General features: G+C 65.2%; 57 protein-coding genes. 28 read left to right on the top strand and 29 right to left on the bottom strand.

The window, feature by feature from the left end; translation table 11 throughout:
* Positions 1-68 precede the first annotated feature (68 nt).
* The 5 genes from mutM to HBF24_RS08655 are packed head-to-tail and all read right to left on the bottom strand — an operon-like array spanning position 69 to position 4,465.
* On the bottom strand, positions 69-881 hold the full coding sequence (gene mutM / locus HBF24_RS08675) for a bifunctional DNA-formamidopyrimidine glycosylase/DNA-(apurinic or apyrimidinic site) lyase (RefSeq protein ID WP_167171891.1): 813 nt from the start codon (positions 879-881) through the stop codon (positions 69-71).
* Between the two features lie 50 nt (positions 882-931).
* The gene (locus HBF24_RS08670; protein ID WP_167171888.1) at positions 932-1,450 is read right to left on the bottom strand and encodes a hypothetical protein; all 519 of its coding nucleotides are present in this window, start codon (positions 1,448-1,450) and stop codon (positions 932-934) included.
* A complete protein-coding gene (locus tag HBF24_RS08665) occupies positions 1,450-2,784 on the bottom strand; it encodes a DUF4350 domain-containing protein (protein ID WP_167171887.1) in 1,335 nt (444 codons plus the stop codon). The genes HBF24_RS08670 and HBF24_RS08665 overlap by 1 nt, the downstream gene beginning before the upstream one ends.
* Positions 2,784-3,536 (bottom strand): ABC transporter permease, encoded by a 753-nt coding sequence (locus HBF24_RS08660; RefSeq protein WP_167171884.1) that lies wholly within the window; start codon positions 3,534-3,536, stop codon positions 2,784-2,786. Before HBF24_RS08660 ends, HBF24_RS08665 begins: the two co-directional genes overlap by 1 nt.
* Complete coding sequence (locus HBF24_RS08655; protein WP_343162734.1) at positions 3,533-4,465, bottom strand: ATP-binding cassette domain-containing protein; 933 nt, start codon at positions 4,463-4,465, stop codon at positions 3,533-3,535. The genes HBF24_RS08660 and HBF24_RS08655 overlap by 4 nt, the downstream gene beginning before the upstream one ends.
* Before the next feature lie 319 nt (positions 4,466-4,784).
* Between HBF24_RS08655 and HBF24_RS08650 the strand changes: the two genes are divergently transcribed.
* Complete coding sequence (locus tag HBF24_RS08650) at positions 4,785-5,981, top strand: fatty acid desaturase (protein WP_167171881.1); 1,197 nt, start codon at positions 4,785-4,787, stop codon at positions 5,979-5,981.
* Between the two features lie 426 nt (positions 5,982-6,407).
* Entirely contained in the window at positions 6,408-7,133 is a 726-nt protein-coding gene (locus HBF24_RS08645) for a hypothetical protein (protein WP_167171878.1), read from the top strand.
* 249 nt (positions 7,134-7,382) lie between these two features.
* Here the strand turns inward: HBF24_RS08645 and rpmG are convergent, their stop codons facing one another.
* Both rpmG and rpmB read right to left on the bottom strand, forming a co-directional pair.
* The gene (gene rpmG / locus HBF24_RS08640; RefSeq protein WP_167171876.1) at positions 7,383-7,547 is read right to left on the bottom strand and encodes a 50S ribosomal protein L33; all 165 of its coding nucleotides are present in this window, start codon (positions 7,545-7,547) and stop codon (positions 7,383-7,385) included.
* 14 nt (positions 7,548-7,561) lie between these two features.
* On the bottom strand, positions 7,562-7,798 hold the full coding sequence (gene rpmB, locus HBF24_RS08635) for a 50S ribosomal protein L28 (RefSeq protein WP_167171873.1): 237 nt from the start codon (positions 7,796-7,798) through the stop codon (positions 7,562-7,564).
* 292 nt (positions 7,799-8,090) lie between these two features.
* Here rpmB and secB point away from each other — a divergent pair, with 292 nt between their 5' ends.
* The 3 genes from secB (at position 8,091) to HBF24_RS08620 (ending at position 12,826) form a co-directional block, all read left to right on the top strand.
* Entirely contained in the window at positions 8,091-8,597 is a 507-nt protein-coding gene (secB, locus tag HBF24_RS08630) for a protein-export chaperone SecB (RefSeq protein WP_167171870.1), read from the top strand.
* Between the two features lie 6 nt (positions 8,598-8,603).
* Complete coding sequence (locus tag HBF24_RS08625; protein WP_167171868.1) at positions 8,604-9,632, top strand: NAD(P)H-dependent glycerol-3-phosphate dehydrogenase; 1,029 nt, start codon at positions 8,604-8,606, stop codon at positions 9,630-9,632.
* A 116-nt stretch (positions 9,633-9,748) separates the two neighbouring features.
* Entirely contained in the window at positions 9,749-12,826 is a 3,078-nt protein-coding gene (locus tag HBF24_RS08620) for a DEAD/DEAH box helicase (protein WP_167171865.1), read from the top strand.
* 19 nt (positions 12,827-12,845) lie between these two features.
* Here the strand turns inward: HBF24_RS08620 and HBF24_RS08615 are convergent, their stop codons facing one another.
* The 6 genes from HBF24_RS08615 to xth all read right to left on the bottom strand — a co-directional run bounded on the left by HBF24_RS08615 (position 12,846) and on the right by xth (position 17,175).
* Positions 12,846-13,175, bottom strand: a complete 330-nt coding sequence (locus HBF24_RS08615) for a hypothetical protein (protein WP_167171863.1) — start codon at positions 13,173-13,175, stop codon at positions 12,846-12,848.
* Between the two features lie 81 nt (positions 13,176-13,256).
* Entirely contained in the window at positions 13,257-13,934 is a 678-nt protein-coding gene (locus HBF24_RS08610) for an HAD family hydrolase (RefSeq protein WP_167171860.1), read from the bottom strand.
* A 101-nt stretch (positions 13,935-14,035) separates the two neighbouring features.
* Positions 14,036-14,869, bottom strand: a complete 834-nt coding sequence (locus tag HBF24_RS08605) for a pirin family protein (protein WP_167171857.1) — start codon at positions 14,867-14,869, stop codon at positions 14,036-14,038.
* A 109-nt stretch (positions 14,870-14,978) separates the two neighbouring features.
* Positions 14,979-15,728, bottom strand: coding sequence for a DUF4336 domain-containing protein (locus HBF24_RS08600; RefSeq protein ID WP_167171855.1), 750 nt, complete (start codon positions 15,726-15,728; stop codon positions 14,979-14,981).
* A gap of 2 nt (positions 15,729-15,730) precedes the next feature.
* Positions 15,731-16,408 (bottom strand): YecA family protein, encoded by a 678-nt coding sequence (locus HBF24_RS08595; RefSeq protein ID WP_167171852.1) that lies wholly within the window; start codon positions 16,406-16,408, stop codon positions 15,731-15,733.
* The gene (gene xth, locus HBF24_RS08590; protein ID WP_167171850.1) at positions 16,408-17,175 is read right to left on the bottom strand and encodes an exodeoxyribonuclease III; all 768 of its coding nucleotides are present in this window, start codon (positions 17,173-17,175) and stop codon (positions 16,408-16,410) included. Before xth ends, HBF24_RS08595 begins: the two co-directional genes overlap by 1 nt.
* A gap of 80 nt (positions 17,176-17,255) precedes the next feature.
* On the opposite strand from xth, the gene HBF24_RS08585 reads away from it, so the two are divergent.
* Positions 17,256-17,957 carry a GPP34 family phosphoprotein gene (locus tag HBF24_RS08585; RefSeq protein WP_167171847.1) on the top strand — a complete coding sequence of 234 codons (702 nt, stop codon included), beginning with the start codon at positions 17,256-17,258 and terminating at the stop codon, positions 17,955-17,957.
* Positions 17,958-18,013: 56 nt separating this feature from the next.
* Here the strand turns inward: HBF24_RS08585 and HBF24_RS08580 are convergent, their stop codons facing one another.
* A complete protein-coding gene (locus HBF24_RS08580) occupies positions 18,014-20,056 on the bottom strand; it encodes a M3 family metallopeptidase (RefSeq protein ID WP_167171844.1) in 2,043 nt (680 codons plus the stop codon).
* A gap of 112 nt (positions 20,057-20,168) precedes the next feature.
* Here HBF24_RS08580 and HBF24_RS08575 point away from each other — a divergent pair, with 112 nt between their 5' ends.
* A complete protein-coding gene (locus tag HBF24_RS08575; RefSeq protein ID WP_167171841.1) occupies positions 20,169-20,699 on the top strand; it encodes a gamma carbonic anhydrase family protein in 531 nt (176 codons plus the stop codon).
* Positions 20,700-20,727: 28 nt separating this feature from the next.
* Here the strand turns inward: HBF24_RS08575 and HBF24_RS08570 are convergent, their stop codons facing one another.
* From HBF24_RS08570 to HBF24_RS08560, 3 genes are all read right to left on the bottom strand, one after another.
* A complete protein-coding gene (locus HBF24_RS08570) occupies positions 20,728-20,979 on the bottom strand; it encodes a YkgJ family cysteine cluster protein (RefSeq protein ID WP_167171838.1) in 252 nt (83 codons plus the stop codon).
* Positions 20,980-20,989: 10 nt separating this feature from the next.
* Positions 20,990-21,826: a shikimate dehydrogenase gene (gene aroE / locus HBF24_RS08565; protein ID WP_167171835.1), complete on the bottom strand. Its 837-nt coding sequence runs from the start codon at positions 21,824-21,826 to the stop codon at positions 20,990-20,992.
* Between the two features lie 69 nt (positions 21,827-21,895).
* Positions 21,896-22,456 carry a lipocalin family protein gene (locus tag HBF24_RS08560; RefSeq protein ID WP_167171832.1) on the bottom strand — a complete coding sequence of 187 codons (561 nt, stop codon included), beginning with the start codon at positions 22,454-22,456 and terminating at the stop codon, positions 21,896-21,898.
* A 162-nt stretch (positions 22,457-22,618) separates the two neighbouring features.
* On the opposite strand from HBF24_RS08560, the gene HBF24_RS08555 reads away from it, so the two are divergent.
* Positions 22,619-22,864: a hypothetical protein gene (locus HBF24_RS08555; RefSeq protein ID WP_167171829.1), complete on the top strand. Its 246-nt coding sequence runs from the start codon at positions 22,619-22,621 to the stop codon at positions 22,862-22,864.
* A 4-nt stretch (positions 22,865-22,868) separates the two neighbouring features.
* On the opposite strand, the gene HBF24_RS08550 is transcribed toward HBF24_RS08555, so the two are convergent.
* Complete coding sequence (locus tag HBF24_RS08550) at positions 22,869-24,341, bottom strand: RimK family protein (RefSeq protein WP_167171826.1); 1,473 nt, start codon at positions 24,339-24,341, stop codon at positions 22,869-22,871.
* 183 nt (positions 24,342-24,524) lie between these two features.
* Here HBF24_RS08550 and rimI point away from each other — a divergent pair, with 183 nt between their 5' ends.
* Entirely contained in the window at positions 24,525-24,992 is a 468-nt protein-coding gene (gene rimI, locus HBF24_RS08545; RefSeq protein ID WP_167171824.1) for a ribosomal protein S18-alanine N-acetyltransferase, read from the top strand.
* Here the strand turns inward: rimI and HBF24_RS08540 are convergent, their stop codons facing one another.
* Complete coding sequence (locus HBF24_RS08540) at positions 24,993-25,700, bottom strand: hypothetical protein (RefSeq protein WP_167171821.1); 708 nt, start codon at positions 25,698-25,700, stop codon at positions 24,993-24,995.
* A gap of 138 nt (positions 25,701-25,838) precedes the next feature.
* On the opposite strand from HBF24_RS08540, the gene HBF24_RS08535 reads away from it, so the two are divergent.
* From HBF24_RS08535 to HBF24_RS08495, 9 genes are all read left to right on the top strand, one after another.
* Positions 25,839-26,591: a sel1 repeat family protein gene (locus HBF24_RS08535; RefSeq protein WP_167171818.1), complete on the top strand. Its 753-nt coding sequence runs from the start codon at positions 25,839-25,841 to the stop codon at positions 26,589-26,591.
* Between the two features lie 56 nt (positions 26,592-26,647).
* Positions 26,648-26,818: a lipoprotein gene (locus HBF24_RS08530; RefSeq protein WP_167171816.1), complete on the top strand. Its 171-nt coding sequence runs from the start codon at positions 26,648-26,650 to the stop codon at positions 26,816-26,818.
* A gap of 10 nt (positions 26,819-26,828) precedes the next feature.
* Positions 26,829-27,665 carry a diaminopimelate epimerase gene (gene dapF, locus HBF24_RS08525; protein WP_167171814.1) on the top strand — a complete coding sequence of 279 codons (837 nt, stop codon included), beginning with the start codon at positions 26,829-26,831 and terminating at the stop codon, positions 27,663-27,665.
* Between the two features lie 53 nt (positions 27,666-27,718).
* Positions 27,719-28,405, top strand: coding sequence for a DUF484 family protein (locus tag HBF24_RS08520; protein ID WP_167171811.1), 687 nt, complete (start codon positions 27,719-27,721; stop codon positions 28,403-28,405).
* Between the two features lie 2 nt (positions 28,406-28,407).
* Positions 28,408-29,304 (top strand): tyrosine recombinase XerC, encoded by an 897-nt coding sequence (gene xerC, locus HBF24_RS08515; protein WP_167171808.1) that lies wholly within the window; start codon positions 28,408-28,410, stop codon positions 29,302-29,304.
* Between the two features lie 86 nt (positions 29,305-29,390).
* Entirely contained in the window at positions 29,391-29,927 is a 537-nt protein-coding gene (gene hslV, locus HBF24_RS08510) for an ATP-dependent protease subunit HslV (RefSeq protein WP_167171806.1), read from the top strand.
* A gap of 60 nt (positions 29,928-29,987) precedes the next feature.
* Positions 29,988-31,346 carry an ATP-dependent protease ATPase subunit HslU gene (gene hslU, locus HBF24_RS08505; protein WP_167171803.1) on the top strand — a complete coding sequence of 453 codons (1,359 nt, stop codon included), beginning with the start codon at positions 29,988-29,990 and terminating at the stop codon, positions 31,344-31,346.
* A gap of 59 nt (positions 31,347-31,405) precedes the next feature.
* Positions 31,406-32,023, top strand: a complete 618-nt coding sequence (locus tag HBF24_RS08500; RefSeq protein WP_167171800.1) for a hypothetical protein — start codon at positions 31,406-31,408, stop codon at positions 32,021-32,023.
* 249 nt (positions 32,024-32,272) lie between these two features.
* Positions 32,273-33,991, top strand: a complete 1,719-nt coding sequence (locus HBF24_RS08495; protein ID WP_167171797.1) for a thiamine pyrophosphate-dependent enzyme — start codon at positions 32,273-32,275, stop codon at positions 33,989-33,991.
* Between the two features lie 90 nt (positions 33,992-34,081).
* On the opposite strand, the gene HBF24_RS08490 is transcribed toward HBF24_RS08495, so the two are convergent.
* From HBF24_RS08490 to HBF24_RS08470, 5 genes are all read right to left on the bottom strand, one after another.
* Entirely contained in the window at positions 34,082-34,774 is a 693-nt protein-coding gene (locus HBF24_RS08490) for a glutathione binding-like protein (protein ID WP_167171795.1), read from the bottom strand.
* A 67-nt stretch (positions 34,775-34,841) separates the two neighbouring features.
* Positions 34,842-36,440: a PepSY-associated TM helix domain-containing protein gene (locus HBF24_RS08485; RefSeq protein WP_240922347.1), complete on the bottom strand. Its 1,599-nt coding sequence runs from the start codon at positions 36,438-36,440 to the stop codon at positions 34,842-34,844.
* Between the two features lie 7 nt (positions 36,441-36,447).
* Entirely contained in the window at positions 36,448-36,711 is a 264-nt protein-coding gene (locus HBF24_RS08480; protein ID WP_167171789.1) for a hypothetical protein, read from the bottom strand.
* A complete protein-coding gene (locus tag HBF24_RS08475) occupies positions 36,711-36,980 on the bottom strand; it encodes a hypothetical protein (protein WP_167171786.1) in 270 nt (89 codons plus the stop codon). Before HBF24_RS08475 ends, HBF24_RS08480 begins: the two co-directional genes overlap by 1 nt.
* Before the next feature lie 128 nt (positions 36,981-37,108).
* A complete protein-coding gene (locus tag HBF24_RS08470; protein WP_167171784.1) occupies positions 37,109-38,221 on the bottom strand; it encodes an S-(hydroxymethyl)glutathione dehydrogenase/class III alcohol dehydrogenase in 1,113 nt (370 codons plus the stop codon).
* Positions 38,222-38,354: 133 nt separating this feature from the next.
* Between HBF24_RS08470 and HBF24_RS08465 the strand changes: the two genes are divergently transcribed.
* Positions 38,355-39,236: a LysR family transcriptional regulator gene (locus HBF24_RS08465; protein ID WP_167171782.1), complete on the top strand. Its 882-nt coding sequence runs from the start codon at positions 38,355-38,357 to the stop codon at positions 39,234-39,236.
* A gap of 64 nt (positions 39,237-39,300) precedes the next feature.
* On the opposite strand, the gene HBF24_RS08460 is transcribed toward HBF24_RS08465, so the two are convergent.
* From HBF24_RS08460 to rpmH, 5 genes are all read right to left on the bottom strand, one after another.
* A complete protein-coding gene (locus tag HBF24_RS08460; RefSeq protein ID WP_167171779.1) occupies positions 39,301-40,248 on the bottom strand; it encodes an MBL fold metallo-hydrolase in 948 nt (315 codons plus the stop codon).
* 86 nt (positions 40,249-40,334) lie between these two features.
* Positions 40,335-41,693 (bottom strand): tRNA uridine-5-carboxymethylaminomethyl(34) synthesis GTPase MnmE, encoded by a 1,359-nt coding sequence (mnmE, locus tag HBF24_RS08455; RefSeq protein WP_167171777.1) that lies wholly within the window; start codon positions 41,691-41,693, stop codon positions 40,335-40,337.
* Positions 41,694-41,759: 66 nt separating this feature from the next.
* On the bottom strand, positions 41,760-43,511 hold the full coding sequence (gene yidC / locus HBF24_RS08450; RefSeq protein WP_167171774.1) for a membrane protein insertase YidC: 1,752 nt from the start codon (positions 43,509-43,511) through the stop codon (positions 41,760-41,762).
* Between the two features lie 88 nt (positions 43,512-43,599).
* Positions 43,600-43,980, bottom strand: coding sequence for a ribonuclease P protein component (gene rnpA, locus HBF24_RS08445; RefSeq protein WP_167171771.1), 381 nt, complete (start codon positions 43,978-43,980; stop codon positions 43,600-43,602).
* Between the two features lie 16 nt (positions 43,981-43,996).
* Positions 43,997-44,131, bottom strand: coding sequence for a 50S ribosomal protein L34 (gene rpmH, locus HBF24_RS08440; RefSeq protein WP_167171768.1), 135 nt, complete (start codon positions 44,129-44,131; stop codon positions 43,997-43,999).
* Positions 44,132-44,316: 185 nt separating this feature from the next.
* Here rpmH and dnaA point away from each other — a divergent pair, with 185 nt between their 5' ends.
* The 9 genes from dnaA (at position 44,317) to HBF24_RS08395 (ending at position 54,789) form a co-directional block, all read left to right on the top strand.
* On the top strand, positions 44,317-45,657 hold the full coding sequence (gene dnaA / locus HBF24_RS08435) for a chromosomal replication initiator protein DnaA (protein WP_167171765.1): 1,341 nt from the start codon (positions 44,317-44,319) through the stop codon (positions 45,655-45,657).
* A 212-nt stretch (positions 45,658-45,869) separates the two neighbouring features.
* Positions 45,870-46,970 carry a DNA polymerase III subunit beta gene (gene dnaN, locus HBF24_RS08430; RefSeq protein WP_167171762.1) on the top strand — a complete coding sequence of 367 codons (1,101 nt, stop codon included), beginning with the start codon at positions 45,870-45,872 and terminating at the stop codon, positions 46,968-46,970.
* A gap of 93 nt (positions 46,971-47,063) precedes the next feature.
* Positions 47,064-48,143 carry a DNA replication/repair protein RecF gene (recF, locus tag HBF24_RS08425; protein WP_167171759.1) on the top strand — a complete coding sequence of 360 codons (1,080 nt, stop codon included), beginning with the start codon at positions 47,064-47,066 and terminating at the stop codon, positions 48,141-48,143.
* Positions 48,144-48,210: 67 nt separating this feature from the next.
* On the top strand, positions 48,211-50,622 hold the full coding sequence (gene gyrB, locus HBF24_RS08420) for a DNA topoisomerase (ATP-hydrolyzing) subunit B (protein WP_167171756.1): 2,412 nt from the start codon (positions 48,211-48,213) through the stop codon (positions 50,620-50,622).
* A gap of 194 nt (positions 50,623-50,816) precedes the next feature.
* The gene (locus HBF24_RS08415; protein ID WP_240922346.1) at positions 50,817-52,115 is read left to right on the top strand and encodes a tetratricopeptide repeat protein; all 1,299 of its coding nucleotides are present in this window, start codon (positions 50,817-50,819) and stop codon (positions 52,113-52,115) included.
* Positions 52,116-52,364: 249 nt separating this feature from the next.
* A complete protein-coding gene (locus tag HBF24_RS08410) occupies positions 52,365-52,967 on the top strand; it encodes an energy transducer TonB (RefSeq protein WP_240922344.1) in 603 nt (200 codons plus the stop codon).
* Between the two features lie 107 nt (positions 52,968-53,074).
* Positions 53,075-53,803: a MotA/TolQ/ExbB proton channel family protein gene (locus HBF24_RS08405; RefSeq protein ID WP_167172292.1), complete on the top strand. Its 729-nt coding sequence runs from the start codon at positions 53,075-53,077 to the stop codon at positions 53,801-53,803.
* An 11-nt stretch (positions 53,804-53,814) separates the two neighbouring features.
* Positions 53,815-54,243 carry a biopolymer transporter ExbD gene (locus HBF24_RS08400; RefSeq protein WP_167171750.1) on the top strand — a complete coding sequence of 143 codons (429 nt, stop codon included), beginning with the start codon at positions 53,815-53,817 and terminating at the stop codon, positions 54,241-54,243.
* 126 nt (positions 54,244-54,369) lie between these two features.
* Positions 54,370-54,789, top strand: coding sequence for a biopolymer transporter ExbD (locus HBF24_RS08395; protein ID WP_167171747.1), 420 nt, complete (start codon positions 54,370-54,372; stop codon positions 54,787-54,789).
* Positions 54,790-55,050 lie beyond the last annotated feature (261 nt).

Here is a 55,050-nt window from a genome sequence, read left to right as displayed (position 1 = left end):
GGGATTTACCGGTGTTGGTGTGCGCTTTTGTCGCAGCGCCGCATGTCACTTATATGAACGCAAGCTGACTAGCGTTGACAGTGCTGACAGAAAAAGGTTGAGCGCTGGCCCAGCACACGCATCGCCACGGCACCGCCACAGCGCCGGCAGGGTTCACCCTCGCGCCCGTATACCGCCAGCTCCTGCTCGAAATACCCCGGCGCGCCATCGGGATTGAGAAAATCACGCAAGGTGGTGCCACCCCGCTCGATGGCGTGAGCGAGAATGCGTTTGATGGCCGCGGCCAGCGCTTGGTAACGCTGCCGCGAGACTCGGCCGGCGGCGCGGCGCGGATCGATACCGGCGGCAAATAGCGCCTCGCTGGCGTAGATGTTGCCCACGCCGACCACCACCGCCTGATCCATGATGAACACCTTCACCGCCGAGCGTCGGCCGCGTGACAATCGCCACAATCGTTCGCCATCGAACGCCGCCGACAGCGGCTCGGGCCCGAGCGTGCCGAGCAGATCATGCGTGCTGCCCGGTGCCTGCCAAAGCAGGCAGCCAAAGCGGCGCGGATCGGTAAAACGCAGTACGCGCCCCGAATCGAGCACAAAGTCATAGTGATCGTGCTTGCCCAGCGCGGTATCGGGCGGCAGCACGCGCAACATGCCGGACATGCCCAGATGCGCCAGCGCGCTGCCCACCGCGGTATGCAAAAGCAGGTATTTGGCGCGCCGCTCGACCGAGGTGATCTGCTGCCCCGGAAGCTGCTCGGTGATCTGGGCCGGAATCGGCCAGCGCAGATCGCCACGGCGCAGCACCACGCGCTCGATGCGGCGGCCTTCAAGATGCGGCGCAATCCCGCGGCGGGTGGTTTCGACTTCCGGCAATTCAGGCATGGCAGCACAAATGGGGCCGGCAGGGCGGCCGCTTCAAGGCACACATGCGCTCAAGGCGCGCCAGCGGCCGGCGCCGCGCCCAGGTTTTCGTGCACATCATCACGGCCTTTGACGCGCGGCGTATCGATCAACGGCACCAGCGCGATGCGGGGGCCAACCTTTACGTAACGCTGCGGCCCCACCGCCGAGGTGGCGCCAAAAGCCAGCACATGACCATTGAGCACCAGCGTGATCTGCGGCGGCGCCAGGCCGATGCGCGCCGGCTGGAAATCGGCCGCCGCGCGCCAGTGCAGTACCGGAATGGCCGCCGCCCGGGCCAAGGCCTCAAGCTGGCCTTGATCGATCGCGCCATCACCATGGCGCCGCTGCCAGCGACCCGCCCGGTGCACATAGTGCTGCCACGGTCCAGCACCCAGACGAACATCGATGCGGGTCACCGCCGACGGCGCCAGCCTCAGCAAATGGCCGGTTTGCGCGGCGCGCTGACGCTGCCACTGCCAGCCGGCCACAGCGGCCAGCGCCACCACCACCCCAAGCAGCGCCAGGCGTGGCGCGGTGCCGCGACGCATTAGCGCCGCCGCCTGCGCCAGGCGATCAACAACCCGCTCAGCAGCAAGACCAGGGGCAGCAGCACCAGGAAAATCGCCGTGATCGCACTCAGGCCGCCCTGCGACAGACGCACAATGCGATCGGGCGCAGCGCGCGAGGGCATGTCGACCAGCGCATCGTCGCCCAGCAGCCAGTCGAAAAGGCGCTCGCCCAGCGCGCGATTGCCGCCGTTGCCCAGATAGCTGTTGGACAGAAAATCGCCGTCGCCGATCACCACCACGCGCTGCTGGTTGTGGCTGGGCGAGGGCGAAAGCCGGCTCAAGGCAAAGCCGAAGTCGAATGGCCCACGGGTTTGCCCGGCCGCCTTGGCATAAGCGCTGTCGGCGCTGGCCGCCCCTGCCTGCAGCCAGCTTTGCGGCCCCGAGGCCAGCAGCGGCTGCGCGTTCCAATCCTGGTCGGAGGTGACCGCCAGCGCGGCCACCTCAGGGAAAAGTGTGGTCATGACAAAGCCACGCGTGATCGCGCTGGGCGGATAGCTGCCCAGCGCCAGCAGACGCGGATCGTGCAAACCCAGCGCCGCGCCGCTGCCATCGAGCAACATGCCGGGCAAGCGCTTGATGTCCAGCGTGGTCGCCAGCGGCGCCAGGCCCAGCTCATCGCTGCCCGGCTCGGTCAGCCACAAAAGGTTGCCGCCGGTATCCACATAATCGACCAGCGCGCGCACTGCGCCCGGCGCCAGTTGCGCCACCGGACTGGCCAGCACCACCAGGCTGGTGCCCTGCGGCACCGCGCTGGCCTGACTGAAATTGAGCGGCACGGCGCGAATGCCGCGCTGGGAAAGCTGGCTGATGAAGGTGCCAAGGTCGGCATTGGCCTGGCCACCAGGATTGCGCTCACCATCGCCAGTGACAAACGCCACCAGCTTGTCACCGCCACGTGCCAGCCGCGTCAGCGCATTGGTCAGGCTGCGCTCGGACAGCTGATCCAGCCGCTCCTGGTGCCCCTTGTAATGCACGATCAATTCGCCATCGACGCTGATGCCCAGACGGCGCATGGCCTGCGGGTCGGTTTCCGGATCGACGAAACTCAAGGTGATGTTCGGCTTGAAGCGCTGGAACTTGGCAATGACCGCTGCCACGGTGGGCCGCAGATCACCGCCCGGGCGCGCGTAGCTGACAATGCGCACCGGCCCATCGAGCTTGTGCAGCACCGCCCGGCTGGGCGCACTCAGGCTGGCGCGCTGGCCGGCGCTCCAGTCGCTGGAGACATTGAAACGCGTGCTCAGGTAGCCCAGGCACAGCGCACCTATCAGCAGCGCCAGTGCGATCAGCCACGCATCCAGACGTTCGCGCATCAGCCCCTCACCCTTTCCGCCGCGACGCGGCGAATGGCCAGCACCAGCGCCACCACGATGACGATCACGAACCACGCCACATCAGTGGTCGATACCAACCCGCGCCACATCGGCTGCAGATGGCTGGGCAGCGCCAGCCAGTTGATCAATCCACCCAGTTCACCGGCTGCCTGCGCGCCGCGATTGGCTTCCCACAGCATCAACGTGACCACCAACGACGCCGCGGCCGCCAGTGCCGGATGCGAGGCGAACGCCGAGCAGGCCACACCGATCGCCGCCAGCGTGGCCAGGGTCAACGCCAGGCCCAACGTGGCCGCGGCCAGCTTGCCCCAATCGGGCGTGGTGGCGCCGGACAGCGCCAGCGGCATCAACAGACACAGCCCCAGCCAGATCATCAGCCAGGCCAGAATGGCGCCATATTTGCCCAGCACCATGCGCGTGGGCGACACGCCGGCGCCAAACCACAACGGCAAGGTGCCATGACGGCGCTCGCCCGCAATCGACTGCATGCTCATCAGCGGCACCACCAGCAGGGCCAGTTGCGCCAGCTGCGCCAGCAATGGCACCGCGACCAGGTCGGTATAACCGGGGCCATCGGCCAACGCTGCCAGGCGCACCTGGTTATCCAGAAACTGGCCCAGCAACAGGGTGAATTGCCAACCCAGCCAGGCCAGCGTGGCCGCCGCCAGCGTCCAGGCAAACGGGCGCACCCACAAGCGGCGCCACTCCACCCGCCACACGGCCGCATTCATGCCGCCTCCGGCGCGCGGGTCGCGGCAATAGTCATGAAGGTACGCTCCAGATCGCTACCCATGGCGACCAGGCCACTCAGCGGCAGACCCGCCGCCACCACCGCGCGTGCCAACGCCGGCGCATCGGCGCCCGCGTTCAGCGTGATCTCGAATACCAGACCGCCCTGATGCGGCTGCGCGCTCGCCACCGGCGCCAGCGCCAGCACACGCTCCGGGCTGGCAGCCTCGGCCAGGGTGATGCGCCAGCCAGAGGCCACCGCCTGCAAGGGCGCTTCGTGACGCACGCGACCCTGGTGCACAATCAGCACGCGATCGCAGACCGCGGTCACCTCGTGCAGCAGGTGCGTGCTCAGAATCACCGCGCAACCGGCCCTGGCGCGCTCGCCGATCAGCGCGCGCAACTCGGCGGTCTGCATCGGGTCCAAGCCGTTGCCGGGCTCATCCAGTACCAGCAGGTCCGGTGAATGCACCAGCGCGCAGGCCAGACCGACCCGCTGGCGCTGACCCTGCGAAAGAATGCCGGTCAGGCGCCGCGCCAGTTCGCCCAGCGCCAGGCGCTCGATGATGGCTTCGGCGGCCTGCGATACCGCCTTGCCGCGCAGCCCGGCCAGCTGCGCGCGGGCACGGATCTGCTCGCGCACGGTCAGCTCCGGCCACAGCGGCGCATGCTCAAGCAGCCAACCGATGTGCCGACATAGAGACGCAGGGGCCTGATTCAGATCCTGGCCCAGCAAGCGGATATGACCCCGGCTGGGCGTGCGCGCACCGGCCAGCATGGACAGCGTGGTCGACTTGCCGGCGCCATTGACGCCGAGCAGGCCCATCACCTGGCCGCGTGCCAGTGAAAACGAGATATCGCGAACAATGTCGCGCCCGCCCAGACGGCGGCTGACATCATCGACTTCAAGGAGGGGCTGAGCGTGATCCACTTGTGCATTCTGTCGGCGCCCCCATGTTTTAACAACAGGGTCGACACCCATTTCACGTCGAGCCACTTCCTGCAGCGCCCGAGCTGCGCGTTGCAGGGTGATTCACCGGGCCCAAGGCCCGATCAGCTTGTGTCACCGAACGATCGGGCCGAAACGGCTCGCAGCTCACCGGCGCGAAGGAACGAGCCGGCAAATCTGGTTTGGACAAGCCGAAACAAGCTGTTACGCACATTTCTTCCCCGCCACCGTGCTGGCGGGTACGGTAGTGGGCGCGTACACTGGAATCACACCACCCTTTCTTCACGCGGTACCCGTTCCCATGTTTGATTCGATGCTCGATTTCGCCGCGCGCGGCCTTTCCGGCGCCGGTTGGGGCACCATGCTGATCTACCTGCTGGTGGTGACGCAGTTGACCATTTTCGCGGTCACCCTGTACCTGCACCGTAGCCAAGCGCATCGTGGCGTGGATTTTCATCCCGTCATCGCACATTTCTTCCGCTTCTGGGCCTGGCTGACCACCGGCATGGTGACCAAGGAGTGGGTGGCCATCCACCGCAAGCACCACGCCAAGGTGGAAACCGAGGAAGACCCGCACAGCCCGCAGATCTACGGCATCAAGCGCGTGTTCTGGGATGGCGTGACGCTGTACCGCGAGGCCAGCGAGCGCCGCGAGGACATGGAAAAGTACGGCCGTGGCGCGCCCGACGACTGGATCGAGCGTCGCGTCTATGCAGGCCATCCGATGGCCGGCATCGTGCTGATGATGCTGATCAACATCGCTCTGTTTGGCGTGGCCGGCGTGGCTATCTGGGCCATTCAGATGGCGTGGATTCCGTTCTGGGCTGCTGGCGTGGTCAACGGTCTGGGCCACTGGTGGGGCTATCGCAACTTCGAAAGCTCCGACACGGCCACCAACCTGGTGCCGTGGGGCGTGTGGATTGGCGGCGAAGAGCTGCACAACAACCACCACGCGTTCCCCAGCTCGGCCAAGTTCGCGCTGCGCAAGTTCGAGTTCGACATCGGCTGGGCGGTGATCCGTAGCCTGCAGGCCGTGAAGCTGGCCAAGGTGCTGCGCGTGGCGCCGTCGCTGGACGTGCGTCCGAACGTGGCGCTGCCCGATACCGACACGCTCAAAGCCGTGCTCACGCATCGCTTCCACGCCATGACCGACTTCTACCGCAACGTCATCGTGCCGACGCTGCGCGAGGAAGCCGCCCATGCCGGCGAAAGCATTCGTGACGTGCCCAAGCGCTTGCGTCGCGCCATGGCCGACGGCGGCCGCTGGCTGGACGGCGACAAGCGCGCCCAGCTCGACGCCGTGGTCGAACAGCGTCCCAAGCTGCAGGTGGTATGCGATTACCGTGCCCGCCTGGTGGCCCTGATGGAACAGCGCGGCGCCGATTCGGCCCTGAAGGCACTACAGCAGTGGATTCACGAAGCCGAGCAAAGCGGCATTCGCACTCTGCAGGAATTCGCCCAGCGCCTGAAAGGCTACCGCCTGCCAACCGCCGCCTGATTCCAAGGCCCGCGCATTGGTTAATGAAAGGCCCGCTTCGGCGGGCCTTTTTTATGTCTGGAATTAATCCGTACCAACGCACTGCGGAAGGATCATGCAATCGGGCAGACGTTAGCTCAATGCCAGCGAGCGACCCCACAAGGCGCAAAAAAGAGCGTCGTCAAACTGTGCTCCCTTATGCTTGTGCGCAAGACGAACCCAGCCTCCCAACTGATGAGCGGCGGCTAACGCCGCCGGCGCACCCGATCATCCGAATGGCCCTATCGATCGGCGATTTACGACCCAAAGGGGACGTTCGAGGTGGCGTCGTTAACTCGGTTACTATGCCGAGAAATACAAAGATCGTAGCCAGCTACGCAGGCAGGAGCGCGCCCAGCAGGTCACCGCCCACGCTGCCAATGTGGCTTCCGAAAAACAGGAGGGGGCATGGCCAGGGGAAAGAATAGGAGAATGCCTGGCGACAGGATGCCGAGGGGAAGACCAGCGAATCAGAAGAAGCCACGATGGCTGACCTCGGTGCACTGGCTAATTTTTGCCTCCGGCTGGATAGCAGCAGCGCTTGTCGGGGTGCTCGAATTGCCAGCCAAGATCGTTTCCTTCTCGGAGAATTTCTCGCCGGCAAAAGAAGCAACTCTCAATGCGGCGATCGACTACCAGAAGTACGTCGGGCGTTTCTCAAGTGACCCTAACGCGTGGGTGGGTCGGAATCTTATTAGCGACGGCACTCATCCTCCCGACGACGGAGATATACAACTTGAGATCGAGTACCTCGGCCAAGGCGAGTACCGCGGAGAGATTCGTTCGGCGTACATGGCGAAGCATGCCCTAGCTCCCTGGTCGAGGGTCATGATCGACGGGAAGGTCGGTCTCACTGGAACCTTCCGCGGTGTCGTGTGGGACATTGTTAATGGCCGCCGCGTCTCTTACGCGTTGTTTCGATTGTCTCCGGAAGATAAGGCTAATGGCAGCCTTCGGCTTACGCCAACGTCTGCGAACAACATTTTTCCTGGCGAAGTAGTGCTGTGGCCCACTGATTTCAAGATGTCGGGAGGCGAGCGCGGGCAATGCTTCGACGACTTGCTCCACGAGGTCGTCGCCCGGCCTCCAAATAAAGAGAATGCTAAAAAGGTTGATAGGCAGAGTGACCCTTGAATGGTCGCTTCTGGCCGATTCCAGCCCGTGGCCACTGGTCGCAAGCGGCCACAAGCGACAGGTCCAAATAATCAACATCAACCGATGTGTGCAGTTAGCCCTCTGACGCGACCGGACACCTAGCAATACGCCCCTTCTGCTCGCGCAGCCAAAAAAAACCCGCCACGAGGGCGGGTTTTTTTATTCCACGGTACGGCGAGTACCGCGAAGGCAAGTCGTGATGCCGTGCCGCCGGGGCGGCCGCTGGCATTACTTGATCTTGCCTTCCTTGTAGATCACGTGCTTACGGACGACGGGATCGTATTTCTTGATCTCCATCTTTTCCGGCGTGTTCTTCTTGTTCTTCGCCGTGGTGTAGAAGTGGCCGGTGCCGGCCGAGGAAATCAGGCGGATTTTATCGCGCTTGGAAGGCATGGTTCATATCCTCCTTAGATCTTCTCGCCGCGGGCACGCAGCTCGGCGATCACGGCCTCGATGCCGTTTTTGTCGATGGTACGCAGCGCCGCATTGGACACGCGCAGCTTCACCCAGCGGTTCTCGCTGGCAACCCAGAAGCGACGCTCGTGCAGGTTGGGTAACCAGCGACGGCGGGTCTTGTTGTTGGCGTGGGAGACGTTGTTACCCGTCCGCACACCCTTGCCGGTAACTTGGCAAACTCGGGCCATGATGACCTCCGAAATCGTGTGTGAACCGCCCATTGGCCAGGACGGCGTCGGCCCAGCGCAGAACCTTCAAGGGCCCTGGATGCGCGTTCGCTGGAGGGGTTTGCCGTTGCCGTGACGCCTTCACGCGCGCGATGCGAAGACGGGTGGCGCAAGGCCAGACACAACAGGGCAAGCTGGCTATTATGCGCCGAACACGCCAGTACTTACAAGTCCTTGCAGGTAGGCATGGCGTCACCATCTATGGAACAATCATTCGTTTCGCAATCCATCCCGCGGGGAGTTTCAAGCAATCATGGCAGAGCAGAACCCAATCAACGGCGCCGAGGCCGGCGACAACCAGCCGCAGCTGGTCTTGCAGAAGGTCTACATCAAGGACTCCTCGTTCGAGGCGCCGAACGCGCCGCAGGTGTTCCAGGAAATCGGCGAGAGCCAGGAGCAGCCGCAGGTGCAGCTGAACCTGGGCCACAAGACCACCGAAATTGCCGAGTACACGCATGAAGTGGTGCTCAGCCTGACCGTCACCTGCACGCTGGGCGACCGCACCGCGTACCTGGCCGAAGTGCACCAGGCCGGCATCTTCGGCATCGCCGGCTTTGGCGACGAAGACCTGCAGGGCATCATGGCCACCTACTGCCCGAACGTGCTGTTCCCGTTCGCGCGTCAGGTCGTCTCGACGATGATCTCCGACGGTGGTTTCCCGCCGTTCCTGCTGCAGCCGATCAACTTCGATGCGCTGTACGCCGAGCAGATGCGCCAGCAGCAGGACGGCGAAGCCGCCCCGCAGCATCTGAACAGCTGATTGCCGATGCGTAGCCAGGCAACGACGCAGGTCGCCGTTCTGGGCGCCGGCTCCTGGGGCACCGCCCTGGCCGCGCTGCTGGCACGCAATGGCACGCCGACGCGCCTGTGGGGTCGTGATCCCCAGGCGCTGTCGGAGATGGCCACCAGCGGCCGCAACAAGCGCTACCTGCCCGATCTTCAGCTGCCCGAATCGCTTGAATACGAGGCCGATCTGGCGCGCGCGCTGCGTGGTGCCGACATCGTGCTCATCGTGGTGCCCAGCCATGCCTTTGCGGCGCTGCTGGAAACCATCACGCCGATGCTCGAACCAGGCTGCGCGGTGTCCTGGGCCACCAAGGGTTTTGAGACCGGCACCGGGCGCTTTCTGCACGAGTTAGTGGCCGAACACCTGCCGGAGCGACCGGCGGCGGTGGTTACCGGGCCGTCCTTTGCACGCGAGGTGGTGGCCGGGCTGCCCACGGCGGTGACCGTGCATTCGTCCGATGACGATTTCGCGCAGCGCCTGGCCAACCTGCTGCACGCCGACAATTTCCGCGCTTACACCGGCGGCGATGTGCTTGGCGCGGAGCTGGGCGGCGCGGTCAAGAATGTGCTGGCCGTGGCCACCGGTGTGGCCGATGGCATGGAGCTGGGCTTGAATGCCCGCGCCGGCCTGATTACCCGCGGCATGTACGAAATCCTGCAGCTGGGCATTGCGCTGGGCGCACGCCCGGAAACGCTGATTGGCCTGTCCGGTCTGGGCGATCTGGTGCTGACCTGCACCGGCGATCTGTCGCGCAACCGGCGCCTGGGCCTGGCGCTGGGTCGTGGCGTGCCGATCGACGAGGCGGTGCGTGAAATCGGCCAGGTGGTCGAAAGCGTGGTCACCGCCGACGAGGTGGTGCGATTGGCCGACAAGCATGGCCTGGATCTGCCCATCGCCGCGGGTGTGCATGCCGTGCTGCACGGCGAGGTGACGCCGGATGAAGGTTTGCGCATGCTGATGTCGCGCGAGCAGAAGCCCGAGTACCCCGAGCTGCTGTTCGGGCACTGAGCCTGCCACCAGCTGAATGATGCGACGGCGCCCTTGTGGCGCCGTTCGCGTGTCTACGGGCTAGGTGCTGCTAAGCTATCCGTTTTGGTCCTGCCGACCGGAGCGAAGACGCACGCATGACGCGCGCCCAACGCCATCGTCAGAACGCCCCGGCCAGCGACGCCACCCAGCCGCGTCGCGGCTCGCTGCCGGGTGCCTGGCAGCGCCTGCTCGAACGCGATCACACGCATGAAAGCGTGCATGGCGAGCATGGCGCGCTGGGCTTTTTCCTCGACCTTATCGACGACGGCAACGGCGCTGCGCACCTGGAAGTGGCGCCGGTCACGCTGAGCGTGCTCGAACACGGCCGCCTGGGTCGCGCCGTGCCACTGGACGCGCGGCGTCTGGCGCACCTTGGCCTGCCGGCGCAGGAACAGCGCCTGGCCGCCTGCATGCTGGGTTTGCCGCAAAGCGCGCGCAAGAACCGCAGCTACGCGCACCTTGCCGGCAGCATGGGCGACGCACTGCTGGCCGAAATGCTCGATACCGCGCCGTGCTTTCTCGGCGGCGTCGCCGGCCTGCGGCTGTCGCGCGGCCACGCCATGACGCTGCGCTGGCAATGGCGCCAGCGCGAGGACGGCAGCCAGCAACTGAGCGCCCAACTGCCGCACGGCCAACGCCTGCTGCGGATCGGTGCACTGTGGTACCTGGACGCCGAGCGTGCCGAGATCGGCATGCTGGAACACTCACGCGAGCAGGCGCATCTGCTTGATGCGCCGCCACTGGCGCCCGAACACAGCGCCGCGCTGGCCAGCGCACTTGAAGCAAGCGCGCTGGGCGACACGCTGCCGCCGCCGCAGGTGTTTGGCGCGCTTGAGCGGGCCGACGTGGCACCGCGTCCGGTGCTGACCTTGCACACGCTGGGCCGGGTCACCCGCAACGGCCACAACGGTGAAGGCGAGGCACGCGATACGCCGGCCCGCGCCAGCCGCCGCGTGGCCTATGCGCGACTGTCGTTCGACTATGCCGGCGAACGCCTGCCCGGTCGCGGCGGTGAGCCCCTGATTCGGCGTCTGCACGAGGGCAAACTGGTCGAAATCGAGCGCCGCCGCGCCGAGGAACTGGCCAGCATGGAGCGCCTGGAAGGCCTTGGCCTGACCCCGGCGGTGGATACCGAAGGCCTGCCCTGGGACATGGTCGACCAACTGCCCGACGATGCCTGGATGTTCCCGGGCAAAGGCTATGCCGGCGCGCTGGAAGTGAACACGCCAGGCCGCTGGATTGGCCTGCGTGAGCGCCTGGAGACCGAGCAGTTCAGCATCGAATACGCCAGCGACTTCCCGTTCGAGGTGGTCGAGGCACCGGTCAGCTGGTACGGCGATGCCACCGCGCACGAGGACAGCTTCGACCTGGAAGTGGGCATCGAGGTCGACGGCCAGCGCGTCAACCTGCTGCCGGCGGTGGCACAGGCGCTGGGCGAGCAGCAGCTCAGCCTGACGCCCGGCGCGCACGAGGCCGAGGATGCGGTCTGGTATGCGCCGCTGGATCAGCGCCGCCGCGTGCCACTGCGTCTGAACCAGCTGCGGCGCATGCTGGCGCCACTGTCCGAATACCTGGAGCGGCCACGCCAGCGCCAGCAGTTGCGCCTGCCGCGTGTCCAGGCCGGTCGTCTGGAAGAACTGGCGCAAGCGCTGCCCGACGACAAGAAATTGCGTGCCCCCGAGCAGCTGCGCAGCTTTACGCGCCGCCTGCGCGAGGCCGCCGAGCAGGCCAGCGATACACCACCGGCCGGGCTCAATGCGCAGTTGCGCGGTTATCAACGCGAAGGCCTGCGCTGGCTCAACGCGCTGGCCGAGGCCGGCGTCGGCGGCGTGCTGGCCGATGACATGGGCCTGGGCAAGACCCTGCAGCTGCTGGCGCATCTGGCCACGCTCCAGCAGTCCGGCCAGCTGGAACAGGCCGCGCTGGTGGTCGCGCCGACCAGCCTGGTACCGAACTGGCAGGCCGAGGCGGCCCGCTTCACACCCGATCTGCGTGTGCTGGTGCTGCAAGGGCCGCAACGCAGCGAAGCCTTCGACGACATCGCCACGCACGACATTGTGCTGACCAGCTACGCGCTGCTGCCGCGTGATATCGAAGTGCTGCGCACGCATCGCTTCGGCGTGGTGGTGCTGGACGAGGCGCAGCAGGTGAAGAACCCGCGCACGCAGGCACGCCGCGCGCTGCTGGCCCTGGATGCGCCGCGCCGCCTGTGCGTGTCCGGCACGCCGCTGGAAAATCATCTGGGCGAGCTGTGGTCGCAACTGGACCTGGCCGTGCCCGGCCTGCTCGGCGACGAGGCCGCCTTCCGGCGTCACTATCGCGGCCCGATCGAAAAGCAGCAGGACGCCGACTGCCAGGCGCGCCTGAACCGGCGCATCGCGCCGTTCATCCTGCGCCGCACCAAGGCCGAGGTGGCCTCCGAGCTGCCGCCCAAGACCGAGATCACCCGCCGCGTGGTGATGGAAGGCGGCCAGCGTGAGCTGTACGAAAGCCTGCGCCTGAGCCTGACCGAGGAATTGCGCGAGGTGATTGCAGAACGTGGCTTCGAGCACAGCGGCATCATGGTGCTGGACGCCTTGCTGAAACTGCGCCAGGCCTGCTGCGATCCGCGCCTGGTCAAGCTGGAATCGGCGCAGCAGGTGGCTGAATCGGCCAAGTTCGAACTGCTGATGGACATGCTGCCAGCGCTGGTGGCCGAAGGCCGACGCATGCTGGTGTTCAGCCAGTTCACCGAGATGCTCAAGCTGATCGCCGACGCGCTCAAGGCGCAGGGCCTGCCCTACGTCATGCTGACCGGCGACACGCGCGATCGCGCCGAACCGGTGCGCCGCTTCCAGGATGGCGAGGTGCCGGTGTTCCTGCTCAGCCTGAAGGCCGGGGGCGTCGGCCTGAACCTCACCGCCGCCGATACCGTGATCCATTACGACCCGTGGTGGAACCCGGCGGCCGAGGCGCAAGCCAGCGACCGCGCGCATCGCATCGGTCAGGACAAGCCGGTGTTCGTGTACCGCCTGATCACCGCCGGCACGGTGGAAGAGCGCATCGAAGCGATGAAGGCGCGCAAGGCCGAGCTGGCCGATGCCGTGCTGGAAGGCGGCGGCAGCCGCGACACCTTGCGTTTCGATCAGTCCGATCTGGACGCGCTGCTGGCGCCGGAGCCCGACGCCGGCTGACTGTCAGGCCATCACCCAGCTACTGGCCATTACCGCTGCGCGTGCGCAACAGCGCATCGACGGCCTGCTGCCACTGCGGCGAACCGGGCTTGGCCTGTGGCGCTTCTTCGCCCAGCTGTTTTTGCACGGCCTGATCCCACGCCGGGCTGCCAGCGTCGCCCGGATCGATATCCAGCCGCTGGCTGACCCAGGCATACCAGGCTGGCGAACCCAGCGCCGCGCTATCGGGCGCCTTGGCACTGGCGGCACTGGCCGGTGCCGCCTGCGGCGCGCTTTGATCGCTGGATGGGGCCGAGCAGGCCGCCAGGGCCAGCGCCAGGGGAAGCACACACACCGCCGCTCGAAACATCGATCTCTCGCTCTGGATAAGGGCAACCTGCCAAGCCTAGCCGCGCCACGTCTTGATGTGGCTAAACGTGGCCTAAAGCGGTCAATCGCGCGCGGCGACCTCGTCGATGTGGCGCAGCAAATCGGCCGGGTCCTCATACACGCGGAAGGCACCGGCCTGCTGCAGCTCGGCCTGGCCGTATCCGCCACACAAAAGGCCCACGCCCAGCGCGCGGGCACGCGTGGCGGCCAGCATGTCCCAGATGCTGTCGCCGACCACCAGGGCGGTCTGGATATCGATGTCCAGACGGCTGGCCGCGGCCACGAACAGGTCCGGATCGGGCTTGGCATGACGCACCTGGTCGCGCGTGATCACCGGTACACGCTCGGGGTCGACACCCAGCGCGCGCAGGTTGTGCGCGGCCGTCTCCATGCGCCCACTGGTGGCCACCGCCCAGGCAATGCCGGCCTCGTCCAGCGCGTCGAGCAAGTCGCGTGCGCCCGGCAACGGACGGATGTCATCGCTGTAGCGGGCGTAGGCCTCGGCATGCCCGCGGCGCAGGCGTTCGATACGGTCCTCGGTGATCGCCATGCCGGTCTCGCGCAGCAGGATGTTGGTGAACAGCCCGCCGCTCATGCCGATCTTGCGATGGATGCGCCACACCGCCAGCTCAATGCCCTCGGCGTCAAGGGCCTGCTTCCAGGCCAGCACGTGCTGGTAGACGCTGTCGACCAGGGTGCCATCCAGGTCGAACAAAAAAGCGCTGTCGCGACGGGCCATGCCGGGCTCCTGAAAGTTGAAAGGAAATGCCGCACCATGATCGCGGGGCGGCGCTGAACCGGCGATCAAAACCACCCGGCCCAGCGCCTTGGCGCCCCGCTTCAGAAACGCCCGGCCTGAAAATCGGCCACGGCCTGCTGGATCTCTCGCGGCGTGTTCATCACGAACGGACCGTACTTGGCCACCGGCTCGTCGAGCGGGCGACCGGCCACCAGCAGCACCCGCGAGGCCTGCTCGCCACCGCGCAGCACCAGCGTGTCGCCCTGGTCGAGCACACCCAGTTCGCCGCGAGCCAGCGCCTGACCGCCCACCTGCGCCGACTCGCCATCGAACACGTAGGCAAAGGCGTGGTGCCCGGCCGGCAACGGCAGGCTGGTTTCGGCCCCGGCCGCCAGCGCCACGTCCAGATACACCGGCTGCGTGGCGACGGCGCTGACCGGTCCGGTGGCACCTTCGAGCTCACCGGCAATCACGCGCATGGTCACGCCCGGCGCCGGCTGCACTTCGGGGATCTCGGCCGCGGGGATGTCCTGATAGCGCGGCGCGCACATCTTGTCGCTGGCCGGCAAATTGACCCACAACTGGAAGCCCCACATCAGGCCATCTTCCTGCTCGGGCATTTCCGAGTGCACGATGCCGCGACCGGCGGTCATCCACTGCACCGATCCGGGCTCCAGCAGGCCGCTGTTGCCCTGGTTGTCGCCATGGCGCATGCGCCCGGCCAGCATGTAGGTCACCGTCTCGAAACCGCGGTGTGGATGGTTGGGGAAACCGGCGATGTAGTCGCCAGCCTGATCGGAACGAAACTCGTCCAGCATCAGGAACGGGTCGAGCATGTCCAGCTGCGGCTGGCCGATCACACGGTGCAGCTTGACGCCGGCGCCGTCCGAGGCAGGCATGCCGCGTACACGGCGGGTGATGGTGCGGGAGGTCATGAGCGTGACTCCGATAGAAACACGATGCCCCCTATATGCCGCCCCCGGGCGCCCGCGCCAAGCCACCGGCGCCGAACACGTTGTTCGGCCAGGGCAACAACGCGCCGTTTCAGCGCAACCAGCGAAAGGCGCGACGCAGCTCGCGTGTGCCGTTTTCCAGATAGCAGCGCCCATGCGCCAGCAATACGCGCTCGGGCTGCCAGGCCAGCATGCGTTCAAGACACGCTCGCGCCCGGCGCTTGCGACCCAGGAAGGTCAGCCGAAGATCGATCGGCAACTTGCCGTCCGGATCGGCTGAACCGGCCAGGCGCATCAACGCGCGCCACCACGGCGAGACCCGCTGCGACTCGAAGTTCTCGATCAGGTCGGCGAGCACCAGGGTGCGACTGGCGCGATGGAAGAACACCACTTCCTCCATGAAACGACTGCCGGCAAAGACCAGCTGATCGATCTGGCCGGCCCAGGCTGCCGGCGCCGAGGCGCCCAGATCAAACTGGAAGGTGACATCGATGTGCTGCGAGGCGGCGCGCTCGCGCACGCCCGGTGAGGCCCATGCGATTGCTTCCGGGAACGCGCGCTGCCAGGCGCCGATGTGCGCGTAATGCAGCTTGTTGGGCGAGATCAGATGGCGCACTGGACCCAGCGCATCGATCTGCTGGCGCAGACCGGCGTCGAGCTGCACCGGCGAGTGGCACCACAGGCCACCATCGCTCAAACGGATCACGGTCATGCGGGTGGAAAACGGAATCGAGCCGAGCAGATACGGCATGCGCACGATCGGCCCGTCGACAATCCAGACATCCTCGGCGACCGCTTTGAGCGTGCCCAGCGGCGCGTAGGTGCCAACGCCGCCGGACATGATCAATGCAGCGAATGGCTGCCGCGAAAGCGCGGCGGGCCGTCGGCCTTGAGCGCAGCCTCGGCCTGCTCACGGGCGGCTTCGGCGGCGGCGAATTCATCCTCGCTGGGCTCGTTCTCACGCCAGTATTGGGCCACCTGCGCCAGCACCTGCGGCACCTGCACCAGACAGGCGTCATATTCCTCTTCGCTGAGCTTTTCGAACTCGGTTTCCGACACCAGCACGCCTTCATCCAGCGCCAGCGCCATGATCGGACCAAGCAGGCCCATCAGCGCTTCATCGGAGGCCAGACGGTTCTCCCACAACGCCGCGCGCATGTCGATGCCACGACTGAAGCCTTCGCACCAACCGGCGGCAGACAGGATATGGCCTTCCATTTCATCCACCTCGCCCAGGATCGGCTCGTAGGCATCCACGCCCAACTCGGCCAGGATCGAGTCGTTGAGCTTGGCCAGCAGGCTGAGCACTTCGCTACCCTCTCCGGCATCGTTGAAGGGGTCATGCAGCACCAGCGCCAGCCATTCGTCGGGCAGCGCCGGCTTGGGACCCACCGCAAGGGCCGAGAGCAGGCCGTGCACGCCGTCCAGCAACAGATCGTCGTCGCGTGCGTGAGCACGCAGGAAACGATCGAGCTGGTCCAGCTCGGCATCGGTCAGCGACGTGGGCCAGTCGGTCTTCATCAAACCTCGAACTCCAGAACCGCAGGCGTGTGATCGGAAGGGCGTTCCCAGGTGCGCGGCTCGCGTTCGATGGTGGCGGCGCGGGCACCGTCCTTCAATGCCTGGCTGATCAGCACCAGATCGATACGCAGGCCCAGGTTGCGGCGGAAACCGGCGGCGCGGTAGTCCCACCAGCTGTAGTGACCGGCCTCGTCGTTGAACAGGCGGAAGCTGTCGGCCAGGCCCAGGTCGAGAATGGCCTGAAGCGCCTCGCGCTCGGGCGTGGAACACAGGATCTTCTCGTGCCAGGCTTCCGGGTCGTGCACATCGCGGTCGTCCGGCGCGATATTGAAGTCGCCCAGTACGATCAGCTTGGGATGCCGGGCGATTTCCGCTTCCAGGAAATCACGCACGCGCTTCAACCAATCGAGCTTGTACTCGTATTTCTCGTCGCCCACGGCCTTGCCGTTGACCACATACAGATTGACCACGCGCAGCTCACCGATGCTGGCGGCGATGATGCGCCGCTGTGGATCGGTCAGATTCGGCGGATCGGTGACCACGTCACTCATCGGCTGGCGCGAAAGCAGCGCCACGCCGTTGTAGGTCTTCTGGCCGGAAAAGGCCGCGTGGTAACCCATGGCCTCGATATCGGCGGCCGGAAACTTGGCGTCCTCCAGCTTGGTTTCCTGCAGGGCGACGATGTCCGGGCCGGCATCGGCCAGCCACTGCTGCAGATGCGGCAGGCGCACTTTCAGCGAATTGACGTTCCAGGAAGCAATTTTCATGCAGTCATTGTAAGCGATAGGCGAGGGTGGCCGGCGCCGCGTATGCTGGACCGGTGTGAAGATGGCCGGGGAGAGCCACCATGCTTGCCGAAGAACTTCTGCTGCTGGCGCTCGATGACGAGCGCGGCACGGTGCACTCGTCCGCCAGCATCGGGCTCGATTACGGCCTGGCCGGCGCCCTGCTGCTGGAGCTGACCCTTGAGGGGCGCCTGGGCATCGAAGACAACGCCCTGGTCGCCACCGGTGCCGACAGCGGCGATGCGCTGCTCGATGACACGCTGGCGCTGGTGCGTGCCAAGCCCGGCAAGAAGGTGGCCTACTGGGTAACGAAACTGCCGGGGCGGCTCAAGCCGCTGCGCGGGCGCCTGCTGCAGCGGCTGGTGGCGCGCGGCACGCTGAAAAAACACGAGCGGCGCATCCTTTTGATCTTTCACCAGACCGTGCATCCGGAACGCGACGGCCGCGTCGAGCACGATATCCGCCAGCGCCTGGACGCGGTGCTGCTGCATGGCGCCGAAGCCGATACCCGCACCCGCGCGCTGGCGCAACTGGCCGCGGCCAGCCGTGTCAGCGATGCGCTTTATGGCCGCGCCGAACGCAAACGCCTGAAACAGCGCCTGGATGAATTTGAGCGCTCACCACTGGGCGACGGCGTCACCCAGGCGGTGATGCAGGCCGAACAGGCCGCGGTGATGGTGGCGATCATGGCCGCCAGCGTCGCCGCCACCAGTGCCGCGACCTCGGCCGCCTGCAGCGCGGCGTCGAGCAGCTGTTCGACCTGAGCTTGAAGTTCACCATCAGCGGTGCCCGCAAAGGCGCCGCTGATGGGTGCACCGGATCAGGCCGCAGCCAAGCCGTAGCTTCGCAGCAGTGCATCAGCCTGTGGCGCACGGCCACGGAAGGCGATGAAGCTTTCCAGCGCCGGACGTGTCGCGCCGACGGCCAGAATCTCGCCGCGGAAACGCGCACCGGTCTCGCGGTCGATCACGCCGGCGGCCTCGAACGCCTCGAACGCATCGGCCGACAACACCTCGGCCCACAGATAGCTGTAGTAACCGGCCGCGTAACCGCCGGCAAAGATGTGACCGAAGGCATGCGGGAAGCGCTGCCAGGCCGGTGGCTGCACCACCGCCACCTGGTGGCGTACCTCGTTGAGCACGTGCATGGCACGCGCGCCCTGGGCCGGGTCGTATTCCAGATGCAGGCGGAAATCGAACAGGCCGAACTCCAGCTGGCGCACCAGGAACAGGCCGGCGTGGTAATGGCGGGCATCGAGCATGCACTGGAACAGTTCGTCCGGCAGCTTCTCGCCCGTGCGGTAGTGACGTGCGAACAGATCCAGCGCCTCGCGGTTCCAGGCAAAGTTCTCCATGAACTGGCTGGGCAGCTCCACCGCGTCCCATTCCACGCCGTCGATGCCGCCGATGGACGGCAACGTCACCTCGGTCAGCATGTGGTGCAGACCGTGGCCGAACTCGTGGAACAGCGTCAACACGTCGTCATGGGTCAACAGCGCCGGCGTATCGCCGGTCGGCGGCGCGAAGTTGCAGGTCAAGAAGGCCACCGGGCGCTGCAGCGCATCGCCATCGGCAAAGCGCGCGCGGCACACGTCCATCCAGGCACCGCCGCGCTTGCCCGAGCGCGCGTACAGATCCAGATACACGCCGGCAAATACCTGGCCGTCGGCATCGACCAGATCATAGAAACGCACATCGCGATGCCATGCGGTGACATCCTCGCGGCGCTTGAGGGTGATGCCGTACAGCTTCTCGGTCAGCGCGAACAGGCCGTCCATCACCGCCGGTGCCGGGAAGTACGGCTTGATCGCTTCCTCATCCAGCGCGTAGCGCGCCTGACGCAGCTTTTCCGAGGCGTAGGCAATGTCCCAGGCTTCCAGGTTGGGCAGGTCCAGCTCCTTCTGCGCAAACTCGCGAAGGTCGGCCAGCTCGCCCTTGGCGATGGGCCGGGCGCGCACCGCCAGATCGTGTAGGAATTCCATCACCGTGACCGTGGATTCGGCCATCTTGGTGGCCAGCGATTCCTCGGCGGCATTGGCAAAACCCAGCAGCTGCGCGGCCTCGTGGCGCAGCGCCATGATCTGCTCGATACGCTCGGAGTTGTCGAACTTGCCGGCATCCGGGCCCTGATCGGAGGCGCGCGTCTGATAGGCGAAATAGACCTTCTCGCGCAGTGCGCGGTCGTCGGCGTAAGTCAGCACCGCCTGCACCGCCGGCTGTTGCAGCGTGACCAGGAAGCCGTCCAGATCCTTCTCGATGGCGTACTGGCGCAGCACCGCGCGGCCGGACTCGGGAATGCCGGCCAGCTGCGACTCGTCGGTGATGTGATGCGTCCAGGCGTCGGTGGCATCGAGCACGGCGTTGGAAAACTCGGTGCTCAGGCGCGATAGCTCGTTGGCAATGGCGCGAAAACGGCTGCGTGCCGGCTCTTCCAGCGCCACACCGGATAGCTTGAAGTCGCGCAGGCTGTGCTCCAGCAGCGCGCGCTGCGCGGCATCCAGGCGCTCGCCGTGATCGCGTTCGACCTGCGCCACGGCCTCATACAGCGCCCGGTTCTGGCCCAGCTCGGCGCTGAAATCGGAAATCTTCTCCAGCGCCTGGGTGTAGGCCTCGCGCAACTCGGGCGTGTCGGCCACCGAATGCAGATGACCAATCGGCGCCCAGGCCTGCGACAGGCGCTGCTCCAGACGCTCCAGCGGCAGCATCAGGCTGTCGAAGCTGTGCGGCCCGGCGGCGGTGAGTGCATCGACCTTTTCGCGGTACTCGGCCAGGATCGCATCGATGGCCGGCGCCACGTGGGCCGGCCTGATGGCGGTGAAATCCGGCAGTTCGGATGCGGCGAGCAGCGGGTTTTCGTGATGCATGGAAGCCTCTTTGACGCAGAAATGGACGCGACTGCCGGCAGCCGCCACTGGCCCTTGCTGTGGTGCCGGCAAAGCGCAAAATCAAGCCAGGACCAGCGCTACAATAAGCCGCATGACTGCACTTCGACTCTACAAGAAGGTGATGCCGCGCCTGGGCGCGCGCGTCTATGTGGACCCGGCCGCCAGTGTGATCGGCGATGTCAGCCTGGGTGATGACGTCTCGATCTGGCCCGGTGCGGTGTTGCGCGGCGATGTGCACCGCATCGAAGTCGGCGCGCGCAGCAACATCCAGGATGGCGCCATCGTGCATGTCACCCATGATGGCCCGTACACGCCGGGCGGCCAGCCGTGCCTGATCGGCGCCGAGGTCACCATCGGCCACGGCGCGGTCATCCACGCCTGCACGCTGGAAGACACCTGCCTGATCGGCATGCACGCCACCGTGCTGGATGGCGCCATCGTGCGTCGCCACGGCTTTGTCGGCGCCGGCGCGGTGGTGCCGCCGGGCAAGGTGGTCGGCGAGGGCGAACTGTGGCTGGGCAATCCGGCCAAGTGCGTGCGCCAGCTGGACGCACGCGGCATCGAGCAGTTGCACTATTCGGCCGCACATTACGTGCGCCTGAAGGACGACTACCTGGCCTGAGCCCCGCCAGCCTGCGAAACCACGCGCCTTACGCGGTGGCCCGCTCCAGTGCCTCCAGCCAGGCCAGCGCGTGAACGCGATCGGCGCCGCACATGGCCGGCTCCGGTTTCAGCTGGCCGCACACCGCCGGCCGGCGTGGATCGCCAAAAATGGCGCAGCGGTTGTCAGCGGTCAGTTGCACGCAGCGCACCCCGGCCGGCTTGCCGTTGGGCATGCCCGGTATCGGCGAAGAGATCGACGGCGCGATGCAGCACGCGCCGCAGCCGGGGCGGCAGTCCATCAGCGGGTACTCAGGCGTAGCGCTGGCGCAGTTCGCGGTACACCGGCGCGGTGTCCGGACGCTTGCCGTGCCACAGCTCGAAGGCGTCGGCGGCCGTTTCCACCAGCATGCCCAACCCATCAAAGGCGTAATCGGCACCGGCGGTCTTGGCCCAGGCCAGGAAACCGGTGGCCGCGGGGCCGTAGGACAGGTCGTAGCACAGCGCGCGCGATCCGCAGATGGCAAACGGCAGGTCCAGCGCCTGCCCGGCGACGCCGGCCGAGGTGGCGTTGATGATCAGGTTGTAGCTGCCGATCGAATCCAGATCCTTCCAGTAACGCGTATGCGCCCGCGCCGGGTCGCCCAGGCGATCGGCCAGCGCGTCGGCCGCTTCCGGCGTGCGATTGACGATGGTCAGCGTCTGCACACCGGCATCGAGCAGTGACCAGGCCACGCCGTGCGCTGCGCCGCCGGCACCCAGCAGCAGGGCATCGTGCCCACGCAGGTCGACACGATGGCGCTCGGTGAGGTCGCGCACCAGGCCGGCCCCATCGGTGTTGTGGGCGCGCACGCGGCCGTCGGCCAGCGGGGTGAGCACGTTGGCGGTACCCACGCGCATGGCCGCCTCGGTACGCTCGGCGGCCAGTTCGAAGGCAGCGCGCTTGTGCGGCAGTGTCACATTGGCGCCGGCGCCACCGCCCGCGAAGAAGGCACGCACGGCCTCGGCAAAATCGGCCGGCGCGGCATCGGTGGTGTCGTAGTTGAGCGTCAGCCCGAACTGATGCGCGAAGGCCTGGTGGATCTGCGGCGACAGCGTATGGGCAATCGGATGACCAAACACCGTGAAACGGGGGGCGCCTTCAACCATGGGACGTGCAACTCCTGATCGATGAAGACGCCATTGTAACGCCCTGGCCGGCGCACTCCGATGGTGCCGTCATTGCTCGAAACCGGGCTGGCCGACCTGGTCTGGATGCTGCGGCACACGCTTTAACTTATCCACAGGAAACCCCTCCGCGCGGGCCTGCTCGACGTAACGCTGGTACACCGCTTCGGGCATCTGCGTATCACGCGCCATCAGCCACAGCAGCTTGCGCGAGGGCAAGCCGACCATGACGTAGCGATAGTCGGCATCCAGCGCCATGATCACGTAGTCGCTGGTGAACGGCCACAGCAGCTGCACCTTCCAGCGCGCGGCATCATCGTTGCGGATCAGCCAGGCGGTGCCGTGCCAGGTCTTGGGCGCATCCTGGAAGCTGCTGCGGTAGTGGAAGGTGACACCGATCCGGCCATCCTTGCGCAGGTGATATTCATCGGCGGTGGCCAGCTTGCCGCGCTCGAAGATGTTGGGGATGTGCGCAATGACGTGCCAGGTGCCCATGTAGCGTTTCAGGTTCACCTGATCGGGCGTGGCCAGGCGCGGCTTGGGCGCGCTGGCGCAACCGGCGAGCAAGGCGATGGCACTCAGTCCCAGGGTGAGCTTCCACAGACGTCGCATGACAGGGCTCCTTTGGCAGGCGTGGCTTTTCTATAGCTACGCGAGGCGGTGTCGTTTGGATGCATGCAACATCCGCATGCCAGGTGATGGCGCCGGTCGCAGCCGCTGAGATGGACGCCGCGCACGATGGGCCCCATCGACACGCCAAGGGAAGGACACACCATGCCGCACACGCACCGTATCCGTCAGCGCCGCGCCCGCATCGCCAGCCTGTGGCTGGGCCTGGGCACGGCCGCCCTGATCTTCACGCCGCTGCCGGTGTACAGCACCACGCTGGGCTTTACCGCCCCGTTCTGGCTGGTGCTGGCACCGCTGCTGATCCTGGGCCTGACCGCACCACGCGCGCCCATCGAGGCCTGGCGCCGGCTGCGTCAGCGCTCGCCGCGACGGCCGCTGTGGAGCGCCTGAGCGTTCAGATGCCCAGCCGCTTGCGCTCCAGCCGGCGTACGAACTCGCCCATGATGCGCAGGTACAGGTCCTCGCCCAGATAGCCATCCTCGACACCGGCATCGATGGACGGGTTGTCGTTGACCTCGATGACCACCGTGCGCTCGGGGGTCTGCTTGATGTCCACGCCATACAGGCCATCGCCGATGCCCTGCGTGGCGCGCAGCGCCAACTTGACCACCTCGGCCGGCGCCTCGCGCACCGGCAGCGTGCGGAAGCCGCCGGACTTGGCCGCACCCTTGGCGCCGTGGTTGTAGATTTGCCAGTGCCCGCGTGACATGAAGTACTGACAGGCGTAGATCGCCTCGCGGTTCAGCACGCCGATGCGCCAGTCGTACTCGGTGTAGAGAAACTCCTGCGCCACCACCAGCGCCGAATGCTGAAACAGCTCGGCGGCGGCCTTCTCCAGCGCCTCGACCGATTCCACCTTGCTGACGCCGCGCGAGAACGAACCGTCGGGAATCTTCAGCACGATCGGAAAACCGAGCTTTTCCGGCAGATCGGACAAGCGCCGCGCCTCGTCGCGGTAGAGGATTTCCGTGCGCGGCACCGCCAGCTTTCGCGACACCAGCAGATCGTGCAGGTAGATCTTGTTGGTACAGCGCAGGATCGAGGTGGGGTCGTCGATCACCACCATGCCTTCCTTCTCGGCGCGGTGCGCGAAGCGGTAGGTGTGGTTGTCGATGGCGGTGGTGGTGCGGATGAACAGGCCGTCGTACTCGGCCAGCCGCGTGTAGTCCTGGCGCCCGATCGGGTCCACCTCCACGCCCAGCTGCTTGCCGGCGGCGATGAACGCCTTCAGCGCCTTCTTGTTGGACGGCGGCATGGCCTCGTCCGGGTCGACCAGCATGGCGATGTCGTAGCGGTACGGCCGGCGCGTGCGCGGCTTGCGCCACAGCTTGCGCGAGAACTTGTCCAGCGACTGCGCGAAGCTGTCTTCCTGCGCATCGTCCAGACTGTTCAGGCCCACCGGCCGGATCGAGCCGATCTGCCAGACCCGCTCGCGGGTGAACTCGATGCGCAGCAGCGGGCACGGAAACAGCTCGAACACCTGTCGCGCCAGATCGGACAGCGCCGGGTGCGAGGTTTCACCAAAGTGCACCAGGATGCCGAAATCGGTGGTGTCCTGGCCGCCGGGCAGCAGCGCCGCCAGCTTCTGGTTCAGGTCATCGATGTCCAGGCCGTACAGTGAGCGCTTGCGCAAATCGTTGATGGTGCGCACCGAGGGGATCACGCGGTGCCCGCGTGCCTCGGCCAGCAATGAGACGTAGTAGCCCGGCCCCAGGTATTTGTAGCTGCGGCACAGATTGATGACCTGGGTGCGCTCATCACCACCTGGCGTCTCGCGCAGATAGTCGGCGGCGGTGACCACGTGATCGGACGGATAATACGAGCCCCAATCGGAGGCTTTTTCCACAACAATGAGCAGACGGCTCATGGGACCTCGAGCGTGGGGACGCAGGAGCGTCCGACGGGAATGGAGATTCAGCGGAAACGGCCGGCACCACAGGCCGCACCGTGAGTTTGAAGCCTGCCCGACCTTGGCGGCAAGAGCCAAGGGTGAAAATGCACTGAAGCGTCCCCATTTGCCCTGCCTGACCCCAATCACTACCCTCCGCGCGTGATCAAACAGACCGCCCCCCGCATCCGCCGCGCTGCCGAGGCCGACCTGGACGACCTGGTCGAGCTGGAGGAGCGCACCTTCGCTGCCGACCGCATCAGTCGGGCGCAGTATCGACGTCACCTGGGCAGCGCCACCGCCAAGGTGCTGGTGGCGCGCCTGGCCGGCCACCTGATCGGCTCGGCCGTGCTGTTCTTTCGCAGCAATAGCCCCAGCGCGCGGCTTTATTCGCTGGCCATCGCCGACGAGGCGCGCGGCCGGGGCCTGGGCCGGGCCATGCTCGATGCCTGCGAGCGCTATGCGCGCCAGCGCCGCTGCCAGAGCATTCGCCTGGAAGTACGCGTCAGCAACCGGGTGGCCATTGCGCTGTACGAGCGCCACGGCTACCAGCTGATCGGATGCCGCGAGGGCTACTACGATGACGGCACCGATGCGCTGCGCTATGAAAAGTGCCTGGCCCGGGGCTGATCAAGGCAGGTCGGGAGCGGTCACACCACGTTGTTCCAGCCGATCGGCGGTATAGGCGTTGGCCGGCCGCGCCACCAGCGCACCGGTGCGCATCAGGCTGATGCGGTATCGGCCGCCATCGACCAGCGGCAGGTACACGCCACTGCCGTAGACCGCATCCACACCCGGTACCCAGTCGGGGAAACGGCGCACCAGCGTCCACAGATCCGGCCCCGTCGGACGCAGATCCAGCACGGTCGGCGGATAGGCCGCGGCCTGGCGCGGATCGTCATAGCGCCCACTCAGGCGATCCAGCCGATAAAGCTGCGGCGCGTGCCCCAGCAGCACCGCCGGTAGCGTCCACTTGACCACATTGGCTTCCAGCCGGAAGGCATCGCCATCCAGTGGAATCTGCTCGCTATGGCCATCGGGCAGGGTCAGCGTGACCCACCAGTGCTGCGGCGCCAGCCACTTGGCCGACAGCGTCGCCACCGGCGTTTCCTGGCTCAGCACCCGGTAACCGCGCAGGCTGACACCGGCACCGCCCAGCAAAAGAGCCAGCGCCAAAGCTAGCAGCGCCAGCAAGGCGCGCGAGGTGGCCGCCAGCCGACGCCGGCGACGCCAGCGCCGATGACAGGCCACGCCCTGACCCAGCGCCAGCAACAGCACCAGGGCGGCCAGGCCCAGCAGCAACATCGCCGGCAAGCGCCAGAACAGATCCCAATCCATGCCGCACTCCGCAGGGCAAGTTCCTGCGCACGTTAGCAGAGCCCATGGCTGACCAGACATACATAACCCCGTGGCGCGCTTGTATCGACACGGGCGGCGGCGTAGAACGAAGCTCAGGCCAGACACAGGGAAGGGTTCATGGTGAGGCGATGCTCCCGATGGCGCCGATACACGCGGCTTGGCGGCGCACTGCTGCTGTTCGGTCTTGCCATGCACCAGGCGGCCGCGCACACCGGTCACGCCGGCAACGTGCCCGACGCGGTGCTGCAACAGGCCAGACACACCAACACCTGGGGCCATCCAGACCTGGCCGGCCAGTACGCGGCCATCGACAAACTGTCCTTCCACGACTACCGCGGTGCCTTGCGCGACTTTCGTCGCTCGGCCCGCTATGCCGACAAGTTCTCGCAGTTGTGCCTTGGCCTGATGTATCTGAAAGGCCAGGGCGTGAAGGCCGATCCGGCCACCGCCTGGGCCTGGCTGGCGCTGTCGGCCGAGCGCGGTTATCCCCAGTTTGTGCACACCCGCGATCGTGTCTGGCGCGCACTGCACGCCAAGCAACGGCGCCGCGCCCAAGCCGTGCTGGCCAACTTGCAACCGATCTATGCCGACGCGGTGGCCAAGCCGCGCCTGGCCAGCGAACTGCGCATGCATCGCAGTGAGATTGCCGGCTCGCTATTGGGGGCCTCCGGCCAGAACATCCACTGCGTGATGCCGCTGGGTTCGGGCCGGGCGATGCAGAACTGCGGACCGATCTATCAGCGCTGGTACTGGACGCCCAAGCAGTATTTCGCCCATCGCGATGCGCGCTGGAGCGGCACGGTAAGCGTCGGCGCGCTGCAGGACGTCACCGCCACACCACCGCAGAAAAAGCCCCCGGCCGCTCACTGAGCGCGCGCCAGGCGAAAAGCTATACTGCCGCCATCCATCCATGTTTTGTGATTTCCATGCGCCGAATCCGCCAACTGCTCGTGCCCGTGCTGCTTGCCTCCGCCCTGGCCGGCTGTGGCTATAAGGGACCGCTGTACATGCCGCGCCATGCAGCGCCGAAGCCGGCCACGACACCCGCTCCGGCGCCCGCCAGTACCGTGCCGGCACCCGCCACCAGCTCGCCGTGATCCTCGCCCGATGACGCTGCCCTTCACCAAGATGCATGGCATCGGCAACGACTTTGTGGTCATCGATGCCAGGCAGACGCCGTTCCCTATCGACACCTCGCGGCTGACGGCCATGGCCGATCGCCACACCGGCGTCGGTTTCGACCAGCTGCTGACACTGGAACCGGCGCAGCGCACCGATTGCGCCTACCGCTACGGCATCTGGAACGCCGATGGCTCCTCGGCCGGTCAGTGCGGCAACGGCGCGCGCTGCGTGGCCGCCTGGCTGCACCGGGCCGGCGCCATCGAAGCCGGCCGGCAGGTACGGCTGGAAAGCCCGGCTGGCGCCGTGGGCGTGTGCGTGCTCGATGACGGCGTGGTCGCCATCGACATGGGCGAACCGGACTTCACGCCCGCCAGCGTGCCGTTCGATGCGCCCAACCAGGCGGCCAGCTACGCCCTGGATGTGGCCGGCGAAACACTGACCATCGGCGTGGTGTCGATGGGCAATCCACACGCGCTGATGGAAGTGACCGACCTGGCTGCCCCGCATATCGACCAGCTGGGCCCGCGCGTGACCCGTCACCCGCGCTTCGCCGAGCAGTGCAATGTCGGCTTTGCCCAGGTCATCGACGCCAGTCACGTGAAACTGCGCGTGCACGAACGCGGCGCCGGCTGGACCCGCGCCTGCGGCACCGGTGCCTGCGCCGCGGCCGCCGTGCTGCGCCTGCGCGATCGTGTCGACGAGCGCGTGCACGTACAGCTGCCCGGCGGCGAGCTGATCATCGCCTGGCCCGGCCCCGGCCACCGCCTGTGGATGACCGGCCCGGCCAGCTTCGTGTTCGAGGGCCAGTGGCTGGACGATTGATGCCGCGGCCCGCGCCGCGCACACTGGAGCCCTGACGTGACCTGGAGCCTTTCATGGCCGAGTTGAATCTGAAGGACGGCCTCAAGGCCATGGATGTGGCCGAATACCTGCGCCAGCATCCGCAATTCCTGAAGGACTTTCCGGACCTGGCCACGCAGCTGGTGATCCCGCGCGAGCAGGGTCCGGCCGCCTCGCTGGCCAGCTACCAGCTGGAAACCCTGCGCCGCCGCAACAGTGAGCTGGAACAGCGTCTGGCCGAGCTGATCGAGATCGCTGGCGAGAACGAGCAGCTGATGGTGCAGGTGCATTCGCTGACCACCGCACTGCTGCGCACCGACAGCCTGGCCGGCACGGTGCAGTGCGTGGTCGACCGCCTGACCGAGGATTTTGGCACCGACCTGGTGCGCGTGATGCTGTTTCGCGAGGCCGAACAACTGCCTGATGCGGCGTGGCTGATCGCGGTGCCCGATGGCGCCGCGGCGCTACCGGAGTTCGGCGAGTTCCTGGCCCGGCAGGAGCCTCTGGTCGGGCGCCTGGCCGCCGACAAGCTCTCGCGCTTGTTCGGTGAACAGGCCAGCGCGGTGCAATCGGCAGCGCTGATGCGCCTGGGCGGCGCCGGCATGCTGGCCATCGGCAGTCTGGAACCCAACCGCTTCCATCCGGGCATGGGCACGGTGTTCCTGAAGCTGATCGCCGAATCGGTGGGCGCGGCACTGGCGCGCTATCCGGCCGAAGACTAGGCGTGCACGCCGAGCAGGCCATCGATGCGTACCTGCGCCACCTCGAGGCCGAGCGCGCGCCTTCGCCGCACACGCTGGCCGCGTACCGGCGCGATCTGAAGAAACTGGCCGATTGGATGCACGCCGAGGACATCAGCGGCGTCGATACGCTGCGTCCGGACCAACTGCGCGCCTTCGTCGCCGCCCAGCATCGCGGCGGGCTGGCGCCCAGCAGCCTGCAGCGCCTGCTTTCGGCCTGCCGCAGCCTGTTCACCTATCTATTGCGCGAAGGCCATATCGAGCACGACCCGTCCGCTGGCGTGCGCGGGCCCAAGACGCGCCGCAAGCTGCCGCAGGTGCTCGATACCGACGAGGCCTCGGCACTGGTCGAGCTGCCCGGCGCCGACGACGCGCTGGCCTCGCGCGATCGCGCCATGCTGGAGCTGTTCTATTCCTCGGGCCTGCGTCTGTCCGAGCTGGTCGGCCTGGTCTGGCGCGATCTGGACCTGGATGACGGCCTGGTACGCGTGCGCGGCAAGGGCAACAAGACCCGCATCGTGCCGGTGGGCCGCCACGCCGTCAGCGCGCTGCGGGCCCTGGGCCGCGAGACCGGCATGGCCGCGGCGCAGCCGGTGTTCCGCGGCCGCGGCGGCGCGCCGATCAGCCCGCGCACGGTGCAGGCGCGCATGAAGACCCTGGCCATGCGACACGGCATGGCCAAGCGCATTCACCCGCATCTGTTGCGCCACTCCTGCGCCAGCCACTTGCTGGAGTCGTCCGGCGATCTGCGCGCCGTGCAGGACCTGCTCGGCCATGCCGACATCGCCACCACGCAGATCTACACGCATCTGGATTTCCAGCACTTGAGCCGCGTCTACGACGCCGCCCATCCGCGCGCGCGGCGCAAATCGAGCGACTGAGCGCGCCGCTCTGTACTCTTGGCTTTGCCGGCGATACGCCCCACATAAGGCGTTCGACACGCAACGTTAAGGTCAAGAGCGCGCCCATGGATTCGTTTCACGCCACCACCATCGTCTCGGTCCGCCGCAACGGCAAGGTCGTCATCGGCTCGGACGGGCAGGTCACCCTGGGCAATACGGTGATGAAGGCCAATGCGCGCAAGGTGCGACGCCTGGGCCGTGGCGACGTGCTGGCCGGTTTTGCCGGCGCCACCGCCGATGCCTTCACGCTGTTCGAGCTGTTCGAGGACAAGCTGGCCAAGCACAACCATCAGCTGACCCGTGCCGCCGTGGAAATGGCCAAGGAATGGCGCACCGACCGCCGCCTGGGCCGGCTGGAAGCCATGCTGGCGGTGGCCGACAAGGACAACTCGCTGATCATTTCCGGCAACGGCGATGTGCTCGAACCCGAACAGGGCCTGATCGCGATCGGCTCGGGCGGCCCGTACGCCCAGTCGGCGGCGCGCGCACTGCTGGAGAACACCGATATGGATGCACGCTCCATCGTCGAGAAGGCACTGGGCATCGCCGGCGACATCTGCATCTACACCAACCACAACGTATCCATCGAGGAACTGGACTGACCCGCCGTCAGCCCCTCGCATCGTTTGTCCTCGATCCCCCGACTGCCAAGCTAGCTTCCCATGAGTGAACTCACCCCCCGCGAAATCGTCAACGAACTCGATCGCTTCATCATCGGCCAGAACGATGCCAAGCGCGCCGTGGCCATTGCCTTGCGCAACCGCTGGCGCCGCATGCAGCTGGAGCCGGACCTGCGCCAGGAAGTCACGCCCAAGAACATCCTGATGATCGGTCCCACCGGCGTGGGCAAGACCGAGATCGCACGCCGCCTGGCCACGCTGGCCAACGCCCCGTTCGTGAAGGTGGAAGCGACCAAGTTCACCGAGGTGGGCTATGTCGGCAAGGATGTCGAATCGATCATCCGCGATCTGGCCGATGGCGCCTACAAGCTGGCCCGTGACCGTGCCAAGCGCCGCGTGCAGACGCAGGCCGAGGATCGCGCCGAGGATCGCATCCTGGATGCGCTGCTGCCGCGCCGACAGAGCGCGCCCAGCGACTGGGGCCATGATCCGGCGCCGGCCGGCGACAGCCAGTCCGAAACGCGTCAGAAACTGCGCAAGCAGCTGCGCGAAGGCGCGCTGGACGATCGCGAGATCGAGCTGGACCTCAGCCTGCAGGGCGGTGGCGTGGAAATCATGACGCCGCCGGGCATGGAGGAAATGACCCAGCAATTGCAGCAGATGTTCCAGAACATCGGCGGCAGCAAGACGCAAAAGCGCAAGCTGGCCATCCGCGCCGCGCGTCCGCTGCTGATCGACGAGGAAGCGGGCAAGCTGCTCAACGAGGAGGAAGTGCGCGCGCAGACGGTCGAATCGTGCGAGCAGCACGGCATCGTGTTCCTGGACGAGATCGACAAGGTGGCGCAGCGCTCGGACTACGGCGGCGGTGGCGGCGCCAGCGGTGTCAGTCGTGAAGGCGTGCAGCGCGACCTGTTGCCGCTGGTGGAAGGCTCCACCGTGTCGACCAAATACGGCCCGATCAAGACCGACCATATCCTGTTCATCGCCTCCGGCGCGTTCTCGCTGGCCAAGCCGTCGGATCTGATTCCCGAGCTGCAGGGCCGGCTGCCGATTCGCGTGGAGCTATCGGCGCTGAGCGTGTCCGACTTCAAGCGCATCCTGCGCGAGCCGCACAACGCGCTGACCAAGCAATACGTGGCACTGCTGGCCACCGAGGGCGTGAAGCTGGAGTTCTCCGAGTCGGGCATCGACCGGCTGGCCGAGGTCGCCTTCCAGGTCAACGAGACCACCGAAAATATCGGCGCGCGCCGCCTGCATACCGTGATGGAGCGCTTGCTGGAGCAGATCTCCTTCGAAGCGGCAGACAAGGGCGGCGAAAACTACCTGATCGACGCCGAACATGTCGACACCCACCTGAACGCGCTGGTCGAGGACCAGGATCTGTCCAGGTACATTTTGTAAGCTTCGCATGCGTGTCGGGCAGAGCCGCGCGCCCGCGGCTCTGCTAACATGGCAACGCTATGGGAAAGGTCATTCAGTTCCAGACAAAAGGGCACCGCGCGCAACTGCTCGAGGCCCAGCGCCAACGCCAGCTGATCCGGCTGTGGCGCGGCGACATGGAACACGGAAGTTTCTGCGGTTACGTGGCCGGTATCGGCCGCGAATTCTTCATGCTGCGGGTGATCGGTGACGGCATCACCGACGATGGCCTGTACGTGATGCGCCATCGCGACATCACCGAGCTGGAGTCGCCGGACAAGCACGCCACCTTCATGCTCAAGGCGATTGCCCATCGCGGACTGCGTCCGCAGCTGCCGAAGGACTTTCCGCTGGAAGACATCAGCCAGGTGGTGCGCGCCGCGGCCACCCGGGCGCCGGTGATCGGCATCCACGTCGACAGCGAGGACGAAGCCGAGGTGTGCTACATCGGCCGCCTGATCGACACCGAGGATGACGGCTTCAACCTGCAGGAAATCAGCCCCGACGCCGAGTGGCTGCGCGAGCCTTCGTTCTTCGCCTGGGACGAGGTCTCCACAGTCAGCATCGACGACCCATACGCTACAGCGCTGGCAGCGGTGGCCGGCCCGGTACCGGAGCTGCGCCAGAGTGGCGGCGACATCGGCGGTCACGCGCGCTGATATCGCGCCAACGGCCGCCAGGCTGCGAGCCATCCTTCGAAGGCGTGCATCGAGCGGTGCGCGCCTTTTTTGTCTCTGCCAAATGAGACCCATGGCGCCAACGCGACGCTCACGCAGCTGAATCCGCGCTTTGCGCGCGGGGCGTGACTTCATGCGGAATTCGCACGCGCCGGCCTACGGTTGCGCAGTTGTTGTGGCGCCAAGGCGCCGCACTCGATCTCCCCTCCCCTCAACGCCAAGGATTCCGCCATGAGCAAGAAGAAGGTTGCAGACATCATTGTCGACACCCTGGCCGAGGCCGGCGTCAAACGCTGTTACGGCATCGTCGGTGACACTCTCAACCACATTACCGACGCCATCCGGCGCAGCGACATGGAGTGGGTGCATGTGCGCCACGAGGAAGCCGGCGCCATGGCCGCCGGCGGCGAGGCCTACATCACCGGCCAGCTGACCGCCTGCGCCGGCACCTGCGGACCGGGCAGTCTGCACTTCATCAACGGCCTGTTCGAAGCGCACCGCAACCGCGCACCGGTGGTGCTGATTGCCACGCAGGTGGCCACCGCCGAGATGGGCATGGAATTTCCGCAGGAAGTGGATCTGGAAACCATCTACAAGACCTGCAGCCATTTCTGCTGCACGGTGCATTCGGCCGAGCAGGCGCGGCGCGTTACCGCGCTGGCCGCGCAAACGGCCATCAACAAGCATGGTGTGTCGGTGATCATCGTGCCCGGCGACATCAGCCAGCAGGAAACCGAGGACAAGGTGCCGTTCCGGCCGCATGCGCCGGCGCCGCGCGTGCTGCCGTCCGAAGCCGAGCTGTCGCAGATGGCCGAGCTGCTGAACAAGGCCGACAAGCTGGCCATCTACTGCGGTTCCGGCGTGGCCGGTGCCGAGGACGAGCTGCTGGCCCTTTCCAAGAAGCTGAAGATTCCGGTGGCGCACACCTCGCGCGCCAAGGATTTTGTCGAGCCCAACAACCCCAACAACATGGGCATGACCGGCGTATTCGGTGTCGATTCGGGCTATCACGCGGTCAGCGAAGCCGACACCTTGCTGCTGCTGGGCGCCGACTTTGCCTGGCGTCAGTTCTACCCGGACGATGCCACGCTGATCCAGGTCGATGCCGACCCGACCCATCTGGGCCGCCGCCATCCGGTGGATCTGGGCGTGGTCGGGCACATCAAGGACACCCTGGCCGCGCTGCTGCCGATGGTCGAAACGCGCGAGTCGCGCGACTTCCTCGACGAATGCCTGAAACACAAAAAGGCCACCGAGAAATCGCAGGCCAAGGAAGAACACACCGGCGATGACGGCCTGATCCACCCGCAGTACCTAACGCGCCTGATCGACCAGTTGGCCGACGAGGATGCGGTGTTTACCGCCGACGGCGGCAGCCCGATGGTCTGGGTGCTGCGCCATACCCGCGCCAACGGCAAGCGCCGTACGCTACCCAGCCTGGTGCACGGCACCATGGCCAACGCCATGCCTTCGGCGCTGGGCATTGCCAAGGCGCTGCCCGATCGCCAGGTGATCGCGCTATGCGGTGACGGCGGCCTGAGCATGCTGCTGGGCGATCTGCTGACCGCAGTGCAGGCGTCGATTCCGGTCAAGCTGGTGGTCTACAACAACGGTTCGTTGGGTTTTGTGGAGATGGAGCAGAAGGTCGAGGGTTTGCTCGACAGCTTCACCGAGCTCAAAAACCCCGATTTCGGGCGCCTGGCCGAGGCGGTCGGCATGTATGGCCGTCGCGTCACCGAGGCCGACGAGCTGGAAGGGGCGGTCAAGGACTGGCTAGCCCATCCGGGACCGGCGCTGCTGGATGTCAGCGTCAACCGCATGGAGCTGGTGATGCCGCCGAAGGTGGAATTCAGCCAGGTCACCAGCACCGCGCTGTACGGCGCCAAGGCGGTGATGGCCGGCCGGCCCGGCGACGTCAAGGAGCTGCTGCGCAGCAATTTCCTGGACTGACTGTGGACAACTTGGGGACGGCGCCATCGTGAGCATCGCAGGGCGCCGTCAAAAGCGCCGGCCCGAAAAGACCGGCGCTTTTTTGTCCGGCTATTTGCTGACGCCAAACAGCAGCTTGCGCGCCTCGGCATCGGAGGTCAGGTCCGGCTTGTCGCCCACCTCCTCGGCGCGCGCATAGGCGCGACGCGTGGCATCGCGATCACCGATGGCCTGGAACCACGCCTTCACGTTCGGGAACTGGTCCAGGTCGATGCTCTGGGCCTCATGCGAGACCACCCACGGGTAAATGGCCATGTCGGCGATGGAGTAGTTGTCGCCGCCGACAAAGGTGCGACCGTCCAGACGCTTGTCCAGCACGCCGTAAAGACGACGGCTTTCGTTGACGTAGCGTTCGATGGCGTAGGGAATCTTCTCCGGCGCATAGCGGCTGAAGTGATGATTCTGGCCCAGCATCGGGCCGAAGCTGGCCATCTGCCAGAACAGCCACTCCATCACCTCGGTACGTTCGCGCGGCGCCTGGGGCAGGAATTGACCGGTTTTTTCGGCCAGATACTGCAAAATGGCGCCGGATTCGAACACGCTGACGGCGGCACCGCCGTCCGCCGGTGCGCGATCGATGATCGCCGGCATCTTGTTGTTGGGTGAGAAAGCCAGAAATTCGGGCTTGAACTGGTCGCCACGGCCGATGTTCACCGGCTTGATCTGGTAACTGAGGCCCGTTTCCTCCAGAAACAGCGTGATCTTGTGGCCATTGGGGGTAGGCCAGTAGTAAAGCTCGATCATGACGACTCCTTGCCGAGAAACGATGGAAACCCCGCTTCCTGCCAGCTGGCGGCGCCAACGCGCGTATTCAAGCGTGTGACGTCGGCTCTCGGCCCTCGCCTTGATCGTTCAACGTCGGCGGATGGTGCCAGACACTGTGGATATCGCCGTGGCTGGCGCGACGCTGGGTACGCCAGGCCAGCCACGCAAACGCCGCCGCCAGGGCCAGCGCCATGGCATCGACCGCCGGTACCGTCAACGCGCCTTGACGCAGCAGCGACCACCATTGCGCACCATGCAGGATAAGGTCGAGCACGGCGATCCCGCCACTGACCAAAGCACTGGCGGCCAGCAGCTCCACTGCCGCGCGCGAAGGCGGCCGCCAGCTGCTCCAGGCGCAGGCAACCAGGAACGCCGCCAGGCAGGTCAGCTTCTCGGCCAGCGCCACGTTGTCGGTGCCATACGGCGCCAGCAAGGTGGCGATAAAGGTCGCCGCCATGGCCAGGCAGCTGCCAATGCAGCTGGCCACGGTAAAGCGTGCCATGGCGTAAACGCGCCTGGGCTGCGTCACCTGGCGCCGCTTGCGGCGCGTTTCTATCCACAACAGGTTGCCCGAATAGAACAGGAACGCGCCGGCCAGCCCCAACGCGAAATAAAGCCACTGCACGGTGCGCCCGCCAAAGCTGCCAAAGTGCAACGCGAACAGCGCCGCATAGGTCACATGATTGGCGTCGCGTGCGCCGGGCAGCGACAGCGACAGCACCTTGCCGGTGGCCGCGTTCATGCCGATTTCCGACATCGTGCCGATCGTGCGGGCGGCATCGCCGCGCACCGTCACCGTGCCGTTGGCATCACCGTAGTGCGTGTAATAGATGTAGTTGGGCTCAAAATCAGCCACACCATGCGCCGCGGCCACCTGCCGCGCGCGCGCCGCCAGCGCGGCGGGCGACAACGGGCGCGCCGGCGTGCCGGCCGCCCGAACCTGCGGCGCGACCTGCGTGGCCTGGGTGTAGGCACCCATGAAGCCTTCGCCGAAACTGAAGGTGCCAAGCACCGCGAACGACAATGCGAACAGGCACAGCATGGCGCCGGTGACGGCGAAAATGACGTGGAACGGCAGGCTGAGTACGCCGATCACATTGTGCGCGTCTTGCCACAACCGTTTCAGATTGTGCCCGGCACGCAGTGCCAGCAGGTCCGGCAACAGGTGCTTGAAGTGGATCACCATGCCACTGATCAGCGCCACGCCATACAGCAGACTGATCACTCCCATGAAGTACAGCCCGAAGGTGCCCAGGCCCAGGCTGTCGTGCAGCGCGAAAATGAAATCGGCCAGCGCCGAATGCCCGGCGCGACGGTCACCGGCCAGTTTGGCCAGTGTGGTGTTGTGGTAACCATCCGCCTCGGGCCAGTACGCGGTCATGCTGCGGTATTCATGGCCCGGCACGGTAATGCCGATATGCGCTCGCGCCGCCGGGTGACGGGCCAGCACCTGTTCGATCAGGCGCTGGCCGGCATCGACCTGTTCCAGCGGCTGTGCGCGCCAGGCCGGGTTCTGCCAGACCTGGATCTGGGCGTGGAACACACTCAAGGCGCCGGCAAAAAAAGCGATGAAAAGCGCCCAGCCGGCGATCACGCCAACCCAGGTATGCAGCACCGTGAAGCGCTGGCGCGTGGCGCGGGTCATGCCCATCTCAGACCAGCCCCACCACATCGCGCAGCAGCCATAACAGGCCGAAACCACTGCCATTGGCCAGCAGCATCCAGACCCAGGCGCGTCTGGCACTGGCGGCGCTGAACACCAATGCCAATGCACTCATCCAGAACGGAAACAGCAGCACCATGGCCGGAATCAGCACGGCCTGCCACGGCCCGGGCCAAAGATAGGCCAGCACGCCGACCCAGAGCGCGGCAGCCGGCAGCCCAAGCAGGGCGCCCGCAGCAAACCGCCACCACATCAGCGCCGCGACCGGGGCGCCGTTGCCGGTGTACGCGCCCAGCCAAGATAGGGCAGACCCACCGCCGCCAGCATGGCCGCACACAACAGCCCGGCGATACCCGCTGCCAGACCGTGGGCCTGAATCCAGGCCATCGCACCCAGCAAGGCCAACGGCAGCGCCAGCCAGCGCCAGGCCGGACGCGGCGTGCGCAGCAGACGCTGATGGCTCGAGCCCAGGTACAGCGCGGTCACGGCCAGCACAATGCAGGCAAGGGCAAGCAGGTTCACGAATCACTCCGGCGGCGGAAAAGGCGCGCCCGCCTTGGGGCGCGCCGACTCTCGAGCGCTCAGAGTGTAGAGGTTACGGATAGCAAATGACAACCGTTCTCATTTGAATCCGCATCCATTGCCGGCAATCAGAAGCGGATCACCGAGCGGATCACCTTGCCTTCGTGCATCAGCTCAAAGGCGCGGTTGATGTCCTCCAGCGGCATCACCTCGGTGATCATCTCGTCGATCTTGATCTCGCCGGCCAGGTACTTCTCCACATAACCGGGCAGCTCGGTACGGCCCTTCACGCCACCGAAAGCCGAACCGCGCCACACGCGGCCGGTGACCAGCTGGAACGGGCGCGTGGAAATTTCCTGGCCCGCGCCGGCCACGCCGATGATGGTCGATTCGCCCCAGCCTTTGTGGCAACACTCCAGCGCCGAACGCATCACGTTGACGTTGCCAATGCACTCGAAGGAATAGTCCACACCACCGTCGGTCATCTCGACGATCACATCCTGGATCGGCGTATCCGGGTAGTCCTTCGGATTCACAAAGTCGGTGGCACCCAGCATCCTGGCCATCTCGAACTTGTCTTCGTTCAAGTCCACGCAGATGATGCGGCTGGCCTTGGCCATGACCGCCCCCTGCACCACCGAAAGTCCGATGCCGCCCATACCGAAGATGGCAACTGTGGAACCGGCTTCCACCTTGGCGGTGTTGAGCACCGCGCCGATGCCGGTGGTGACACCGCAACCGAGCAGGCAGACCTTGTCCAGCGGTGCCGCCGGGCTGATCTTGGCCAGCGAGATTTCCGGCACCACGGTGTATTCGGAGAACGTGCTGGTGCCCATGTAGTGCAGCAGCGTCTTGCCGTTGAGCGAGAAGCGCGAGGTACCATCAGGCATCACGCCCTTGCCCTGCGTGGCGCGCACGGCCTGGCACAGGTTGGTCTTGCCCGAGCGGCAGAACTTGCACTGGCCGCATTCGGCCGTATACAGCGGAATCACGTGGTCGCCGGGTTTGAGCGAGGTGACGCCTTCTCCCACTTCTTCGACGATGCCGCCACCCTCGTGACCCAGCACCACCGGGAACGCGCCTTCCGGATCGTCACCGGACAAGGTGTAGGCGTCGGTGTGGCAAACGCCGGTGGCCACGATGCGCACCAGCACCTCGCCGGCTTTCGGGCCCTGGACATCAATCTCTTCGATCGACAGCGGCTTGCCGGCCTCAAAGGCCACGGCGGCACGGGATTTCATGGCACAACTCCTTGCGTCTTCTACAATGCTCAAGGTGGACCGCGTGGATCCTCAAGCGCCCAGTGTAGAGCGCGCGCGCGGCAATGATTAGCGCCTTGAATGGCCAAGCAGCTTTGCAGGACAGCAATAATCGATGCGTAGCTGGGATCCAGTGCAGGCATTTGTGGCCGCCGTGCGGCTGGGCAGCTTCTCCGCCGCCGCCCGTGAGCAGGGCGTGTCGACCGCGTTTATCAGCCGCGCCGTGCGTGCGCTTGAGGCTAGGCTGGACACCCAGCTTCTGCACCGCACCACACGACGCCTGCATCTGACCGAAGCCGGGCGCGTGTATTACGACCGCGTCAGCGAGCTGCTGCACGGCTTCGACAGCGCCGAGGCGGAACTGGCCAGTTTCCAGCAGTCGCTCCAAGGTGAGCTGCACATCAGCCTGGCCACCACCTATGGCGAGCGCTACGTGGCGCCCCACATCAACGTCTTTGCAAGGCGACATCCGCAGCTGCAGATCCGTATGGATTTTTCCAACCGCGTGGTCGATCTGATCGAACACGGCTACGACCTGGCACTGCGCACCGGTCCGGTGGATACCGATCGACTGGAAGCGATCCGCCTGGGGCAGCGCCGGCTGTATGTGGTCGCCGCGCCGGCGTATCTGCAAGCGCATGGCACGCCGCAGCGCCCGGCCGACCTGCGCCGGCATCGCTGTCTGATCGGCTCCTCGCCGCAATGGTCCTTCGCCCACGACCGCCGGCTGACGGTGGAAGGCGACTATCAGGCCAGCTCCGGCCTGGCCCTGGTCGACGCCGCGCGACGTGGCATGGGCTTGGCGCAGCTGCCCGACTTCTACGTGGAAGACGCCTTGGAAGAGGGCGCGCTGGTGCCAGTGCTGGAGCCGTTCGCCGCCAATGACGGCGCGGTATGGCTGGTCACGCCGCGCAGCCGCCATCGCGCGCCCAAGGTCAGTCAGCTGATCACATGGTTGTGCCAGCACGTGTCGGAGACGCCCTGGCGCCAGCCGTGAAAGATGCGGGGCGATGGATAGACCGCTAGCCGTCTATCGGTCCGATCATCACTTCCCATGGACCTTACGGTGTGGCTTCTGTCTTCACCGAGGCGTTATAGCGCAGCGGAATCCAGGCATAGCCATGGTCCTTCGCACGCACATGCCCAATGCCCGGAAAGGCGATATGCGCGCCGGCGACCAGGTACCCCTGGCTTGCCGCCTGCGCCATCAGTCGCTTGCGGGTGACCGCGGCCGCGGCCGGGTTCGAATCGTAGCTGATGGTCATATCCGGATGGGGAAACTGCACCTCACCCAGATGCACGATGTCGCCCCAGGCCAGCAGCTTCTGGCCCTGGCTTTCGATCATGTAGGCGGTGTGGCCGGGCGTGTGCCCATAGGCGGGCACGGTACGAATGCCAGGAAAAAGCTGCGCCGCGCCATCGAAGGGATGCAGTCGGCCGCTCTTTTCATAGGGCGCCAGCAAACGGCGCGCTGCCTCGAACGCGCTCCTGCGCTCAGGGTGCCTGGCCTGTTCCGCTTTGCTCAGCCAGTAGCTGGTATCGCGACGATTGATATACACGGTGGCATTGGGAAACACGGCGTGGCCGTCCTTGCTCAAGCCGCCAATGTGATCGCTGTGCATGTGCGTGATCAGCACCGCGTCGATCTGGTCCGGTGCATAGCCGGATGCGCGAAGATTGTTCAACAGATTGCCGCCGGTGCCGGTATCAATCAGGATCAGGTGCTTGCCCGTGTTGACCAGAAAAGCGTTGACCGAGGAGATCACCGGCGAGCCTTCATGATCGGCCTTCAACACCGCCAGCGCCTTGGCCGGATCGCTCATCAGGCGGTCGGTACGGCTGGGCCCGGTGGCATCGGAGAGGGCCGTGATTTCATCGTGGCCCAGCATCAGGCGGTAAAAGCCCGGCGCCTGCGTGCCGGCCATGGGTGCGCTGGCGTAAACCGGCGCCGCCAACGCCACCAGGCCCAGGCACGCCAACATGCGTGTGCAGCGATTCCACAGGTGCATGGCCCACTCCTTATGCCGTCTCGGAAAGCGATAGCCTCAGAGTATGACGCAGCGGGCGAGCTGCTGTCGCGCACTCGGAACGGCGCTTATTTGCCGATACAAAACGAGGAGAAAATGGCACCAAGCAGATCGTCGGAATGAAATTCGCCGGTGATTTCGGCGAGCGCCTGCTGCGCCTGACGCAGCTCTTCGGCGGCCAGTTCGCCGGCGCCAGCGGCCAGCACCTCGTCGGTGAGCGCCAAGTGCGTGTCGACCGCCTCCAGCGCCAGTACGTGGCGGCGGCGGGCGCTGAAGGCACCACCAGAGGCCTCGTCCTGACCACCGCCAGCCAATTCGCGCAGCGCCTCGCGCAAGGTGTCCAGGCCAACACCGCTTTGCGCGGAAAGGCGCAGCAGCTCGCGCTTTTCGACATCGCGACCGGGCGAGCCGCCGTCGCGGTCGATCTTGTTGATCACCACCAGCCGCTGCGGCGTGGCGGGCAGGGCCTCGAGCGCGGCGATGTCGCCCTGAAGGTTTTCCGCGTCGGTGACCAGCAGGGCGACATCGGCATGTTCCAGCTGCGCGCGGGCGCGGCGCACACCTTCTCGCTCGACCGGGTCGTCGCTGTCGCGAAGACCGGCGGTGTCGATCAGTTCCACCGCCACGCCATCGAACACCAGTTGTTCACGCAGCACGTCGCGAGTGGTGCCGGCGATCTCGGTGACGATGGCGCGATCGGCGCCGGCCAGGGCATTGAGCAGGCTGGACTTGCCGACGTTGGGCCGCCCGACGATGGCCACGCGCAGGCCATCGTTCAAGCGCAGGCCACGGCGCGCCTCGGTCAGCAGAGTCTGCAACTGCTGGCGAAGTTCGCCCAGCTGCTGGCCGATTACCGGATCGGCGAGGAAGTCGATCTCCTCTTCGGGGAAATCGATCGCGGCCTCGACATGCACACGCAGCGCGATCAAGGCCTCGAGCAGTGCCTGCACGCGGCGTGAGAAGACGCCTTCCAGCGAGCCCAGCGCGGCGCGGGCCGCGCTCTGCGAGCGCGCCGCGATCAGGTCGGCCACGGCCTCGGCCTGGGCCAGATCCAGCTTGCCGTTCAGGAATGCGCGTTCGGTAAATTCACCTGGACGCGCCAGCCGTGCGCCCAGCACGCATACGCGGCGCAGCAGACTATCCAAGGTGATCACGCTGCCATGGCCCTGCAGCTCCAGCACGTGTTCGCCGGTGTAGGAGTTCGGCGCCGGGAAGTACAGCACCAGGCCGCGGTCGATCAGCGCGCCGTCAGCCTGGCGAAAGGCGGCGAAGTGCGCGTGGCGCGGCGTGGGTGCATGACCCAGCATGGCGTTGGCGATGTCCGCCGCGCGCGGACCGGACACGCGCACGATGCCCACCCCGCCGGCACCGGGTGCGGTGGCGATGGCGGCGATGGTCTCGGTGTGCGGATCGGGACTTGGGCTCACAGGTTGTGGTCTCTGGGCCGGATACGAAGCGGGCCACCGTGAAGGTGGCCCGCGCCGGATTTCTGCTTAGGCTTTCTTCAGCCGCTTGGTGTCGTCACCGCGCTCGATGCGGCGCGTGATCCACCACTGCATACCCAGGCGGCAAAGGCTGTTGACGGTGTAGTACAGCACCAGGCCGGCCGGGAAGAAGGCGAAGATCACCGAGAAGGCGATGGGCATGAAGCGCATCATCTTCTGCTGGGTCGGGTCCATGCCCGGCTGCGTGGGCATCATGAACTGGGTGGCCAGCATGATCAGCATGTACAGCACCGGCAGCACGAAGTATGGATCGGCCGCGGAAAGATCGTGAATCCAGCCGAAGAACGGCGCCTGGCGCAGCTCCACGCTCTCGCGCAGCACCGTGTACAGGGCGAAGAACACCGGAATCTGGATCAGCATCGGCCAGCAGCCGGCCACGGGATTGATCTTCTCCTTCTTGTACAGCTCCATCATGGCCTGCTGCATCTTCTGCTTGTCGTCGCCGTAACGCTCCTTGAGCGAATCCATGCGCGGCTTGAGCTTGCGCATCTTGGCGGCCGACTTGTACTGGGCCTCGTTGGCCTTGTAGAAGATGACGTTGATCAGCAGCACCAGCAGGATGATGGCCACACCCCAGTTGCCGGTCAGGGCGTGGAAGTGGTCCAGCACCCAGTGCAGCGGCACGGCGACCACGGTGAAGAAGCCGTAATCGACCGCCAGATCCATGCCCGGCGCCACGGCAGCCAGACGGTCGCGCAGCTTGGGTCCGACATACAGACGCGCGTGGCTGGTGGCCTGCTTGCCCGGCGCTACACTGATCTGCGGACCGATCGCACGCACCAGATAGCGCGGCTTGCCCGCCCCCTTGTTGAGCGTGGCGCTGGCGTAGGCATCGCGCTCGCCCTTGGGCGGAATCCAGGCGGTCATGAAATAGTGCTGCACCATCGCCAGCCAGCCGCCGGTGATGTCGCGCTTGAGTGGATCCTCGCCAAACTTGTCGAAAGCCAGCTTGCTGAACTTGTCACCCGGGCTGTACCAGGCTGCACCGAAGAAGCTGTAGTGAGACTGGTCCGAATAGCGTTCCAGGAAATTGCTGTATTTCTTTTTCGGCGGAACGACCCGCTGCAGCTGGCGGTAGGCGTTGCCGGTCCAGGTGGCGCTGCCGTGGTTGTCGATCTGCTGCTGCAGCTGCACCTGATAGCTGCCGCGCGTGAGCACGTAGCGCTTGGTCACGGTCAGGCCCTGGCCATTGGTCCAGGTCAGCGGCACCACCAGCGTCTTGGCGCCCGGCCCCATCTGGTAGTCGGTCTTCTCGGCGTGGAACATGGCGCGATGATCGGGCGCGGCATCATGCGCACTGATCAGGCCACTCTGGGCCACAAAGAAGCTGTCGGCCTGATCGTCGAGCAGGTGCACCGACTCAGTGGATTTCAGCGTTTTGGGGTAGCCCAGCAATTCCGCCTTGATGATCGAGCCGCCGCGGGTGTCGATGGTCAGGCGCAGCAGCGGCGTGCTGACCGTAACCAGCTGGCCATGGCTGGACGGCTTGGCACTGGCGCCCGGTGCACTGGGCGTGCTGGCACTGGCCTGCTCGTCGGTCGGCACGCTGGGTGTGGCCGCGCTGCCGGCATCGGGCACGTCGCCGTTGCTGGCGGACGCCTTGCTGGGCGCACCCTGATCGGTCTGCGCGCTGGGCGTCGGCGTGGCGGCCGGGCGGGCGTAATCGTTCTCCCACTGGTTCCACAGCAGATACGCCACGAAAAGCAGCACCAGGACAAGGAACGTGCGGGTTTGATTCATCGCGGGAAGGATCCGGTTGGAGCACCGTGCGGCATGGCAGCCAGAGCGGTGGTTCGTCCCGACCGCGGCGGCGCGGGACGAGCGAGGGTCAGCGCGCGATTTTGCCGGGCCTTGGCGGCACCTTCAACGTGGAAAGCTTCTTCCACAGGCGCGTCAGTTCGTCGCGCAGCGTGGCCAGGTCGGCATCCCGGGCCGATTCACGGGCCATGACCAGGATGTCGACCGCGGGCAAATCAAGGCGTGCGTAACGAAACGATTCACGGATCACGCGCTTGATGCGGTTGCGGTCCACGGCACGCTTGGAAACGCGCTTGGAGATCGCAAGGCCCAGACGCGCAACGCCGGCCTCATTGCTGCCGAAGCGGATCCGGAACGATCCGCTGGACAGCCGGCCGGCGCTGTGACGCAGGGCGGCAAAATCAGCGGCGCGGCGGAGCCGCGCCTCGCGCGGCAGGCCTGCGTCGCACATCAACAAACGCCTTGTCTTACGGGATCAGGCGCTTGCGGCCCTTGGCACGACGGGCGTTGATGATCTTGCGGCCGTCGGCCGTACGCATACGGGCACGAAAGCCGTGCGTGCGGGCGCGCTTGAGCTTGCTGGGCTGGAAGGTCCGCTTCATGGCTTCCTCCTGAAAAGGTGATTGAGAAAAAGACGCGGGATTATGCGAAGCATTTGCCGTTTTGTCAACTATTTGCGGGGTATGCGCCGATACTGGCACCGACAATGTACATGGCGCATCCTGCTAGACTTTCGTGTCCCGCCCCACGCGTGCACACGCACGCCCTTTATCCGGATAGAGGTTTCATGAGCGATCTTTGGCGGCGCTGTCTGGAGCGGCTGGAAGGCGAAATCAGCGCGGAGGACCTGCATACCTGGCTGATGCCGTTGCAGGCGCGCGAGGACACCGAAGGCCTGCACCTGTACGCGCCCAACGCCTATACGCTGGATGTCGTGCGCAACGAACACTTGCCGCACATCCTCAGCGTTCTTGCACACATACGCGGGCACGACGTGCCGGTGCGCATGGGTGTCGGCTCGACCAGTGCGCGCACTGTACCGGCCAGCGCGCCGATGCGGCCGCTGGCCGGCGCCGCACGTCCGGCGCCACCGCCGGAGCCGGCGCACATCCACAACCTGGACCCGCACTACACCTTCGAAACCTTCGTCGAAGGCAAGTCCAACCAGCTGGGCAAGGCCGCCGCCATGCAGGTGGCGCAGAACCCGGGCCGCGCCTACAACCCGTTGCTGCTTTATGGCGGCACCGGCCTGGGCAAGACCCATCTGATGCATGCGGCCGGCAACCTGATCCGCGAACTCAACCCCGACACCAAGGTGCTGTACCTGCGTTCGGAGCAGTTCGTCGGCTCCATGATCGAGGCGCTGCGCACCAAGAGCATGGATGAGTTCAAGCGTCGCTTCCGTTCGGTCGATGCGCTGCTGATCGACGATATCCAGTTCTTTGCCGGCAAAGACACCACGCAGGAGGAGTTCTTCCACACCTTCAATGCGCTGTTCGAGTCCAAGCAGCAGATCATCCTGACCTGCGACCGCTATCCGAAGGAAGTGGACAAGCTGGAGCCTCGGCTGAAATCGCGTCTGGGTTGGGGCCTGTCGGTGGCCATCGAGCCACCGGACTTTGAAACGCGGGCGGCGATCCTGTTGTCCAAGGCTCAGGACAAGGGCGTGGCGATCCCCGAGGACGTAGCCATGCTGCTGGCGCGGCGCATTCGCTCCAACGTGCGCGACCTGGAAGGCGCGCTCAACACGCTGGCGGCGCGCGCCAACTTCTTCGGCCGGCCGATCACCGCCGATTTTGCCCAGGAGACGCTGCGCGACCTGCTCAGCACGCACGCGCAGGCGGTCACCATTCCCAACATCCAGAAGACGGTCGCCGACTACTATCAGGTGCGTCTGTCCGATCTGCTGTCCAAGCGCCGTGTGCGTTCCCTGGCGCGCCCGCGGCAGGTGGCCATGGCCCTGGCCAAGGAGCTGACCGAGCACAGCCTGCCTGAAATCGGTGAGGCCTTTGGTGGACGTGATCACACCACGGTCCTGCATGCCTGTCGCACCATCCGTGGTCTGTGCGAGAAAGATGTACGCATGAAGCAGGACTGGGAGCAGTTGATCCGTATACTCACCGGTTGAGAAGCTGTGGATAAGCTTTGGATGAATTCAAAATCGAAAGTTATCCACAACTCACCCACATTTTGTCCGAAGCGAAACGCACCGACGAAATAAATGCAAGTTACTGTTTTAAATGTGGAAATGGGGTTTGTACCGTCATTCACAGCCCCTGCTACTACCACTTTTTTCTTTTCATACACAGATAAGCAGGATTGGGGACAAGGGGCATAACCATGCAATTCAGCATTCAACGAGAAGTGCTGCTCAAGCCCTTGCAGCAAGTGGTCGGTGTCGTTGAGCGCCGACAGACGCTGCCGGTGCTGGCGAATCTTCTGGTGCAGGTCCGCGATGGCAAGGTGTCGATGACCGGTACCGACCTGGAAGTGGAAATGGTCGCGTCTGCCGCCGCCGAGGAAACCGGTGAAGGCGAAGTCACCATTCCCGCGCGCAAGATGTTTGACATCGTGCGTGCCTTGCCCGATGGCGTACGCATCGATCTGAGACAGAACGGCGAACGCGTGGCGCTGCACGCCGGACGCAGCCGTTTCACCCTGGCCACGCTGCCGGCCACCGAGTTTCCGACCATCGACGAGATCGAGTTGGTCGAGCGCGTGCGCCTGCCTGAAGCGGTGCTCAAGGATCTGATGGATCGCACTGCCTTCGCGATGGCCAATCAGGACGTGCGCTATTACTTGAACGGCATGCTGCTGGATCTGGCCGAGAACACGCTGCGCTGCGTGGCTACCGATGGTCATCGTCTGGCCATGGCCGAGACCGAGATCGAAGCCGGTGTCGGTTCACGCCGGCAGATCATCATTCCACGCAAGGGCGTGCTGGAGCTGGTGGGCTTGTTCGAAGCCGGCGAAGGCGAAGTAGAGCTGGAGTTCGGGCGCAATCACTTGCGCGTGCACCGCGATGATGTGGTGTTTACCTCCAAGCTGATCGACGGCCGTTTCCCGGACTACGAGGCGGTGGTACCGATCGGCGCCGACAAAACGGTGGACATCGAGCGCGATATGCTTCGCGCCTCCCTGCAACGCGCGGCGATTCTCTCCAATGAGAAGTACCGTGGCGTGAAGCTGGAGGTTTCACCGGGTACCCTGCGCATTGTCGCGCACAATCCGGAACAGGAAGAGGCGGTCGAAGAGCTGGAAGCGGAAACCAGCGTCGACGATCTGTCGGTTGGCTTCAACGTCGGCTACCTGATGGATGCGCTCGGTGCGTTGCGCGGGGATCGTGTCCGCGTCAGCCTGCGAGATGCACAGTCCAGCTGTCTGCTGCAGGATGTCGAGGACGAACGCACCCGCCATGTGATCATGCCGTTGCGTCTGTGACGTCGGAAATGCTCTGAACGTCATTCGACGCCGGGCCGGTCGCTAAGACCGGTCCGGCGTTTTTGTATCCGCTGATCAAACAGGAACGACGGCGTGCTGTTGAAACGTCTGCACATCCAGGGGCTGCGTAGTCTGTCCGACGTTGAGCTGACGCTCGGTGCGGGCATGAACGTGTTTGTCGGCGCCAACGGTGCCGGCAAGACAAGTGTGCTCGAGGCGGCGTATCTGCTCTCGCATGGTCGTTCGTTTCGTGCCGGTACCCGCGAGGTGCTGGTGCAGCGCGGTGGCTCACGGTTGAGCGTGTTTGGGGAAGTACAATCCGGCGCCTTGACCCATCGGCTAGGCCTGGGCCGCGAGGGAGTGCGCTGGCAGGTACGTCTGGATGGCTCCGACGCGCCAACGCTGGGCGAACTGGTACGCCATTGTGCCGTGGTGTGTTTCGAACCGGGTTCCCATGCCCTGATCGCAGGCCCCGCCGAGGAGCGTCGACGTTTCCTCGACTGGGGCGTGTTCCACGTGGAACATGATTTCGTTTTGCAGTGGCGGCGTTATCAGCGAGCGTTGAAGCAGCGTAATCGGCTTTTGCGCATGGATGTCTCGCTAGGGGATGCACAGTTCGACGCCTGGGAGGCCGAGCTGGAGTCCAGTGGCACGGCAGTGGACGCTTATCGGCGCGCCTACCTGCACGGATTTGAGCCTGAGCTGGTAGACATCTGCGCAGACCTACTCGGTGAGCTGGGCACGCTCCAGCTCCGCTACCGCCGGGGCTGGGCGGATGATCGTGAGCTTGGGCGAGAGCTGCGTGAACGGCGCGAACGGGACAAATCACGCGGGCACACCGCGGTCGGTATCCATCGCGCGGACTGGTCGCCGGTATTCGAATCCGCTCCGCAGCGCGAGCATCTGTCTCGCGGCCAGGAGAAGCTGTGCGCGCTGGCGTGCACGCTGGCGCAGGCGGAGTACCATGCAGGGCAGAAGGGGGAGTGGCCGATCATCTGCCTGGACGACCTCGCTTCGGAACTTGATGCCGCGCACCAGGTCAAGGTAGTGACCCAGTTGCGTCGCCACCAGGCTCAGGTACTGGTTACCGGTACCGAACTGCCAACGGCGCTAGAGGACGATCCAGGATGTGTGTTCCACGTGGAACAAGGCACCATCCGGCCGCTGCTATAATGAAAGTGTCAAGAACTCACCTCACCAGAGCCGGTCGCTTCACGGTCCGGCCAGACAACGGCGACGCATGAGCACATCCTACGATTCCAGCAGCATCAAGGTCCTCAAGGGCCTTGAGGCAGTCCGCAAGCGCCCGGGCATGTACATCGGCGATACCGATGACGGCACCGGTCTGCATCACATGGTCTTCGAGGTGGTGGACAACGCCATCGATGAAGCGCTGGCCGGCTTTTGTGATCACGTGCTGGTCACCATCCACGATGATGGCTCGGTCAGCGTGATCGATAACGGCCGCGGCATTCCTGTGGATATGCACCCAGAGGAGGGCCGTTCCACCGCCGAGGTGGTGATGACGGTGCTGCACGCCGGCGGCAAGTTCGACGCCAACTCGTACAAGGTCTCCGGTGGCCTGCATGGAGTTGGTGTGTCGGTGGTCAACGCCCTGAGCCAGAGCCTGTGGCTGACCATCTATCGCGATGGCCAGGTGCACGAGCAGGAATATCGCATGGGCGAGCCGGTGGCGCCGATCAAGGCGGTCGGCCCAACCGACAAGCGCGGCACCAAGGTGCGTTTCCTGCCCAGCACCGAAACCTTTTCCAACATTGAGTTTCACTACGACATCCTGGCCAAGCGCCTGCGCGAGCTGGCCTTCCTCAACTCCGGGGTGAAGATCGAGCTGGTCGACGAGCGTGTCGATCGCCGTGACCTGTTTGCCTACGAAGGCGGCATCAGCTCGTTCGTGCAGCATTTGGCCGAGCTGAAGACGCCGTTGCATGCCAATGTGATCCCGATCACTGCCGAGCAGGATGGCATCGTGGTCGATCTGGCCATGCAGTGGACCGATGGCTATCAGGAAACGGTGTACTGCTTCACCAACAACATTCCCCAGCGCGACGGCGGCACGCACATGACCGGCTTCCGCGCCGCGCTGACGCGCTCGATCCAGACCTATATCGAGCGCGAAGGTCTAGGCAAGAACGCCAAGGTTTCGCCATCGGGCGATGACATGCGCGAAGGCTTGATCGCCGTGCTTTCGGTGAAGGTGCCCGATCCCAAGTTCTCCTCGCAGACCAAGGACAAGCTGGTGTCCTCCGAGGTCAAGACGGTGGTCGAGCAGGTCGTCAACGAGAAGCTTGGCGAGTTCCTGCTGGAACACCCGAACGAAGCCAAGGCGCTGGCCTCCAAGGCTGTGGATGCCGCGCGTGCCCGAGAGGCGGCGCGCAAGGCGCGCGAGATGACCCGTCGCAAGGGCGCGCTGGATATCGCCGGCCTGCCGGGCAAGCTGGCCGACTGCCAGGAAAAGGATCCAGCGCTGTCCGAACTGTTCCTGGTCGAGGGTGACTCGGCCGGCGGCTCGGCCAAGCAGGGCCGCAACCGCAAGACCCAGGCCGTGCTGCCGCTCAAAGGCAAGATCCTCAACGTGGAGAAGGCGCGCTTCGACAAGATGCTGTCCTCGGCCGAGGTCGGCACGCTGATCACTGCGCTGGGTACCGGCATCGGCAAGGACGAATACAACCCGGACAAACTGCGTTACCACTCGATCATCATCATGACCGACGCGGACGTGGACGGTTCGCACATCCGCACGCTGCTGCTGACGTTCTTCTACCGCCAGATGCCCGAATTGATCGAGCGTGGCCACGTCTACATTGGCTTGCCGCCGCTGTACAAGATCAAGCAGGGCAAGCAGGAAACCTACCTGAAGGACGACGCGGCGCTCAACAGCTACTTGATTTCCAGCGCCGTGCATCAGGCATCGCTGCAGTACGCCGCCGACACCCCGCCGGTTCAGGGCGAGGCACTGGAGAAGCTGCTCAGCGGCTTCCAGGCGGCACTGGATCAGGTCGAGCGCCTGCGCCAGCGCTGCGATGCGCTGGTCTGGGAGGCGATGATCGAATACAAGCCGCTCACGGCCGCGCTCTGGGACGACCTGGACGCTCTGCAGGGCTGGCTGGATGGTCTGGGCAAGAAGCTGGCCGCCTCGGGTCTGGGCAAGCCACGCTATCGCTTCGAGGCACGCGAAGCGGTGGGTGAGCAGCCGGCCGCGATCGTCGTCGAGCGCCAGCAGCACGGTTTGACTCACACTTGGATATTGCCGCGCCCGTTCTTTGCCAGCGCCGATTTTCGCCCCATCGCTACCATCGCCGAGCAGCTGGAGGGTCTGATCCAGGAGGGTGCGGAGGTGCGTCGTGGCAACAACAGCCGTGGCATCACCCGCTTCGCCGAAGCCCGCCAGTGGCTGATGGATGAGGCCAAAAAGGGTAGAAACATTCAGCGATTCAAGGGGTTGGGTGAAATGAACCCGGAGCAGTTGTGGGAAACCACGGTCAATCCAGAAACCCGCCGCATGCTTCAGGTGCGTATCGAGGACGCCATCGCCGCCGATCAGATGTTCTCCATGCTGATGGGTGAACAGGTGGAACCGCGTCGCGACTTCATCGAGACCAATGCCCTCAGGGTTGCCAATCTCGACATCTAAGTATTTGTAATATCTATAGATCGAAGGCGGAATCCGGGAACGGGTTCCGCCTTTTTTTGTGAATCGGTGCAACGCAAATCTAACAAGTGATTGTTTTGCCTCATGCAATGCAACTTGAGTCCGGCACGAATCTGCGGTTAATCTCAACGGCTCCCCGCGTGCCCAGGGGCACGACGAACACCACGAGGTATCCAATGAAAACCGGATTGATCTCCAAGATGCTCGCCGGCTCTGCGCTGGCCCTGGTGCTGGTCAGCAGCCCCGTCATGGCTCGCGATCACCACAAGGAAGACCAGAAGAAAGAGTCGCTGTATCCGAACGCTACGCGTCAGGCGCCGAAGCTGGACCTGCACAAGAAGAAGGATCAGGAAGCGCTCAACAAGGGTCTGAATGCGGTCAATGCCGGTCAGGCCGACCAGGCCAAGCAGCTGCTCGGTCCTCTGGCCGACGGCTCGGCGACCAAGAGCAAGTATGCCCAGGCGCTGGCCCTGCAGGGTCTGGCCAATCTCAAGTACAACAAGCAGGACCTTCCCGGTGCCATTGCCGACCTGAAGAAGGCCCTGGATATCGGCGTGATGCCGAACGACACCTACTTCCAGCTCAAGTACGAACTGGCGCAGTTCTACGTCGCCAACCAGCAGTACAAGGAAGCGCTGCAGACGCTGCAGGAGTGGCGCCAGCAGGGCAAGCGCGAGACGGCTGATTCCTACGCGCTGGAAGGCAACATCGACTATCGCCTCGAGAAGTACCCCGAGGCCATCGCCGCCATCAAGAAGGCGCAGTCGATGAGCAAGAACCCGAAGGATTCCTGGAACCAGATCCTGATGGCCAGCTATGCCGAGTCGGGCCAGAACGGCCAGGCCACGCAAATGGCCGAGCAGATGCTGAAGAAGAATCCGAACGACGCCACCACGCTGCGCAACGCGATCTCGCTGCTGGTGCAGGCGCAGAAGTACCCCGAAGCGCTCAAGCTGATGGAGCAGGCCCGCAACAACGGCACGCTGAAGGACCAGAAGGACTACATCAACATGGCCAAGCTGTACCTGGTCATCGGTCAGGGCAGCGACAACTCCAAGAACTACGCCAGCAAGGCCACCGGCGTGCTGGAGGAAGGCATGCAGAAGGGCATCGTCAAGCCCAGCTACGATGTCTACAAGCTTGAGGGCGACGCCGCCTATATCGGCGATCAGCAGAGCAAGGCCATTGCCGCCTACAAGAAGGCTGCGAACATGGCTGCCAGCGGTCAGGGTGACGCCTCGCTGCGTCTGGGCCAGCTGTTGATCAACGACAACAAGTACTCGGCCGGTCGCGACGCGATCAAGGCCGCTATCGCCAAGGGCGTCAAGCACGAGGGCACCGCCTACATGCTGCTGGCCGAGGCCGAACGTGGGCTCAAGAACAAGCCCGCCGCCGTGGCTGCCATGAAGCAGGCTGCCAAGGATCCGGAAACCCATGCCAAGGCCGAAGCCTGGCTGAAGAAGTCCGGCCACTGAGCTGTTGCCGATACGCTAAGATATTCATTGGCAAAGGAATTTTCGGTATAACCTCGGGACTATACAAAAGTTCCCCACTGGTGTACCGTGATTTACTTCCCGCCTCCTGAGCTTCGGTGAAAGGCTGCTAAGCATCCTTCCTCCGACGCCGGGTGTGGCATCGAATCACGATTGATATTGACTTGACTGATGGCATCAAGCATTCACAACAACGGCCCTGAGTCGTTTAACTGGAGGCGTACCAGCGCGATGGCCGTGGCCATTGCCCTGCACTCGTTCGCCTTCCTGATGCTACTTGCCCCGGCGACACCGCCGAAGGCTGAGAAGAAGCAGAAGGACAAGGTGGTGCAGGTGGAGTTCATCCAGCCGCCGCCGCCCCCGCCGCCGCCGCCGCCGCCGCCGCCTGAGCCGCCGAAGCAGCCGCCGCCGCCGAAGATCATTCACCAGGTGCAGCCGCCGCCGCAGCCACCGCCGCCGGCTCCGCCGCCGCCGGTCGCTGAGCCGACGCCGATGTCGACGCCGCCGGCTCCGCCCGCGCCGCCGGCACCACCGGCACCGCCGCAGACTATCGCTCCGAGTCAGAACATCAGTCTCAACAGCGGTATCAAACCCCGGTATCCGTCGCAGGCCATCCGCCAGCGTCATGAGGGTACGGCGGTCGTGCTGGTCCTGGTGGGTACTGACGGTTCCGCTAAGAAGGTCAAGATTGACAAGTCCAGCGGTTACCGTGAGCTTGATCGTGCTGCTCTCCGGTGGGCCGAGCGCCTGCATTACAACCCCGGACAGAAGGGCGGTCATGCCTACGAGGGCTGGGCCCGTATTCCAGTTACTTTCTCCCTAAACCAGCTGTAATTTCCCACGGCTAAAGTTCACGCTTGACTTTCAAGGGTAGCGTTATGTTCCAAGACACCTCTGCTCAGCCTTCCAGCCCGCCGGCCGATCCGACTTCGATGCCGGGTATGGGAGAAAACTCCAACGCCCACGCCATGGCCCAGGCCGGCTTCGGCAACCTCATCCACAACTTCGACGCCCTGGGCTGGATCGTGTTCGTCACCCTGTCGGTGATGTCGCTGGCCTCCTGGTACTTCATCGTCGCCAACGCCATCCGCAACTCCATGGTGCGTTCGCGTGCCCAGAAGGTGATCCACGCCTTCTGGAATACCAACAACGCGCAGGACGCCATCCGCGAGATGGAGAAGCAGCCCAAGGGCGAACCATTCTCCAAGATCGCCCTGGATTGCGCCTCGGCCGCCGCGCATCACAAGAACGCCGACGGTGGTCAGCTGGCGCAGACCCTGAACCGCTCCGAGTTCATCGACCGCGCCCTGCGTCAGGCCGTGGCTCGCGAGAGCCTGCGTCTGGAAGGCGGCATGACCCTGCTGGCCACGGTCGGTTCGTCCGCGCCGTTCGTCGGCCTGCTCGGTACCGTGTGGGGCATCTACGGCGCCCTGATCCGCATCGGCGCCAGCGGCAACGCTTCGATGGCCGCTGTGGCCGGCCCGGTGGGTGAGGCCCTGATCATGACCGCCTTTGGTCTGTTCACCGCCATCCCGGCCGTGCTTGCCTACAACTTCTTCAACCGTTCCAACCGTCTGACCTACGCTCAGTTCGACGAGTTCGCGCACGACCTGCACGACTACTTCGCGACGGGTGCTCGCGTGGACGCGCCGACGCCGACCGTTAAGTGAGGATTTGACCCATGGCAATGAGCTCCGGCGGCAACGGCGGCGGCCCGATGTCGGAAATCAACGTCACGCCCCTGGTGGACGTGATGCTGGTTCTGCTGATCATCTTCATGATCACGGCCCCGTTGATGTCGCACAAAATCAAGGTTCAGCTGCCTGACGCGAATCCCAAGGTTACCGACGAAGCCAAGCAGGCTCAGCCTGTGGATCTGGCCATCAAGGAAGATGGCTCGGCGTACTGGAATGACAACGCGGTTTCGGCCGCGGAGCTGAAGGCAAAGCTGGCCGTCGCGGCCTCGCAGAGCCCACAGCCGGTGGTGCAGATTCGCGCCGCCAAATCGGTCAAGTACAAGGTCGTCCGTCAGACACTGCAGGATGCCAAGGCAGCCGGCATCGTCCACGTCGGATTCATGACCACCGGTGCCAAGAACGGCAATGAGTAATCCGGACTGAGGCGGGCTCCGGCAGGAGCCCGCCAATTCCCCGGATAAACGGCAACATCGGGTCTTTCACGACCTGGAAGCGTCCGACGCGGCATCATTCGCAGCGTGACGCTGGAGGATTCATCGATGGCTTTTAGTTCCAACAGTGAGGGCGGCGCCCCGATGGCTGACATCAACGTCACGCCCCTCGTGGACGTGATGTTGGTGTTGCTGATCATCTTCATGATCACGGCGCCGATGCTGACCCATAAGATCAGCATCGATTTGCCGCAGCCGACCAAAAACCAGAAGCCGCCTGAAAATCCGCCGGCGCCGATCAAGCTGAAGATCACCCAGAACGGCTCGCTTTACATGAACGACACCCCGGTGTCGGAGTCGGATCTGAAGCTGCAGCTTGAGGTCTATGCGGCCAAGCCGGTGGAAAAGCAGCCGGAAATCCAGATCGACGCCAATGACAACGCCGAATACGACGTTGTCGCCAAGGTGCTGTCCGATGCCAAGAGTGTCGGCATGAAGAAGATCGGCTTCCTCAATACCGATCAATAAGGATCTGGAGAGGTCCCCGGCTTGCCGGGACCATTCCACGAGAAATGAACAGGCGGGTACCGTGAGGTGCCCGCCTGTTTGTTTGTGCGACGTTTGCGCACCGTGCAGGCATGTTTGCTTCGCTCAGGGTTGTACTGGTGAAGGCGGGTAACGTCGATCAGTGCGCGGTCCCACGCGCCGCGCCGATGGAACATCAATCGCGTCGAGAAGAACAGCAGCACGGAAAGCCTGGCCCCGGTTCACGGGTTCATGCAGGGCGCG

The sequence above is a fragment of the Oleiagrimonas sp. C23AA genome (genome assembly GCF_011759385.1).
Lineage (GTDB): Bacteria > Pseudomonadota > Gammaproteobacteria > Xanthomonadales > Rhodanobacteraceae > Oleiagrimonas.
This window is presented reverse-complemented; position numbering and strand designations above follow the sequence as displayed.

What these genes read in the sequence shown, in the direction of transcription:
- gyrB (WP_167171756.1), top strand. Translation starts at nt 48,211, where the DNA reads ATGAGCACATCCTACGATTCCAGCAGCATCAAGGTCCTCAAGGGCCTT.
- HBF24_RS08550 (WP_167171826.1), bottom strand. Translation starts at nt 24,341, where the DNA reads ATGAGCCGTCTGCTCATTGTTGTGGAAAAAGCCTCCGATTGGGGCTCG.
- HBF24_RS08480 (WP_167171789.1), bottom strand. Translation starts at nt 36,711, where the DNA reads ATGTGGTGGCGGTTTGCTGCGGGCGCCCTGCTTGGGCTGCCGGCTGCC.
- HBF24_RS08485 (WP_240922347.1), bottom strand. Translation starts at nt 36,440, where the DNA reads ATGACCCGCGCCACGCGCCAGCGCTTCACGGTGCTGCATACCTGGGTT.
- HBF24_RS08535 (WP_167171818.1), top strand. Translation starts at nt 25,839, where the DNA reads ATGGTGAGGCGATGCTCCCGATGGCGCCGATACACGCGGCTTGGCGGC.
- HBF24_RS08520 (WP_167171811.1), top strand. Translation starts at nt 27,719, where the DNA reads ATGGCCGAGTTGAATCTGAAGGACGGCCTCAAGGCCATGGATGTGGCC.
- rnpA (WP_167171771.1), bottom strand. Translation starts at nt 43,980, where the DNA reads ATGTGCGACGCAGGCCTGCCGCGCGAGGCGCGGCTCCGCCGCGCCGCT.
- rpmG (WP_167171876.1), bottom strand. Translation starts at nt 7,547, where the DNA reads ATGCCTTCCAAGCGCGATAAAATCCGCCTGATTTCCTCGGCCGGCACC.
- HBF24_RS08490 (WP_167171795.1), bottom strand. Translation starts at nt 34,774, where the DNA reads ATGATCGAGCTTTACTACTGGCCTACCCCCAATGGCCACAAGATCACG.
- HBF24_RS08495 (WP_167171797.1), top strand. Translation starts at nt 32,273, where the DNA reads ATGAGCAAGAAGAAGGTTGCAGACATCATTGTCGACACCCTGGCCGAG.
- rpmB (WP_167171873.1), bottom strand. Translation starts at nt 7,798, where the DNA reads ATGGCCCGAGTTTGCCAAGTTACCGGCAAGGGTGTGCGGACGGGTAAC.
- HBF24_RS08460 (WP_167171779.1), bottom strand. Translation starts at nt 40,248, where the DNA reads ATGCACCTGTGGAATCGCTGCACACGCATGTTGGCGTGCCTGGGCCTG.
- HBF24_RS08470 (WP_167171784.1), bottom strand. Translation starts at nt 38,221, where the DNA reads ATGAAATCCCGTGCCGCCGTGGCCTTTGAGGCCGGCAAGCCGCTGTCG.
- HBF24_RS08600 (WP_167171855.1), bottom strand. Translation starts at nt 15,728, where the DNA reads ATGTCCGGCGGCGTTGGCACCTACGCGCCGCTGGGCACGCTCAAAGCG.
- xth (WP_167171850.1), bottom strand. Translation starts at nt 17,175, where the DNA reads ATGAAAATTGCTTCCTGGAACGTCAATTCGCTGAAAGTGCGCCTGCCG.
- rpmH (WP_167171768.1), bottom strand. Translation starts at nt 44,131, where the DNA reads ATGAAGCGGACCTTCCAGCCCAGCAAGCTCAAGCGCGCCCGCACGCAC.
- HBF24_RS08670 (WP_167171888.1), bottom strand. Translation starts at nt 1,450, where the DNA reads ATGCGTCGCGGCACCGCGCCACGCCTGGCGCTGCTTGGGGTGGTGGTG.
- HBF24_RS08400 (WP_167171750.1), top strand. Translation starts at nt 53,815, where the DNA reads ATGGCAATGAGCTCCGGCGGCAACGGCGGCGGCCCGATGTCGGAAATC.
- hslV (WP_167171806.1), top strand. Translation starts at nt 29,391, where the DNA reads ATGGATTCGTTTCACGCCACCACCATCGTCTCGGTCCGCCGCAACGGC.
- HBF24_RS08605 (WP_167171857.1), bottom strand. Translation starts at nt 14,869, where the DNA reads ATGACCTCCCGCACCATCACCCGCCGTGTACGCGGCATGCCTGCCTCG.
- HBF24_RS08395 (WP_167171747.1), top strand. Translation starts at nt 54,370, where the DNA reads ATGGCTTTTAGTTCCAACAGTGAGGGCGGCGCCCCGATGGCTGACATC.
- HBF24_RS08660 (WP_167171884.1), bottom strand. Translation starts at nt 3,536, where the DNA reads ATGAATGCGGCCGTGTGGCGGGTGGAGTGGCGCCGCTTGTGGGTGCGC.
- mutM (WP_167171891.1), bottom strand. Translation starts at nt 881, where the DNA reads ATGCCTGAATTGCCGGAAGTCGAAACCACCCGCCGCGGGATTGCGCCG.
- yidC (WP_167171774.1), bottom strand. Translation starts at nt 43,511, where the DNA reads ATGAATCAAACCCGCACGTTCCTTGTCCTGGTGCTGCTTTTCGTGGCG.
- secB (WP_167171870.1), top strand. Translation starts at nt 8,091, where the DNA reads ATGGCAGAGCAGAACCCAATCAACGGCGCCGAGGCCGGCGACAACCAG.
- HBF24_RS08415 (WP_240922346.1), top strand. Translation starts at nt 50,817, where the DNA reads ATGAAAACCGGATTGATCTCCAAGATGCTCGCCGGCTCTGCGCTGGCC.
- HBF24_RS08405 (WP_167172292.1), top strand. Translation starts at nt 53,075, where the DNA reads ATGGGAGAAAACTCCAACGCCCACGCCATGGCCCAGGCCGGCTTCGGC.
- HBF24_RS08410 (WP_240922344.1), top strand. Translation starts at nt 52,365, where the DNA reads ATGGCCGTGGCCATTGCCCTGCACTCGTTCGCCTTCCTGATGCTACTT.
- hslU (WP_167171803.1), top strand. Translation starts at nt 29,988, where the DNA reads ATGAGTGAACTCACCCCCCGCGAAATCGTCAACGAACTCGATCGCTTC.
- HBF24_RS08560 (WP_167171832.1), bottom strand. Translation starts at nt 22,456, where the DNA reads ATGCGACGTCTGTGGAAGCTCACCCTGGGACTGAGTGCCATCGCCTTG.
- HBF24_RS08500 (WP_167171800.1), top strand. Translation starts at nt 31,406, where the DNA reads ATGGGAAAGGTCATTCAGTTCCAGACAAAAGGGCACCGCGCGCAACTG.
- HBF24_RS08580 (WP_167171844.1), bottom strand. Translation starts at nt 20,056, where the DNA reads ATGCATCACGAAAACCCGCTGCTCGCCGCATCCGAACTGCCGGATTTC.
- HBF24_RS08665 (WP_167171887.1), bottom strand. Translation starts at nt 2,784, where the DNA reads ATGCGCGAACGTCTGGATGCGTGGCTGATCGCACTGGCGCTGCTGATA.
- HBF24_RS08595 (WP_167171852.1), bottom strand. Translation starts at nt 16,408, where the DNA reads ATGAAGACCGACTGGCCCACGTCGCTGACCGATGCCGAGCTGGACCAG.
- HBF24_RS08625 (WP_167171868.1), top strand. Translation starts at nt 8,604, where the DNA reads ATGCGTAGCCAGGCAACGACGCAGGTCGCCGTTCTGGGCGCCGGCTCC.
- HBF24_RS08555 (WP_167171829.1), top strand. Translation starts at nt 22,619, where the DNA reads ATGCCGCACACGCACCGTATCCGTCAGCGCCGCGCCCGCATCGCCAGC.
- dnaN (WP_167171762.1), top strand. Translation starts at nt 45,870, where the DNA reads ATGCAATTCAGCATTCAACGAGAAGTGCTGCTCAAGCCCTTGCAGCAA.
- HBF24_RS08465 (WP_167171782.1), top strand. Translation starts at nt 38,355, where the DNA reads ATGCGTAGCTGGGATCCAGTGCAGGCATTTGTGGCCGCCGTGCGGCTG.
- HBF24_RS08530 (WP_167171816.1), top strand. Translation starts at nt 26,648, where the DNA reads ATGCGCCGAATCCGCCAACTGCTCGTGCCCGTGCTGCTTGCCTCCGCC.
- HBF24_RS08645 (WP_167171878.1), top strand. Translation starts at nt 6,408, where the DNA reads ATGGCCAGGGGAAAGAATAGGAGAATGCCTGGCGACAGGATGCCGAGG.
- HBF24_RS08585 (WP_167171847.1), top strand. Translation starts at nt 17,256, where the DNA reads ATGCTTGCCGAAGAACTTCTGCTGCTGGCGCTCGATGACGAGCGCGGC.
- HBF24_RS08620 (WP_167171865.1), top strand. Translation starts at nt 9,749, where the DNA reads ATGACGCGCGCCCAACGCCATCGTCAGAACGCCCCGGCCAGCGACGCC.
- HBF24_RS08650 (WP_167171881.1), top strand. Translation starts at nt 4,785, where the DNA reads ATGTTTGATTCGATGCTCGATTTCGCCGCGCGCGGCCTTTCCGGCGCC.
- aroE (WP_167171835.1), bottom strand. Translation starts at nt 21,826, where the DNA reads ATGGTTGAAGGCGCCCCCCGTTTCACGGTGTTTGGTCATCCGATTGCC.
- HBF24_RS08540 (WP_167171821.1), bottom strand. Translation starts at nt 25,700, where the DNA reads ATGGATTGGGATCTGTTCTGGCGCTTGCCGGCGATGTTGCTGCTGGGC.
- HBF24_RS08575 (WP_167171841.1), top strand. Translation starts at nt 20,169, where the DNA reads ATGACTGCACTTCGACTCTACAAGAAGGTGATGCCGCGCCTGGGCGCG.
- HBF24_RS08570 (WP_167171838.1), bottom strand. Translation starts at nt 20,979, where the DNA reads ATGGACTGCCGCCCCGGCTGCGGCGCGTGCTGCATCGCGCCGTCGATC.
- dnaA (WP_167171765.1), top strand. Translation starts at nt 44,317, where the DNA reads ATGAGCGATCTTTGGCGGCGCTGTCTGGAGCGGCTGGAAGGCGAAATC.
- HBF24_RS08615 (WP_167171863.1), bottom strand. Translation starts at nt 13,175, where the DNA reads ATGTTTCGAGCGGCGGTGTGTGTGCTTCCCCTGGCGCTGGCCCTGGCG.
- HBF24_RS08610 (WP_167171860.1), bottom strand. Translation starts at nt 13,934, where the DNA reads ATGGCCCGTCGCGACAGCGCTTTTTTGTTCGACCTGGATGGCACCCTG.
- dapF (WP_167171814.1), top strand. Translation starts at nt 26,829, where the DNA reads ATGACGCTGCCCTTCACCAAGATGCATGGCATCGGCAACGACTTTGTG.